Origin of the sequence: Salipiger sp. PrR007, from assembly GCF_010499845.1 — a bacterium.
GTDB classification, from domain to species: Bacteria; Pseudomonadota; Alphaproteobacteria; order Rhodobacterales; family Rhodobacteraceae; genus Salipiger; species Salipiger pacificus_A.
In genome coordinates, this window is record NZ_JAAGOZ010000021.1 from 55,197 (window position 1) to 99,729 (window position 44,533).

A 44,533-nucleotide genomic window follows, 5' to 3' on the forward strand; every position below is an offset into this window, starting at 1 on the left:
GGCGCCCAGCAAAAGCACGCCGGCACCGACCAGCCCGACCGCCAGCCCGGCGGCGCCGGAGGTGAGTGAGGTCGCGGCGAGGATGATGGGCGGCACAAAGAGCACGTTCGAGCGTGCGCCAACGGGATCGACGCGCGCGCCATGGTAGAGCGGGCGTTCGTCCTGCGTCTTGCCGTCGGTGGAAGACCCGTCGGGGCTGTACTTTCCGCCATAGCGCTGTGCCAAGGTCAGAGCCCTCCCAGCCAGCCGGAAGTGACTCCGAAGAGAAGCACGATCAGCAGCACGTAGGCCACCTTGCGCAAGCCCTTGTCGGTCATGATGGTCCCCGCAAGCTCTCTCGGTTCAACAAGAACCTAAGCGGTTCGCGGGGTACTTGCTAGGGGGGAGTTCCGGTAGGGAAGCCTCAGGCGACCTGCTTGTCGACCATCCGGTTCCACAGAAGGTCCGCTTCGACGTCATAGGCGTCGCGGCCCTGTTCGGCGCCTGCCTTGCGCAGGCGGTCCTCGAAGGCTTCGCCGAGGGCGGTCAGCCGACCGAGGTAGCGCCGCCGCGCCCGAAGGCGGTCGTCGGTGTTCCAGGCGTCGATCAGCCGGGCGTTTTCCTTGCCAAGAAGGTCGAGGAAGCGCGCCACGGGCTTGCGCAGGCGGCGTGCGGCAAGCGGATCCTGCGATATCGCGTGCAGCAGCCCCATTACCCCGCATTGAAGGGCTTCGGCGCGGCGGCTGAGCTCTGCATCGCCAAGCGCGGCAACATCGGCAACGGCGACGGTGATCGCCGCGTCGATACGGTCGAGCGTCTCCTGGGTGCGCAGCTGGCGGAGCTCCTCGCGGGGGGCGCCTTCCTTGTCGGTGAGCGGATCTCTGCCGAAGGCGGCGACGCCGAGCCCGAAGCCGAGCACGCCGAGCCCGAAGGCCATCACCAAGGAGACGAAATGATGCCCGGCGAGAATCATCACAAGCAGGCCAAGCAGCGCCGAACCGACCATCTTGCGGGGCAGGCGCGGGGCCTTGGCGCTCTCTGCGGCATCATAAGCCGCGGCAATGGTCGCGCCGCGATGGATCAGCCGCACTGCCACAGCGAAGAGCGAAAGCATCAGCACGGCGGTGAATGCGGTGGCGGGCGGGCCCTGGAAGAGCAGCAGCAGCAACGGGAAGGCCGCGAGTATCAGGATGCCAATGCCGGACTCGAGCGGGCCGGGAGACTGGGGCTGCTGGCGAGAAGGTCGTGTCATTCTCATGCTCGGGTCCGTGGTATGAAGGCTACGGGTCTTCGATCGGGCAACTGGGGAGGAGGCGGCACCGTCAGGCGACGCGCGCCTGGCCGGGTCGGGGCCGGGTCATACATACCCAAGCAGGAAGATCATCAGCCAGAGCAGCCCGAAAGCCAGCTTCGCGCCCAATGTGCCATCGGCGCGGGCGCGGGAGGTGGCGTCGGCCAGCGCGCGGTAGGTGTCGGTCGCGACAACGCGGATATTGCCCAGAACGAGGGCAGAGGTCGCGGCAAGGATGGTCAGGGCGAGAAGTGTGCTCATGCCCCTGAGATTGTCGCCGAATCCGGGCGAAATGAGGGCGTCATCCCGCCCAATCCGTGAAAACTTCTTGAGCGTTAACGGCGCATTAGGACAAGAATGACCGCATTTGGGCGCCTGCGCCCGCCTGCCGCCGCAATCGCTGTCGTCAGGAGCGTTTCTTGGGCGGTGGACCGCGGCGCTGGCGCTGGGGCGCTGGCTTGTCGGGTTTCGCGCCCTCCAGCCCGAGCTGGTCGCGTACCACCTTGGGACGGAGCTCCTGCACCTCACCTTCCTTCAGTTCGCCGAGTTGGAACGGCCCGTAGGACACGCGGATCAGCCGGTTCACCGTCAGGCCGATATCGGCCATGGCCCGGCGGATCTCGCGGTTCTTGCCCTCGCGCAGGCCGACGGTCAGCCAGGCATTGGCGCCCTGTTGGCGGTCGAGGGTGACCTCCATCGGCTGGAACTTCTGGCCCTCCACCATGATGCCCGCCCGCAGCGGCTTCAGCATGTCCTCGGTGGGCGAGCCGTTCACCCGCACGCGGTACTTGCGCAGCCAGCCGGTCGAGGGCAGCTCGAGCTTGCGCTTGATGCCGCCGTCGTTGGTCAGCAGCAGCAGCCCCTCGGAGTTGAGGTCGAGCCGGCCGATGCTCATCACCCGCGGCAGATCCTCGGGCAGCCGGTCGAAGATCGTCTCGCGGCCCTTCTCGTCGCTGGTGGTGGTCACGAGGCCGACAGGCTTGTGATAGAGCCAGAGGCGCGGTGCCTCGGGCGCGGCCAGCGGCACGCCGTCGACGGTGATCCGGTCCTTTGCGGTGACGTTGAGCGCGGGGCTCTCCAGCACCTTGCCGTTCACCGACACGCGGCCCTCCTCGATCATCTTCTCCGCCTCGCGGCGGCTGGCGACCCCGGCGCGGGCCAGCACCTTGGCGATGCGGCCGTCCTCGGTGGCGATCGGCGTGCCGGTCGGCCGAGGCTCGGGCGCAGGCTTCGGGCCGGGGCGGGCACCGCGGGGGCCGGGCGTCGCACCGGGCTTGCCGCCCGCCTTGAAACCGCCGCGCGGGGCGCTCGCGTACTCCGCCTCGTCGCGGACGATGCCGCGGCCCTTGGGCTTGGTGGCGGACTTGGTGGCGGGTTTACCGGCCGGTTTGCCGAACGTTTTGCCCTCGGGCTTTGCGCCGCGCGCGCCACCTGCAAATTCACCCTTCGGCCCGCCCTTGAATCCGGGCTTGGCGCCGGGCTTCGAACCGGCTTTCGGAGCAGCCTTCGGACCCGTGCTGGCACGGGACTTGGGACCGGAGGGTTTGGCGGGGCGCGACGGGGGTTTGCTCATGCCTTTCGCCATACTGCATCGGCGGGGCCGGGGGAAGCCGACTCGCCAAGCGCCGCGCTTCGCGCTAAGCGAGCGGGATGAAATTTCGCTCTCACATGGATCAGGCGCTGGCCGAGGCGCGCGCGGCCGCCGCCCGCGGCGAGGTGCCGGTGGGCGCCGTCATCGTCTCGCCCGCGGGCGAGGTGCTGGCCTCGGCTGGCAACCGCACGCGCGAGCTGAACGATCCCACAGCCCATGCCGAGGTTCTGGCCCTGCGCGCCGCATGTGCCGTGCTCGGCTCGGAACGGCTGCCGGAGCATGATCTCTACGTGACGCTGGAGCCGTGCCCGATGTGCGCCGCGGCGATTTCCTTCGCCCGCATCCGGCGGCTCTACTACGGCGCGTCTGACCCCAAGTCCGGCGGCGTGGCGCAGGGCGCGCGCGTCTACGCGCATCCGCAGTGCCACCATGTGCCCGAGGTCTACGACGGGCTCGCCGCCCCCGAGGCCGAGATGCTGCTGAAAGAGTTCTTTGCCGCGCGCCGGGAGGTGTGAGATGGCCCGCGTGATCCTTCTCAACAAGCCGTTCAACGTGTTGTCGCAATTCACCGACAAGGGCACCGAGGGCAGCGCGCGCGAGACCCTGTCGAGCTACGTGAAGGTTCCGGGCGTCTACCCTGCGGGACGGCTCGACCGCGACAGCGAGGGCCTGCTGATCCTCACCGACGACGGCAAGCTGCAGGCGCGCATCTCGAACCCGAAGTTCAAGCAGCCCAAGACCTACCTCGTGCAGGTCGAGGGCACGCCGACCGAGGCGCAACTCGCGCAGCTGCGCAAGGGCGTGGAGCTCAAGGATGGCATGACCCGCCCGGCCGAAGTGCGTCTGATCCCCGAGCCCGAGCTCTGGCCGCGCACCCCGCCGGTGCGCTTCCGGAAGTCGGTGCCAGATGCCTGGATCGAGCTGAAGATCACCGAGGGGCGCAACCGGCAGGTGCGGCGGATGACGGCGCATGTGGGGCTTCCCTGCCTGCGGCTGGTCCGCTGGGCGGTGGGGGCCTGGACGCTCGACGGCATCCCGCCGGGCGAATGGCGCGACATCTGAGGGGCTGGCGCGCAGCCCGCGGCGCGCTACCCTAGCGCACATGTGCGGACGTTTCGCGGTCACCCTTCCCGACGATGCCATGACCAAGATCTTCGAGGCCATGCCCGGCAATGACTTGCCGCATGTGCCCAATTACAACGTTTGCCCGACGAACGACGTCCACGTGATCCGCTCCGAGGACGGCACGCGGCTGCTGGTCTCGATGCGCTGGGGCTTCATCCCGCAGTGGTACAAGGCGCCCAATGACGGCCCGCTGCTGATCAACGCCCGCGCCGAGACCATCGCCGAAAAGCCCGCCTTCCGCGGCGCCTGCCGCGCGCGCCGCTGCCTGATTCCGGCGAGCGGCTTCTACGAATGGACCAGGACCGAGGATGGCAAGCGCCTGCCGTGGTACATCGCGCCGGTCCGGGGTGAGGTGCTGGCCTTCGCCGGCATATGGCAGGACTGGGAGCGCGAGGGACAGGGCTTTCGCACCTGCGCCATTGTCACCACCAGCGCCAATGCCGAGATGGCGCAGGTGCATCACCGAATGCCGGTGATCCTGCAGCCGAAGGACTGGGGCCTCTGGCTGGGCGAGGAGGGGCGGGGCGCGGCCAAGCTGATGAAGGCTGCGCCCGACGCGTCGCTCCAGCTGCACAGGGTCGACCCGGCGGTCAATTCCAACCGTGCCGAGGGGCCGGAGCTGATCGAGCCGATCTGAGCCGGATCAGGAGTTGTTCTCGAGTTCGAGCGGCGCCGGATTCACGTAGTCGATGTAGCCGGCGGCGGCGCTTTCAGCATCGTAGGTGTCGCCGAAGGCGCCCTGCATCCCGTCGGTCACTTCCAGCGCAAAGCTCTCGCCCGGCTGCAGCACGCCGGAATCCCAACTCGCGTCGGTGGCCGTGGCCGACATGGGGATGGAAGACTCGTTCACGAAATTGATCACGTCCCCAACCGAGACGTAGATCTCATCGGGAAAGTAGCCGAGCCCCATCAGCTTCACTTCTTGCTCGGCGGCGGCCAGCGGCCCAGCGACACCCGCCAGAAGAATCAATGACATTCCAAATTTGCGCACCATGTCGGGATCCTCGCGCGGCATGAACCTTCGGGGCGCCATCCGCCCCGCCGGTACACAGCCGTAGTTCCCAACTGGGGCGAAATTGGGCCGCTTGAGGGCAATAACCGTGGCGCTGCGGCTGGGTCAGGCCTCGTTCGCGTGGCGCAACTCGACCTGCACCACGTCGGTGCGTCCGCTGGCGAATGTGGCGGCGCAGGCGTCAAGGTAGAATTGCCAGCTGCGCAGGAAGCTCTCGCCGTAGCCGAGGCTCTCGATTCGCTTGCGCTGGCGCAGCAGCCCGCTCTTCCAGATCCGGCACGTCCGCGCATAGTCCTGCCCAAAGGCGAAGCTTTCGCGCAGCACCAACCCAGCCTTTTGCGCCTCTCGCGCCAGCACCGCGTTACAGGGCAGCATGCCCCCCGGAAAGGTGTGCTGGCGGATGAAGTCGGTGCGCTTGCGGTAAAGCGAAAACTCGGCGTCCTGCACGGTGATCGCCTGCAGCACGGCGCGGCCGCCCTCGGCCAGCCGGTCCTTGATGGTCGAGAAATAGACCGGCCAGTAACGCTCGCCCACCGCCTCGATCATCTCGATCGACACGATGTTGGCAAAGCGCCCTTGCGTTGCTCGGTAGTCCTGCAAGCGAATCTCAGCGCGCCCGTCGAGGCGGGCGTCGGCATAGCCTTTCTGGCTGGGCGAGAGAGTGATGCCGGTCACCTGGCGTCCCTGTTCCGCCGCGCGTTCGGCAAAGCCGCCCCAGCCGCAGCCGATCTCCAGCACCGAGGGCGCGTCGTTCAGCCGTGACAGGATGCGGTCGTACTTGCGGTCCTGCGCGCGGGGCAGGGCCTCGTCGCCTTCGCCGTCCGCGAAAAGCGCCGAGGAATAGGTCATGCCCGGATCGAGCCACAGCTGGTAGAACTCGTTGCCCACGTCGTAATGCGCCCGGATGTTGCGCGACGAGCCGCTCAGGCTGTTGGCGCGCAGCACCCGGTCGATCAGCCGGAAGCGCAAACGGGCCAGCGGACCGGGGGTGACGTAGTGCTCCACCACATCCAGGTTGTCGAGCGCCAGGCGGATCAGCCGCTCGGGGTTCGAGCTGTGCCAGAGGCCCGCCACGTAGGTCTCGCCAAGCGCCACCTCGCCGCGTGTCGCCAAGGCCGGCAGCAGCGCCCAATCGTGGATGTGGATGTCCGCCTCGGGCCCGGTGTCGCCAAAGCGGTGGCGGGTGCCCTCGGGGGTGATCAGGGTGAGTTGGCCTGTCTCGATCCGCTCGAGCGTCGAAAGGAAGCGGCGTTTCATCAGGGCGGTGACGGGCAGGATCATTGGCTGACCTCGTTTTCGGGCGGCGAGGGAAGCGGACGGTAGTCCGCCCCCTTCAGTTTCAGGCGGAGCGCATTCCAGTAGATGAGCACAATCACGCGAATCGTGCCACCGGGACGCTTGAGCGCTGCGCCGAGCAGACGCTTCGGCGTGGCGGCGGCGAAATCGCCGTGCATCGTGGCGATCAGCCCCTCGGCGCCATCGATCTGGTGGATCGCGATGGCCGTGGCGGCGGGGCTAATGGCGAAGCGGAAGAGATACTTGCCGCGCACGTCCTGAAAGGGCGAGACATGGAAGACCTTGGTCGCGGTCAACTCGTCTCCGGCGCGGATCGGCGCGAAGCCGGCATGATGGCACAGGTAGCTGTGGCGCTGGCCAAAGGTGTTGCTCACTTCGGCAATCACCGCCAACAGCTCATCGCCGCGCAGCGCCAGCCAGAAGGACACAGGGCAGAACCAGTAGCCGAGAAAACGCGGCTGGGTCATCAGCGCCACGGTCGTGCCTTCGAGGCCCGCGCTGGCAAACACCTTGCGCGCCCAGGCTGCGCCTTCGCCGGCACCGCGAGCCCCGCCGTGATCGCGGTCATGCAGCGCGAAGAGGTTGAAGCGATTGCGCGAGAAAAAGGTGCGTCGCCGCACCCGCTCGGGATCGAGCAGCAGGTAATCGACCTTGTAGGCAAAGGCATGGTGGATGCTGCCGCGCCGCGCGTGGGTGACCCGGGCGGGCAGGTGCAGCAGCTCGCCGCCTTCGAGCTGGGCCGCGAGGCTGGCGCTCATGCGGCCACCGCGGCAGGCAGCATCTGCCGGGCGATGCGCACGGCGCTGGCGAATCCGTCCTCGTGAAATCCGTTGCGCAGCCAGGCGCCAGCGTACCAGCTTCGGTTCTGCCCCTGCAGCGCGGCGATCTTCCTTTGGGCGTCGAGCGCGCCCAGATCGAATACAGGGTGGCGGAAGGTGTTCTGGTCGTAGATCAGTTCGTCGGGAATATCTTGCTGCGGATTGAGCGTGACGAACATCGGGTCGCTGTCGGGAATGCCCTGCAGCCGGTTCATCCAGTAAGTTACGCCGACGGGCACGTCCGCCGGGGTCCCGGGTTCGCTGCGGAAGACCCAGGAGCTCCAGCACCGGCGGCGGTTCGGCATGAGCCGGGCATCCCGGTGCAGTACGGCATGATTGTCCTGGAATTTCACCGCCCCGAGCGCGCGACGTTCATCGGCACTGGGCGCTTCCAGCAGCGAGAGGGCGACATCGGCGTGACAGGCAAAAACCACCTGGTCGAAGGTCTCGGGGGCCTCGCCGTCGGTCATCACCTGCACGTGGCGGTCATCCCGCGTCACCTGACACACCGGGGTGCCGGGGCGCAGCGACACCTGCCGCGCCTCAAGCGCGGCGGCAAGGCGCGAGACATAGCTCTGGCTGCCGCCGGAAACCGTCCACCACTGGTGCTGGCCGCCTGCCGAGAGCAACGCGTGGTTGCGCAGGAAGCGCATCAGCGCCTGCGCCGGGAAGTCGCCAATGCGCGCCGAGGGCGTGGACCAGATTGCGCCGCAGATCGGGTAGAGATACCGCTCGCGGAAGGCGCCGCCGAGGCCCATGACGTCCAGCAGCTCGCTGATCGAGGCATCCGGGCGCGCCTCGGCCACCGCCTCGGCCTGCTGGTTGAACCGCAGGATGTCGCGGATCATCGCGTAGAAGCCGGGCCGTGCAAGGTTGCTGCGCTGGCCGAAAAGCGCGTTCCCCGAGCGCAGCGCATACTCCAGTCGCCCGCCATCCAAAGAGACGCCGAAGCTCATGTCGCTGCGCTGCACCGGCACGTCGAGATCGCGGAAGAGCGCTGTCAGATGCGGGTAGTTGGCGTAGTTGAAAACGATGAAACCCGTGTCCACCGGCTGGTCGCCGTAGCGCCCGGCGACAACCGTGCGGGCATGGCCGCCAAGCCGGGGTGCCGCCTCGTAAAGCGTGACGCGGCAACGATGAGACAAGAGCCATGCGGTGGCGAGGCCCGAGATGCCGCCGCCAATCACCGCAACGCGCTGGGGAACTCCGAAAGACAGGTCTAGGGCCACGCAAACCTCCGCCGCGAAAACTGGACATATTATTCTTACGCACGCGGATCCCAAATGGATCACCAAAGCCTTGTGACGAGAGCAAATTCCTTGAGAATGCCGATATAGGGAGTTTTTGCGCGGCCAACGGCACGGCGTTGCAGCAGCACCACCCGAAAGCTCGAAAAAATCGCTCTTCAAGGTGATCCTTTTCGTCTCGGGCGCCGTATCCTCTACATGTCTCTTGATGGCCGCCTCACCGCGCCCGAAGCGCCCGCCGCCTTCCAGCCGGAAGGTCCGAGTCCCGTTTCGGGAATGAGGCAACCGCGCAAGAGAAAGGACATACGTGTGACGCCCGCCGAACGAACCGAACAAACGCAATGGCTTCTTGCCGTGCGCGACCGGAGGGACCGCGAGGCCTTTGGTCGGCTGTTCGATTTCTTCGCGCCGCGGCTCAAGGCGATGCTGATCCGCGGCGGGCTGCGCGACGGCAGCGCCGAGGATGTGGTGCAGGATGTGATGATCTCGGTCTGGAACAAAGCCGCGCAGTTCGATCCGCACAGGGCCGAGGCTTCGGCCTGGATCTACCGTATCGCGCGCAACCGACAGATCGACCTCTACCGCCGCAAGCCCTTGCCCGAGCCGGAACTCATTCATGAGCCCGAGAGTTCGGAGCCCGACGCACCTCAGATTCTCGCCATGGAGCAGGAAGCGGCGCAGCTGCGCGCGGCGCTGAAAAAACTGCGGCCAGAGCAGATCGAAGCCCTGCGTCACGCCTACATGGACGAGCTGCCCCATAGCGAGATCAGCCGGATCACCGGCCTGCCGCTGGGCACGATCAAATCCCGTATCCGCCTTGGGCTCGACCGCCTGCGGCGCGACCTGAACGACCTGAGACCCCAATGAGCAAGATCACCCATCATATCCCCGAGGAGATGCTCCGAGCCTATGCCGCCGGCGAGCTGCCGCAGCCTTTCGCTGTGGTGATCGCGGCACATGTCTCGCTTTGCGATGACTGCCGCGCCGCGGTCGAGACCGAGGCGGCTCTGGGCGGCGCGCTGCTGTCCGGCATGGTTCCGGCACCCGTGTCTGCGGATGCGCGCGATCGCCTCTTCGCCGCGCTCGACGGCACCCCGCCGCCCGCGCCCCCGCAACGCGGCTCGGGCATCTTTCCCGCCCCTGTGATGGAGGCGCTGAACGGCCAGCCGCCGCGCTGGAAGATGCTTGGCGGCGGCATTCGCCAGCAGATACTCAGCGCCGATGCCGAAGGCTCGCTGCGCCTGCTTTACATCCCCCGGGGCCGTGCCGTGCCCGAGCACACCCACGGCGGGCTCGAGCTGACGCTGGTGCTGCAGGGGAGCTTCTCGGACTGCGAGGGCCGTTTCGGACCCGGCGATGTCGAGGTGGCCTCGGATGAGGTGGACCACCAGCCGGTGGCGGGCTCCGAGGGCCCCTGCATCTGCCTTGCCGCCACCGATGCGCCGCTGCGCTTCCGCGCGATGATTCCGCGGCTTCTGCAGCCGCTGTTCCGCATCTGACCATGGGCTACGCGGGCAAACGCATATGGCTCATTGGCGCCAGTTCGGGAATCGGCGCGGCGTTGGCCAAGGAGTTGGCAGGGCAGGGCGCGCGGCTGGTGCTTTCTGCCCGCAACGAGGATGCGTTGCAGGGCCTTGCCGCGGAGTGTGGCGGAGCCGAGGTGGTTCCGCTCGATCTGGCGCAGCCCGAGACACTCAGAGCCGCCGCCGAACGCATCGCCGCGGGAGGCAAGCTCGATGCTCTGATCTGCACCGCCGCGCTTTACGATCCAGCGCGCGTGGTCGACCTCGACCCCGAGAAGACGGCCGCACTGGTGCAGGTCAATGTGACCGGCACGCTGCTGGTGGCGCAATGTGCACCAAAGGTGCTGCGCGAAGGTGGACAGCTGGTGCTCTTCGGCTCCGTTGCGGGCTACGTGGGTCTGCCGAAGGGCCAGGCCTATTCCGCGACCAAGGCGGCGATCATCAATCTTGCCGAGACGCTGCGGGTCGAACTGGCGCCCCAGGTCGACGTGCGGCTGGTCTGCCCCGGCTTCGTTCGGACCCGGCTGACCGACAAGAACGATTTCACCATGCCCGCGATTATCGAGCCCGAAGAAGCTGCGCGCGAGATCTCCCGCGGCATGGCGGGGCGCAGTTTCGAGATTCACTTCCCCAAGCGCTTTACCTATGCGCTGAAGCTGCTCAGGCTTCTGCCCTATCCGCTCGCGCTGCGCCTCACGGCGCGGCTTGCGGGCTGAGCGCCTCGCCCCCGGAGCGGTCAAGGGCGAGGAGGGCTCATGCCCGTGACAGGGTCAGGAGGGTTTCGGAAAGACCGCCATTACCGCCGCCACCCCGGCCCAGGCCGAGACCCCGGTCAGCACCGCGCCCCAAAGGCAGTCGGCGATCACCTGCTCCCAGCTCCAGTCGGCCAGCGTGGCGAAATTGGTCATCTCGTAGGTGCCGTAGCACATCAGACCCAGCAGCGCCCCCATCCAGAGCGCCTGCAGCGTTGCGCCCTCGCGCAGGGCGGGCAGCGAGACGAAAACCAGCACCCCCACCACGTAGGCCAGATAAAAGCCCGCCGCCGGGCCGAGCCGCAGCGGCTCTGCCAAGAGGTGCCCCACGTGCCGCTCGAACACCGGGCGGATGAGGAACCGCAGCCCGAGCATGTCGAGCCCAAGGAAGACGGCGGCGGTGACGATGTAGAGAACGAGCGTTTGCATGGGGCGTCCTTTGGAACCTTACCCTGGGGATACGTTTCCCGCGCGCGGGCGGATCACCGCAAAAACCCGGCGGCATCCTGCAAAAGCCGCGCGGGGGCGGTTGACCGGGCCGAAAGGTTGCAATATCTCTCCCGCCACTACGCGGGCGTTGTGTAGTGGTAAGACCTTAGCCTTCCAAGCTAATGACGCGGGTTCGATTCCCGCCGCCCGCTCCATTCCTCCCTGACATCGTGATTTTCAAGCGACTCGTGCCTTTGTGGTCCGCGTTGCAGGACCGCGTGCGCCCCTCCGCGACACGCCGCGCCTTGACGCAGGGCGCCGCGCCCCGCAATACCGTTCTGAAGACAAAGGAGCGGCCATGGCCCACGGAAACCCGGCTGCCATCGTGCAGGACGATCGCGAGAAATCCCGGAAACTCGGCTCTCTGGCCGCTCTCTGGCCCTTCATGAAGCCGTATCGGGGGCTGATGATCGCGGCGGTCCTCGCGCTGATTGCCACGGCCACCGTCTCGCTGACCCTGCCGCTGGCGGTGCGCCGGGTGGTGGACAATTTCGGCACCCAGGACGGCGCGCTGCTCGACCGCTACTTCATGGCGGCACTCGGCATCGCCGCGCTTCTGGCGCTCGGCACCGCGGCCCGCTACGCGCTGGTCACGCGGCTCGGCGAGCGCGTGGTGGCCGACATCCGAAAGGCGGTTTTCGACCGGGTGATCGGCCTCTCTCCGGCCTTCTATGAAAACACCATGACCGGCGAGGTGCTGAGCCGGATCACCACCGACACCACGCTGATCCTGTCGGTGATCGGCTCGTCGGTGTCGATCGCGCTGCGCAACCTGCTGCTCTTCGTGGGCGGGCTGACGCTGATGCTCTTCACCTCGGCCAAGCTCACCGGGATGGTGCTGCTGATCGTGCCGGTGGTGATCGTGCCGATCCTCACGCTGGGCCGCCGCCTGCGCAAGCTGAGCCGCGAGAACCAGGACTGGATCGCGGTCTCTTCGGGAAATGCCGCCGAGGCGCTTTCGGCCGTGCAGACCGTGCAGAGCTACACCCACGAGGCGATCAGCCGCGAAGCCTTTGCCGAGGTCACCGAGAAGAGCTTCGACGCCGCCCGCCGACGGGTGAAGACTCGCGCGCTCATGACGGCGATCGTGATCTTCCTCGTCTTCACCGGCATCGTCGGCGTGCTCTGGGCCGGGGCGGTGGACGTGCGCGCGGGGCAGATGAGCGCCGGCGCGCTGGTGCAATTCGTGATTTATTCGGTGATGGTCGCCGGCGCCGTCGCGGCGCTCTCGGAGATCTTCGGCGAGCTGCAGCGCGCTGCCGGGGCGACCGAGCGGCTGGTCGAACTGCTACAGGTCGAGGACACGGTGACCGATCCCGTTCAGCCCCTGCCGGTGCCGAGAACCGTGCGCGGCGAGATCAGCTTCGACAAGGTCGATTTCACCTATCCCGCGCGGCCTGGGATCAAGGCTCTGGACGGCATCGACCTCCACATTCAGCCGGGCGAGACGGTGGCCCTCGTTGGCCCTTCCGGCGCGGGCAAGACCACCATCGTGCAGCTTATCCAGCGCTTCTACGACCCCGATGCAGGCCGGGTGCTGCTCGACGGCGTGCCGCTTGACAAGATGAGCCGCAACGGCTTCCGGCAGCACATCGCGCTGGTGCCGCAGGATCCGGTGATCTTTGCGGCCTCGGCGCGCGACAACATCCGCTTCGGCCGCCCCGGTGCCAGCGATGCCGAGGTCGAGGCCGCCGCCCGCGCGGCGGCCGCGCATGACTTCCTGTCAGCGCTGCCCGAGGGCTATGACACCTATCTCGGCGAGCGCGGCGTGATGCTCTCGGGCGGACAGAAGCAGCGCGTGGCCATCGCCCGCGCCATCCTGCGCGACGCGCCGGTGCTGCTGCTCGACGAGGCGACCTCGGCGCTGGATGCCGAGAGCGAGCGGGCGGTGCAGCAGGCCGTCGATACGCTGGCCGAGGGGCGCACGACGATCATCGTCGCGCACAGGCTCGCGACAGTGAAGAAGGCCGACCGGATCCTGGTCATGGATCATGGCCGCATCGTCGCGCAGGGGGGGCACGATGCGCTGGTGGCCGAGGGAGGGCTCTATGCCCGGCTGGCGAGGCTGCAGTTCACCGACGGGGTCGCCGCGGAGTAGTGATCCCTTAGCCGTTCCGGGGTCTCCGGGCTTTGCCTTGACCGTGCGGCATGCTAAGGGCGCAGCCCTTGCGAGAGGTGATGATACCTCTCACACTTTAAACTGGTGCCGCCGCCGGTCGTGCGACGGTACCGCGCGTGGAGGAGCGGCGCGGGCATGCAATTCGTGACATTGGACGATCGCAATGCGATCGAGGCCGAGAAACCCTGGTCCGAACGGGACCTGCCCGGGAACCTGCACGCCTGCCTCGCGCAGACCGCCGCGCGCTTCGGAGAGCGCCCGGCGCTCAGCTTCCAGCTTCTTTCCGGGGCAAAGGATCCGGCCGAGACGCTGAGCTGGTCGCAGCTGGAGTCGCGCGTGAATCAGGCCGCCAACCTCTTCCGCAGCCTGGGAGTGGAGGAGGGCGACGTGGTTGCCATGGTGCTGCCCAACTGCACCGAGGCGCTGCTGACGGTCCTCGGTGGGGCAGTCGCCGGGATCGTGGCGCCGATCAACCCGCTGCTCGAACCCGAGCAGATCGCGGCGCTGCTGCGCGAGACCGGCGCGCGGGTGGTGGTGACGCTGAAGTCCTTCCCCAAGACCGACATCGCCCAGAAGCTGGCCGAGGCCTGCCGCCATGCGCCGGGGGTGGTCACGGTGCTCGAGGTGGATCTCAACCGCTACCTCACCCCGCCGAAGCGCTGGCTGGTGCCGCTGCTGCGCCCGAAACTGCCGCGCACCCATCACGCCGACATCAAATGCTTCAACGCCGAGCTTACGCGCCAGCCGACGGGGCTCACCTTCGCGCCGTCGACCGCCGACAGGGTCGCGGCCTATTTTCACACCGGCGGCACGACCGGCATGCCCAAGGTCGCGCAGCACAGGGTCTCGGGGATGCTCTACAACGGCTGGCTCGGCTCGCGGCTGTTGTTCCGCGAGACCGACAACGTCATGTGCCCGCTGCCGCTGTTCCACGTTTTCGCCACCGAGGTGGTGATCATGTCGGCCCTGTCCTCGGGGGCGCATGTGATCCTGCCGACCCCGGCGGGCTATCGCGGCGAGGGGGTCTTCGACAATTTCTGGAAGCTCTGCGAGCGCTGGAAGATCACTTTCATGATCACCGTGCCGACCGCCGTCTCGGCGCTTATGCAGCGCAAGGTGGACGCCGACATCTCGACCATGCGCCACGCCTTTTCCGGTTCCGCACCGATGCCCGTCGAGCTGTTCCGGCGCTTCGAGGAGGTTGCGGGCCTGTCGATCTGCGAGGGTTACGGGCTGACCGAGGCAACCTGCCTCGTGTCGGTCAACCCGCCGGACGGGGTCAAGAAGATCGGCTCGGTCGGCTTCCCGTTCCCCTATACAGAGGTCAAGATCGTGCGGCAGACCGCGTCGGGCCCGCAGGAATGCCCGGCAGACGAGATTGGCGAGATCTGCGTGTACAATCCCGGGGTGACCCCCGGCCGCACCTATACCGATGCGGACCGCAACCGCGATCTCTATCACGAGGAGCGCTTCCTTCGGACCGGTGATCTGGGCCGGATCGACGCGGATGGCTATCTGTGGATCACCGGGCGGGCCAAGGACGTGATCATCCGCGGCGGCCACAACATCGATCCCGCCGAGATCGAGGACGCGCTGCTCACCCATCCTTCGGTGGCGGTGGCGGCGGCAATCGGCCAGCCCGACGCCCACGCGGGCGAGCTGCCCTGCGCCTATGTCGAGCTGGTCGCGGGGGCGATGGTCACCGAGGAGGAGCTGCTGAAGCACGCGCAGGTGCATATCCACGAACGCGCGGCCTGGCCGAAACACCTCGAGATCCTGCCAGAGCTGCCGAAGACCGGGGTCGGAAAGGTGTTCAAGCCCGACCTGCGCAAGCGGGCGATCGCCCGCGTCTACGACGCCGCGCTGGAAGCGCAGGGTCTGAATGCGCGCGTGGCCGAAGTCCATGATGACACGCGCCGCGGGCTGGTGGCCAAACTGTCGCGCGGCGATGACGAGGAGGCCGCCGTCGCAAAATGTCTCGGCGCCTTCACGCGGCCGTGGGACTGGACGGAAAAACGCTGAGGGTGCGGCGCACGTCGCCGGCTCATCAGTCCTTCTTGACGCAGAAGATCTCGTAGAGCAGGCCGATCACCCGCGCGGTGTCCTCGGTCGCGAGGCTGTAGTAGATCGTCTTGCCGTCGCGGCGGGTGTTCACCAGACCCTCTTCGCGCAGGCGTGCCAGCATTTGGCTCACCGCCGCCTGGCGCATGCCGAGCAGACCTTCAAGCTCACCCACGGACTTTTCGCCCGAGCCGAGGTGGCACAGGATCATCAGCCGTCCCTCGTGGGCCAGCGTCTTGAGGAAGCCCGCGGCGTTGCGCGCGTTCTCGGCCATTTCCTCGGGTGGGGGTGTGAGCGTTTCTTCCGTCACCAGTCGATGCCTCTGCAAGGTCTCAGTCGCTATATAGAACGCGCGCTGCGGAATGCGAGATCCTGCGGCGTCTGAGGATGGCTCGGGACGGGTCTTATGCGTCTTCGTGGCTGTCCCGCTGTTAGCGCGAACCAAGCGCTGCTGGCAAGTGTTTGCGATGCCGCGCCGCTCAGGGCCGTGCCGCGAGCGAGAGCGCGGCTCCGGTGGCCAGAAGGAGCTGCGGCAGGATGAGGGACTCGACGTGGCGTCGCGCCACGGCAGACCCCTCGACCGCGCCGAGCGAAGTGCCGAGGATCCCGGCGTGCGCCTTCAGTGCGGCAAGCGGCGCGTTGCCCGGCGCGCGCCCCGCGAGCGCGCGAATCAGCCGCGCGGCCCAATCCGCCAGCATGGTCAGGGGCATCCGGTCGGCGCCCCACCCCTGATCGCCGAGGTTCAGCGCGGCGCCGAGCGCAGGGCGCAGGACCTCGGCGCTGTCGCCGTTGTGGCTCACGCAGAGCAGGGCCTCGCGCAGCGCCGGCAAGTCGGCCATGAGCGCGGCGAGATCGTCGCTGCCCGGCAGCGCCTCGGTCGCCGCTTCGAACTGGGCCAGCACCTGCCGCAGGCGCAGCGCCAGCGCGCAGTCCTGCAGATCGCCAGGGAGGGCGCCCTGGCAGAGGTACTGGGCGTAGTCGGGCGCCTGCATCAGCGACCGAAAGGCATCCAGCAGCGGCGGCACCACGCTGCCCGCCTCTGCCGTGCCCTGCGCCAGCGCGCCGGGGTCGATCTGGAGTTCGAGCGAGGCGCGGTGGATGGCCTTGGCGGCGGTCTCGGGGATCAGCCCGGCGTCGCCCTGCACCTTGGCCAGCGTGCCCACCACGATCATGATCGCCCGGACCTCGGCGCTGTCCGAGAACAGCTTGGCGAGATCCCCGGCAGGGAAGAGGCGGTGCAGGTGGGCGCTGTCGAAGGGCGTGGCGGACATGGGTCAGCTCCGGGCGATGCGGTCCAGAAGGGCGACGAGGCCCTCGGGGTCGGACAGGAAGGGCGAATGCGCGCTGCTCATGTCGTAGACCTCGTCGCTTGGCAAGACCGACGCCATGGCACGCTGGTGGTCAGGGGGCACGGCCATGTCCTGAGAGCACAGGATGTAGCTCCGCGGCACCTGCTCTACCGTGCCGGTGAGCGTGACACGTTCCTTCTGCGTCGAGATCGGCTGCGGCGTCAGGTGCCGCGCGGCGCGGTCGATGAGCGCGGCGGGACAGTCGTGGTAGAATTTTTCCCGGATCAGGGATGGATCGAAATGGAAGGTCGCGCCACCTTCGTCGCGGCGGATCGCCTCGTTCAGCGGCTGGTCCGGCCAGTCGCGGCTGAGGCTGGTGACGCTGTCGCCGTCGCCGGGCAGGAAGGCGCAGAGGTAGATGAGCCGGGAAAATTTCTCCGGGTGCAGGTCGGCGGCCTGCGTCGCGGGCACGCCGGACATCGAGTGGGCGACGACGATGGTCGGCGCGTCGAGCGCGCCGAGGATGGCCTCGACGTAGCTCTGCAGGGTGACCTCGTCGCGTGGCGTGGTATCGGCGCCATGCCCGGGCAGGTCGATGGCGCGGGCCGTGTGACCGCGCTCTTCCAGCGCCGGGATCACGTCGCGCCAGCACCATGCGCCGTGCGAGGCGCCGTGGATCAGCAGGAAGTTCGCCATCAGATATGCCCCTGTCCTTTGAGGAAGTCGGTGAGAATTTGCCCGTATTCCGCGGGCTTCTCGACGAAGGGAAGATGTCCCGCGCCCCGGATCAGCGCGAATTGCGAACCGGGAACGAGGTCTGTCGTCTCGCGCACCATGTCGGGCGGTGTCGAGCCGTCCTCGCTGGCGGCGATCCCAAGCAGCGGCAGGCGCAGGCCCGAGGTGGGCGTCATGAAGTCGGTCCCGGCGATGGCGGCGGCGCAGCCCATGTAGCCTTTTGCGGGCGTGCGCGCGAGCATGTTGCGCCAGGGCTTGATCGCCTCGGAGGCGCGGAATTTTCGGGTGAACCAGCGCTCCAGCACCGCATCCGCGATGGCCTCGACGCCGCGCTTCTCGACTTCGGCGATGCGGGTCTCCCAGATCTGCCGCGTGCCGATCTTGGCGGCGGTGTTCGACAGGACCGCCGCGCGCACGAGATCGTGGCGCTTGGCCGACAGCCCTTGCGCGACCATGCCGCCGATCGACAGGCCGACGAAGATCGCGTCACGGACCCCCGTGTGCTCCATCAGCCGCTCGGCGTCGCGCACCAGCGCGCCCATGGAATAGGGCGGTTCGGGGCAGTCCGAAAGGCCGTGTCCCCGCATGTCGTAGCGCAGGATCCGCAGCCCCTCGGGCAGGTGCGGCAGCAGCCCGTCCCAGAGCCGGAAATCGGTGCCCAGAGAGTTGGCCAGCACCAGCGGTGCGCCATCGTCGGGGCCGTCGATGCGGTAGTGAAGTCGGACATCTCCGAGATCGGCCATGAGCATGGCGGGGCCTCCATTTTCCTTGGCGCGGACCCTAGCGGGCGGGGCGGCAAGAGGGAAGGCGATCGGGCAGGCGCAGGTCATGCACATTCCATGCACCGCCCACGCGCATCACACCGCACCGGCGCTGATTGACTCCCGCGCCTCCCGCCTGCTAGCAGGCGCGCCTTGATGGCATACGAAGAGGCGCGGGGACACCAATGGCACGCAAGAAGGGTCGCGACATTTCCGGCTGGCTGATCGTCGACAAACCGGCGGGCATGACCTCGACCTCTGTGGTCAACAAGGTCCGCTGGGCGCTGGCGGCGAAAAAGGCGGGCCACGCCGGCACGCTCGACCCCGAGGCGACCGGCGTGCTGGCCGTGGCGCTCGGCGAGGCGACCAAGACCGTGCCCTATATCACCGACGCGATGAAGGCCTACCGCTTCATCGTGCGCCTGGGGCAGGCCACCAATACCGACGATGCCGAGGGCGAGATCCAGCGCGAGAGCGCCGAGCGCCCCTCGGACGACGAGATCAAGGAAGCGCTGCACCAGTTCGTCGGCGACATCCAGCAGGTGCCGCCGCAGTTCTCGGCGGTGAAGGTGGATGGCGAACGCGCCTACAAGCGGGCGCGGGACGGCGAGGAGATGGAGCTTTCGGCCCGTCCGCTCTTCGTGGAATCGCTGATCATGCTCGAGCGTGTCGATGCCGACCACGTCGAGCTGGAGATGGTCTGCGGCAAGGGCGGCTACGTGCGCTCGATCGCCCGCGATCTCGGCGAGGCGCTCGGCTGTTTCGGACACGTGCTGCGCCTGCGCCGGGTCTGGTCCGGGCCGTTCGAGGCCTCGGACGGGATCAGCGTCGAGCAGATCGACGCGCTGGCGAAGACCCCCGAGCTCGACGAGAAGCTGCTGCCGCTGCAAGTGGGTCTTGCCGATCTGCCCGAGCTGCGCTGCACGCCCGAGGGTGCGGCGCGGCTGCGCAATGGCAACCCCGGCATGGTGATTCCCGGCGAGGCCGAATACGGCGACGAGGCCTGGGCGTCCTTCGAGGGCAAGCCGGTGGCGGTGGGCATCTTCAAGGCCGGCGAGCTGCACCCGAGCCGGGTGTTCAACCTCGGCTGAGGCTCAGCCCAGCATTTTCAGCCAGCGCCGCAGCGCGCCCAGCGACTCGGGCTCGTCGAGGAACGGGACGTGGCCGCGGCCGGGGATCTCGGCGGCGATCATGTCCGGTCGGCGCCGCTGCATCTCGGCGAAGGTCTCGGCGGTGAGCAGCGTCGAGCCACCGCCCCGCAGGGCGCAGAGCGGCAGCCCCTTGAAGGCATCGAAGAGCGGCCAGAGGTCCGGCGCGGGCTGCGCGCCCGCCTCGAGCACCGCGTCGCGCAGGCGCGGATCGTACTGGATGCGCAGCCCTTCGGGCGTTTCGCGGTAGAACTTCGTCACCTCTTCCATCCAGCGCCCCGGCGGCACGTCCTTGAAGGCGGTCATGCCCATGGCCATCTTCTCGGCGGCCTCTGCATGGGTTTGCCAAGCCGGGTTCCGGCCGATGTAATCCTTGATGACCGCAAGCCCTTCGCCTCCGATCTCGGGGCCGATGTCGTTGAGCGCGACGCCGAGCAACCGCTCCTTCACCGTCGCCGCCAGCACCATGGCGATCAGCCCGCCGCGCGAGGTGCCGAGCACCGCCACCTGCTTCAGCCCGAGGTGGTCCATCAACTCGACCGCGTCGCGGCCCTCGATGGGAATGGTGTAGCTGGTGTGATCGGTCCAGTCGGACTGGCCGCGGCCCCGGTAATCCATGCGGATCAGCCGCACCTTCGCGGGGTCGAGATGGGGCGCAAGATAGTCGAAATCGCGCCCGTCGCGGGTGAGGCCGGCGAGGCAGAGCAGCGGGATGCCGTGGCCCTCGTCGGTGTAATGGATCGACAGGCCGTCGGAAGTGGTGAACTCGGGCATCAGAGAAGCTCCGGGATTGTGGTCAGGTCGTTCAGCACGTGCTGCGGTCGGCCGGGCAGGCGGTCGATGGGCTCACCGGCGCGGTTGACCCAGGCGGTGCGAAAGCCGTAAGCCGCCGCGCTGCCCGCGTCCCAGCCGTTGGAGGAAACGAAAAGCACCTCTCCCGGTTCCTTCCCGAAGCGCTGACCCACGAGGTCGTAGACCGCGCGGGCAGGCTTGAAGACGCCGACCTCCTCGACCGAGAGCACGGCGTCGAGGTAGCTTTCAATCCCGGCACTGGCGACCGCGCCCTCGAGCATGTCCGGACTGCCGTTGGAAAGGATGGCGCAGTTCAGTCCCTGCGCCTTCAGTGTCGCGAGGAGTTTGGGCACCTCGGGGTAGGCCGAGAGCTCCCAGTAGAGGCCGAGCAGGGTTTCGCGCAGCTCGGGGTCGGTCAGGCCATGGCGCTCCATCGCCCAGTCGAGCCCGTCCTGCGTCACCTGCCAGAAGCTGCAGTGATCGCCGGTCACCGCGCGCAGCCAGCTGTATTCCAGCTGCTTGCGCCGCCAGTCGGCGGAGAGGGCCGGCCAGACTTTGGCCAGCGCCTGCTGCCCGGGCGCTTCGGCGGCGCGGCGCGCGGCAGCAGAGACGTCGAAGAGCGTGCCGTAGGCGTCAAAGACGCAGGTGGCGATCTGGCCGGCTTGGGTCATGGGGCGAACTGTCCTCCTCGCGATCCGGCGCAGGGTGGCACGGGCCGGGGCGGGTCGAAAGAGTGAATTTGCCAAGGTTTGGAGGGGCAGGGCGCCGTGCCCGGGCCTCGCCCGGACATCCTCTTTGCAATCCCGGGCGTGGATGCTTAGGTTGGAGGGGAGAGCAAACGAGCACCCGCCGCGACAGGTGGCCTCGTCCCATCCACAGAACTTTCCCAAAAGATCGGAGACTCCCATGACGCAGGTCAAGACCGGCGACACCGTTCGTATTCATTACACTGGCACCCTGAACGACGGCACCACCTTTGATTCCAGCGCAGGCCGCGACCCGCTGGAATTCCAGGTCGGCTCGGGCCAGATCATCCCCGGCCTCGACAAGGCGATGCCGGGCATGGCGGTCGGCGAGAAGAAGACCGTGGAAGTGCCCGCCGAAGAGGCCTATGGCCCGGTCCACGCCGAGGCACGCCAGGCCGTGCCGCGTGCCGACATCCCCGAGGACATCCCGCTCGATCTGGGCACCCCGCTGCAGATGCAGACCCCCACCGGCCAGGTGGTGCAGGTGACCGTGGTCGAGGTGAATGACACCGAGGTCACGCTCGACGCCAATCACCCGCTGGCGGGCAAGGATCTGACCTTTGCCATCGAGCTGGTAGAGATCGCCTGATCGGCGCTGATCGCCCGGGGCTGCGGCTCTGGCGAACATGAGAGCGGCGCGGGGATGATCCGCGCCGCTTTTTCCTTTGCCATTCGGCGCGCGGGCTTACCCGAGCGTCAGGATGGTCTGGCCAGTGGTCTTGCGCGCCTCGAGCGCGCGGTGGGCCTCGGCGACATCTTCCAGCGCGAAACGCTGGCCAATGCGGATGTTCACCGCGCCCGAGGCGACCTTGTCGAAGAGCATCGCCGCCATTTCCTGGCAGGCTGCCGGGTCGGCGATATGGGCAAAGAGCGTCGGGCGGGTGACCTTCAGCGAGCCCTTCTGCGCCAGCAGACCGAGGTTGAATGCCTCTACCGGGCCCGAAGCATTGCCGAAGGAAATCATCATCCCCAGCGGCTTGAGGCAGTCGAGCGAGCCCATGAAGGTGGATTTGCCGATCGAATCCATCACCACGTCGACACCCTTGCCATCGGTCAGCTCGCGGGTGCGCTGGGTGAAATCCTCGGTGTTGTAGTTGATGCAGGCGTCGGCACCGTGGTCGAGCGCCAGCTGGCATTTCTCGTCCGAACCGGCGGTGCCGATCAGGCGGATGCCCTCGGATTTCGCCCATTGGCAGGCGATGAGGCCGACGCCCCCCGCCGCGGCGTGGAACAGGACCGTGTCGCCCTTCTTCAGCGGCGTCGTGCGGTGGAAGAGGAACTGGACGGTCATGCCCTTCAGCATCATCGCCGCGCCTTCCTCGAAGGAGATGTTCTCAGGCAGCTTGCAGACCTGCGCGGCGGGCATCACGCGCACCTCTGTGTATGCGCCGGCGGGCATCGCGGCATAGGCGGCGCGGTCGCCAGGGGCGAGATGGGTGACGCCTTCGCCGACGGCCTCGATCACGCCCGCGGCCTCCATGCCGAGCGCGTGGGGCAGCTCGAGCGGGTAGAGACCCGAGCGCTGGTAGCAGTCGATGAAGTTGAGACCGCAGGCCTTGTGGCGGATGCGGATCTCGCCCGGGCCGGGCTCACCAACCGGCAAGTCGACCAGCTTGAGTGCTTCGGGGCCTCCGGTTTGCTCGATGATGACGGTGCGGGCTGTCTCGGCCATGGTCCTGTGCTCCTATCTGACGTTTGGGCCAGACCCTGCGACAAGGCGCGGACAGGGGCAAGGGGGCATGGCCCAGGGGTGCGCGCGTCTCATCGACGTGATTCACCGAGAGCGTGTTTCGTGCTAGGCTGTAGAGATACGCGCGGCCGGCCCGTCTGGTCATCGGCGCGTGCCAGGACCAGACCCGCGATTGGCGCTGCGCAGGACGCCAAGGGAGGAGGCTCATGGCACAGACACCTCATACGATCGGAAACCCGCTAAGCTGGGCGGCGCAACGGCTCTCGGCGGCGGGCGCGCATGTCTCGGCCGCCACGCGCGAGCTCGGGACGGATCACGCCCATACGCCGCGCCGCGTGCGGACCATGGCAATGTCGGACATTTCGGAATCGCTGCGCGCCGGCTGGGAGGACTTCAAGGCCTGTCGCAGCGACGTGCTGTTCATCGTGCTCATCTACCCCGTGATGGGGCTGTTGCTGATGGGCATGGCCTTTCACCAGGCGCTCCTGCCGCTGATCTTTCCCATGGCGGCGGGCTTTGCGCTCCTCGGGCCGATGGCGGCGGTCGGGCTCTACGAGATGAGCCGCAGGCGCGAGATGGGGCTTGAGGCAAGCTGGCGCGATGCCTTCGCGGTGCTGAGCTCGCCCGCCTTCGGGGCGATGCTGGTGATGGGGCTCTATCTCATCGCGCTGTTCTGCGCCTGGATGCTGACGGCGCATTTCATCCACCAGGTGACCATGGGGCCGGCGCAGTACGAGAGCTTCGGCGCCTTTCTCGATCAGGTGTTCGGCACCCCGGGCGGCTGGTGGATGATCTTGCTCGGCTGCGGTGTGGGCTTCGTCTTCGCCCTGGCGGCGCTGGCGGTTTCGGTGATCTCTTTCCCGCTGCTGCTGCACCGGCACGTGGGCGCGCCGGTGGCAGTGATGACCTCGGTTCGGGTGCTGCGGAAAAACCCGAAGGTGGTGCTGAGCTGGGGCGCGCTGGTCGCGGTTCTGCTGGTGCTGGGATCGCTGCCCCTGCTGCTGGGGCTGATGCTGGTCCTGCCGCTGCTCGGCCACGCGAGCTGGCACTTCTACCGCCGCGCGGTGGCTTGAGGGATCGGCTCGGCAGGCGGGCTGCCGAGCCGGGATCGTCGGTCAGGCGACCCTGAGGACGATTTTGCCGATATGTGTCGAGCCTTCCATGCGGGCATGCGCCTCGGAAGCCTGATCCAGGGCGAAGTCCGAGTCCATCACCGGGCCCACGCGGCCCGCCTCGATCAGCGGCCAGACGTGTTCGCGCAGGGACGCGGCGATCCGCGCCTTGGCGAGATCGCTTTGCGGGCGCAGGGTCGACCCGGTGATCGTCAGGCGCCGGGCCATCACCTGCGCGAAGTTCAGCTCGGCCTTTGGCCCTTGCAGGAAGGCGATCTGCACCAGACGCCCGTCGTCGGCCAGCGCCTTGACGTTGCGCGGGATGTAGTCGCCGCCGACCATGTCGAGGATCAGGTTCGCCCCGCCGATGCCGCGCATCACCTCGACGAAGTCCTCGTCGCGGTAGTTGATCGCGCGCTCGGCGCCGAGTTTCTCGCAGGCGGCGCATTTGTCTGCCGAGCCGGCGGTGGCGAAGACCCGCGCGCCGAGCGCGCTGGCAAGCTGGATCGCCGTGGTGCCGATGCCCGAAGAGCCGCCATGCACAAGGAAGCGCTCGCCCGCCTGCAGCCCGCCGCGCTGGAAGACGTTGCTCCAGACGGTGAAGAAGGTCTCGGGCAGGCAGGCCGCTTCGCGCAGCCCCATTCCGGCGGGAACGGGCAGGCAATGCGCAGCAGGCGTGGCGACATACTCGGCATAGCCGCCGCCGGGCAGCAGGGCGCAGACCTCATCGCCGACGGCGGGCCAGCTGACACCGGGGCCGGTGGCCACCACTTCACCCGAGCATTCGAGCCCGGGTAGGTCCGAGGCGCCGGGAGGCGGCGCGTAGCTGCCGGCGCGCTGCAGAGCATCGGGGCGGTTCACCCCGGCATGGGCGACGCGGATCACCACCTGCCCATGTCCAGGCTCGGGAACGGGGCGCTCGGTGAGGCGCAACACCTCGGGGCCGCCGGGCTGCGAGATCTCGACGGCGCGCATGGTCTTGGTCATTTGTCGTCCTGTCTTGCTGTCGTGCGGGAAGGGCAGGGGGCTCAGCGCGGCGCGGTCCAGCCGCCCGGCAGCCCGTGGCGCGGACTCTTCGGAGCGCGCAGCCTGCCGAGCATTTTTTCCGGTCCGGCCACCAGCATCTTTCCCAGCACCGGAGTGCCGCGCACCTTGGCCTTGGTCTTCTCGAAGCGCATCACGTCTTCGATTCGGCGATCGAGGAACTCCCATGTGGCGTGGTTTTCGAGCGAATCGTCGCCCAGCCAGTAGAGCACGGTCGAGGAGTAGACGGCGCTCAGCGTGGCGCGCTTGGTGTACCAGTTGAAATCGCGCGAGCTGTCGCCCAGTTCGGTCCAGATGCGGTCGGCGGTGCCCCAGATCAGCTTGGCACCATCGGCGGCGTACATCGGCAGCGCGAAAAGCGCGGTGCCGCGGCGCACCGCCTCGCGGTCGTCGACCGCCTCGATCCTACTGCGGACGGCCAGCGCGACGCGGTCGCGAAAGCGCATCTCGGACTGGTCGATTTCCTTGAGGCGCGCGGACATAGCCTCGTCGCCGCGGCGGTGGAAGGCGATCGCCATGTCCACCGCACCGCGCGGATAGAGCCCGCGCGCCACCACCGGGTCGATCCCGGCATCGCTCGCCGCCGCGCGGAAGGTCGTCTCGGACCAGCCGTCGAAGGCGACATGGTTCAGCGCCGCATCTAGCAGGCGCCCGGTAATTTCTTCACTCATGGGGCCTCTCCTTCGACTCAATGGGTAGGAGTCTAGACAAGATTGGCAACCCTTGCTATAGACCGGCTTCCTGCAATTTCCTTGCAACTCAAAACTAGAAAGGTGGTGAAAACCACATGCAGGTTAGTGTTCGCGACAACAACGTCGATCAGGCGCTCCGCGCCCTGAAGAAGAAGCTGCAGCGCGAAGGCGTGTTCCGTGAAATGAAGCTTCGGCAGCATTTCGAGAAACCGTCCGAGAAGAAGGCTCGCGAGAAAGCCGAGGCCGTCCGCCGCGCCCGCAAGCTGGCGCGCAAGAAGGCTCAGCGCGAAGGTCTCCTCTGAGTTTACGCTCGTGAGATCTATCTCGTGAGGTCAGGCAGCTGACCTTCCGACACGAAGAAGTTGACGACCCCCGGGGCTCTGCCTTTCGGGGGTTTGTCGTTTCTTGGGGGGGCGGGGAGCCGCTGAGAGGCTTACGCGCGGTGCAATAGAAAAACCCCGGGTGCGAAGCCCGGGGTTTTCTTTTGTCGGCGCCATGAGGCGCCTGTCAGCTCGGCCCGATCATGAAGCAGGTGACCTGCCGAGCCTGCAGCCGGCGGCAGGCGAGATCGGCGGTCTCGCGGGTCAGGCCCATGAAGTTCGCATCGAAGCCGCCCGAGCGGTCGACGACCTTGCGCAGCGAGCCGTCCAGCGTGGCGGTCTCCATCAGCGCGGTCTGCAGCAGCACCTTCTCGGCGGCGTAGCGGCTGGGGTAGCGGCCGACGTTGATGCCCCAGTGACGCCCGCCCGAGGTCGACACCCGGGTGACCACTTCCTGTGCCTCCGGCTCGGCGGAGGCGACGGCGACGGCCGCGGGTTCGGGCGCGGCAACAACCGGGGCCGAAGTCTGGGCGGGGGCGCTGACCAGAGCCATCGCCTGCGGTCGGCGCACCGGCTTGATCGAGGAATCGGGTGCAATTCCGGTGTCGCCCTCGGCAACCACCATCGCTTCGGCGACCGTTGCAATGTCGATCGGCTCGGGGGCCTCGGAGACGGCGGGGGCGACGGCGGCCACCTGCACCGATTCCAGCACGCTGTTGATGTCATCCTCGACGCCGGCGACCAGAGGTGCCACGTCGGAGCTGGTCACACCGGGGCGGATCTGCGGGCGCAGGCTCTTGGTGACGGCGGCGGCGGCGACGCGGATCGACTTGCCGCGCAGGCCTGAATCATTCGACTCGGCGCTGGCCACGAGCATCTCGGCCCCGCCGCCGACGCGGCCCATGTAGGGCGGCTTGGCCGGACGGCGCAGCGCGACATTGGTCGCGGCACGCTTGAAGCCGAGATCCAGCAGCTCGGCGCTCTTGGCGTTGCGCGCGGCGGTGGAGGTGCCGCCGAAGACCACCGAGATGATCCGCTCGCGGCCGCGCTCGGCGGAGGCGACGAGGTTGAAGCCCGCGGCGCGGGTATAACCGGTCTTGATCCCGTCAGCGCCCTTGTAGGCGGCGAGAAAGCGGCGGTTGGTATTGGCCACTTCGCGCATGCCGGCGTCGGTCGTACGGCGCGAGAAAAGGTTATAATAGCCGGGATAATCGTAGAGAATGTGCCGGCCCAGGATGCCCATGTCGTGGGCGGTCGACAGGTGGCCCTCGGAGGTGAGGCCGTTGGCGTTCTTGAAGGTGGTGCGGGTCATCCCCAGCGCCTTTGCCGTGCGGTTCATGCGGCGGGCAAAGGCGGCTTCGGAGCCTTCGATGGCCTCGCCGATGGCAGTGGCGGCGTCATTTGCGGATTTGACGGCGGCGGCGCGCACGAGATAGCGCAGCGCGATCTTCTGGCCCGAGCGCAGGCCCAGCTTCGAGGGCGGCTCTGCGGCGGCGTTCTTCGAGATGGTCACCATCGTGTCCATCGTGATCTCGCCATGCTCGACCGCCTCGAAGGCGATGTAGAGCGTCATCATCTTGGTCAGCGATGCCGGGTGGAGTCGGGTCTCGGCGTTCTCGGAAAACAGGATCTCGCCCGACCGGGCGTCCATCACGAGGGCAGCGTAGGGGGCAGCCCAAGCGCCCACTGGCCCCACGAGGGCAAGCCAAATGAATGTGAGAATATACAGGCCTGCTCGGCCCGGTCGCTGCCTGCGCCGTCCCGTCACGGTTCTCGCCTTCTCTGCCTCTCGCCTCCGGTTTTCCGGTGGCCAACTGTTCTAGTTTGCGAAAACGCTACCACGCGATCCAAAAAAAATAAAGTCTGCAATGCCTTGATTTTCTGTTGTTTTCTGGATCGTGATTTCCCTCATTTTGTGGGAATTCGCGCGATTCACCACTATATGAGCGATTGCGGCGCGAATGCGGCGGGGGCTTCCACGTCGGCCGCGACCTGGGGTCAGTCGAGCGAGTCCACAAGCTGGGCGAGTGCGCCGAGGTCGGGAATCTCGCGGAACCTCGGGTGGTCGAGCTTTTCGTCGTGTTCGAGGCTCCAGGCCAGATCCTGCGGCACGAAGACCCCCCAGCCGCCGGCTCGGATCGCCGGGTTGACGTCGGACTTCAGCGAATTGCCGACCATCATCGACGCCTCGGCCCCGCCGGGGCTGGCGCCGAAGATGCGGGCGTAGGTCTGTGGCTGCTTGTCCGAGACGATCTCGACCGCGTCGAAGAGCTCGCCCAGACCCGAAGCCGCCAGCTTACGCTCCTGATGCAGCAGGTCGCCCTTGGTGATCAGCACGAGGTGGTGTTCGGCCGCCAGGGCTTCGACCGCGTCCTTGGCGTGCGGCAGCAGCTCGACGGGGTGGGCGAGCATGTCCCGCCCGGCCTCGAGGATCTTGCCGATGGTCGTGCCGGGCACGCGGCCATCGGTGACCTCGATGGCCGTCTCGATCATCGACAGCACGAACCCCTTCACGCCAAACCCGTAGTGGCCGATATTGCGTTTCTCTGCGGCGAGCAGGCGGGCATCGAGATGCGCGCGCTCGGAGTGATCGGCGAGCAATTCGGCGAATCGCTCCTGCGTCAGGGTGAAGAACCGCTCGTTGTGCCAAAGCGTATCGTCCGCATCGAAGCCGATTGTTTGCAGTTTCCGGGCCATATTGTCGCCTCTTCCCGCCGCGGGTCTTTCCTCTGCGGCTCCTTGGAATTATATAGACCCTTCAAAGCCGGAACCGCAAAGCACACGCAAAGCAAAAGCGTCCCCGAGATGATCCAGTCCGTCACGGCACAGAAACTCCGTATGTCCGACCCGAACGACCCCCGCGATGGCGAGGGCGATGCCGGTGTCGTGCTGCAGACCAAGCCCAAGACGAAACGCCCGCCGCTCTACAAGGTGCTGCTGCTGAACGACGACTACACGCCGATGGAATTCGTCGTGCATGTGCTCGAGCGTTTCTTCGGCATGACCCATGCGCAGGCTTTCGAAGTGATGCTCACCGTCCACAAGAAGGGGGTCGCGGTGGTTGGCGTATTCAGCCACGAGATCGCCGAGACCAAGGTGGGCCAGGTCATGGATTTTGCCCGGCGTCACCAGCATCCGCTGCAATGCACCATGGAAAAGGAGTGATCCGCCCTCCGCGGCGGTTCTGCCATGTCTGATACCCGATTGAGTTTCGCGCTCGAGGGAGGTCTCGACCTGCCCTCCGAGGGGCGCATCCTGCTGCTCGGCGCGCCGGGCGATTTGAACCTTGGCGACATCGACGCCGGCGATCTGCCGCGCGAGCGCTGCACCGTGGTTCAACGCCTGGCGCCCGACCACGCGGCCTGGGAGCGCCGCGGCTGGACTGTCGCGCTGGCCCCCGAAGGGGACTTCGCCGCTGCCATCGTCTTCCTGCCGCGCGCCCGCGACCGGGCCGAGGCCTGGATCGCCGAGGCCAACAAAGCCGCCAAGGGCGGTCTGGTCATCGTCGATGGCCAGAAGACCGACGGCATCGACGCCTGCCTCAAGGCGCTGCGCAAGCGCACCGACATCCTGGGGCAGGTCTCCAAGGCGCATGGCAAGACCATCTGGTTCGCCGCCACCGATGCCTTTGCCGAGTGGGCCAAGGGCCCGGCACAGCTGCCCGGCGGGCAGTGGACCGCGCCGGGGGTGTTCTCGGCCGATGGGCCGGACCCGGCCAGCGAGGCGCTGCTCGCGGCGCTGCCCGAGAAGCTCGGTGCCCATGTCGCCGATCTCGGCGCGGGCTGGGGCGGGCTCGCCAATGGCATCCTGCGCCGCGAGAAGATCGCCGCGCTGCACATGGTCGAGGCCGATCACGATGCGCTTGACTGCGCGCGCCGCAATGTCACCGACCCGCGGGCGCAGTTCCACTGGGCCAACGCGCTCGACTGGCGCCCGCCGGCGCTGCTCGACGCGGTGATCATGAACCCGCCCTTCCACACCGGGCGCAAGGCCGAACCCTCGCTCGGGCAGGCCTTCATCGACGCGGCCGCGCGGGTGTTGAAACCCTCGGGCCAGCTCTGGCTCGTTGCCAACCGGCACCTGCCCTACGAGACGCGGCTCGCCGAGCGCTTCCGCAACACCGAGGAAATCGCCGGAGATTCCCGGTTCAAGATCCTTCACGCCTCTCGCCCGGGGCGCTGATCGCGGCTAGCTTGGCGCAAACATTCAAGGGATTCCCATGAGTTTTTCCATCGAAGGCAAGACCGCCATCGTCACCGGCGCCGCCAATGGCGTGGGCCTCGCGATCGCGCGGCACTTTGCGGCACGTGGCGCCAACGTCATGTTCGCCGACATGGACGAGAACCGGCTGGCCAAGGAATGCGGGCAGGTCGATGAAGAGAGCACCATGCGCTATTTCGCCGGCGACCTGCGCGAGAAGCTGACGCTGGCCAACCTGCTCTCGGCCACGCTGGACGCCTATGACCGGGTCGATATCCTGGTGAACGGCGCGCGGCAAATCCTGCCGACCAACGTTCACGACTGCGAGGACGCCTCGCTCGAAACCATGATTGGCCAGAACTTGATGCCCGCGATGCGGCTGAGCCAGATCGTCGCCAAGCGCATGATCAAGCAGGCCGAGGGGCAGGACATCCGCTCCGCCGGCTCGATCATCAACATCTCGTCGATCGCCGCCGCGCGCACCAACCCGCACTTGCTGGGCTACTCGGTCTCGGTGGCGGCGCTCGACCAGCTGACCCGTTCCATGGCGGTGTCGCTGGCGGACCAGAAGATCCGGGTGAACTCGGTGGCCTTCGGCTCGCTGATGTCCTCGAGCCTCAAGAACATCCTCAAGGAGCACCCGGGCTACCGCGAGGAAATCGAGAAGCACACGCCCGCCGGGCGCATCGCCGGGCCGGACGAGGTCTGCGAGGCGGTGCAATTCCTTGCCTCCGAGGCTTCGGGCTTCATGACCGGCCAGATCATGACCGTGGACGGTGGCCGCACGCTGATCGACCCGGTCGGCACGCCGATGCACTGACCCGGGCCAGGGAGACACTGATGAGCGACGTATTCGACGAGCGCAAGGCGCGCGCCTCGACCTGGTTCCGTGCGCTGCGAGACGAGATCGTGGCCGCCTTCGAGGGGCTGGAGGACAGCCATTCCGAAGGACCGCTGTCCGAGCATACGGCGGGCCGATTCACCGTGACGCCGACCACCCGCACCGCCGACGACGGCAGCGACGCAGGGGGCGGGCTGATGAGCGTGATGCGCGGCGGCCGGGTGTTCGAGAAGGTCGGGGTGAACGTCTCGACCGTTTACGGCACGCTCGGCACGGCGGCGCAGAAGTCCATGGCGGCGCGCGGAGTGCCGGGGATCGAGGGCGATCCGCGCTTCTGGGCGTCGGGGATCAGCCTCGTGGCTCACATGCAGAACCCGCACGCACCGGCGGTGCACATGAACACCCGGATGTTCTGGACGCCGGGCGCCTGGTGGTTCGGCGGCGGCTCGGACCTCAACCCCTGCCTCGAGTACGCTGAGGACACGGCGCATTTCCACGCCACTCAGAAGGCATACCTCGATCCGCATGGCGAGACGCTCTATCCCGAACTCAAGGCTTGGGCAGACGAGTACTTCTACATCCCGCACCGCAAGCGCGCGCGCGGCGTCGGCGGCATCTTCATGGATGACCGAAACACGGGTGACTGGGAGGCGGATTTCGCGCTGACGCAGGACATCGGCCGGGCCTTCCTGCCGGCCTACCTGCCGCTGGTCGAAAAACGCCGGACCATGGACTTCGGCGAGGCTGAGAAAGACGCGCAACTGGTCCATCGCGGGCTCTATGCCGAGTACAACCTCGTCTACGACCGTGGCACGAAGTTCGGTCTTGCCACAGGGCATGATCCCGACGCGGTGCTGATGAGCCTGCCGCCGCTGGCGAAATGGGTCTGATCCCCGCCTGACATTCCGATACGCCCCGCCCGTTCCGGCGGGGCGTGGCTTTTCCGGCGGCAGCGGCGTGCACGAGGTGCATGTGCACTGGCGTGACCGGGCCAAACGCTGTATCGGGCAGGCCAACCCCTATAGGAGAGCACGAGATGGCCAAGACCTGGACCGCCTTCACCAAGCTGAGCGACAAGACCGCTGCCGAGGCCCTGGGCGAGGCGATCGAGGAGATCGATCCCGAGCCCATCGGCGTGGGCGTCTTCGAGATCGAGGACGGTTCGGGCACCTGGGAAATCGGGGGCTATTTCCTGGGCAAGCCGAACGAGGTGGAGCTGGCACTGCTTGCCGCCGCCTTCGACGCCGTGCCCTTCGTGATCTCGGAAGTGCCGGACCAGGACTGGGTCGACAAGGTGCGCCGCGAGCTGACCCCGGTCGAGGCCGGGCGTTTCTTCGTCTACGGCTCGCATGACGCCGACAAGATCCCCGAGGGCGCCGAGCCGCTGCTGATCGAGGCCGCGATGGCCTTTGGCACCGGCCACCACGGCACCACGCTGGGCTGTCTGCGGGCGCTCGATCGTCTGGCGAACGAGGGCATGGTCGGCCAGAACGTGGCGGATATCGGCTGCGGCACCGCGGTGCTCGGCATGGCCGCCGCGCGCATCTGGCCCAACCCGGTGATCGTGTCGGACATCGATGAAGTCGCCGTGGAAGTGGCCGAGGCGAATGTCCGGGCCAACAACCTGACCGACAAGGTGATCTGCGTCGAGGCGGCCGGGTTCGGCCACCCGGACCTTGCGGCCCGCGCGCCCTTCGATCTTGTTTTCGCCAATATCCTCAAGCAGCCGCTGATCGATTTGGCCCCTGATATGGCAGCACATCTCGCCCCGGGCGGCTATGCGATCCTGTCGGGCATCCTGATCCGCCAGGCCGATGAGGTCGTCGAGGCATATGCCGCGCAGGGCGTCGAGCTGGTGCGCCGGGACGAGATCGGCGAATGGGTCACGCTCACGCTGCGCAAGCCTTCGTGAACCAAACGCGGCATAATTGCCGCGTTATTGCCTAAATTTTGCCGTGCTTCCCGAGCAAATGCGTCCTGTATTTGTATGGTATCGAGGGGTTTCGCGGTATGGAAAGCGCTCTGAGAAGTTTCGAGCGTCGCCAGCGTGCTGTGACGCAAAAGCACCGCAAGCTGGCCCGGGGCTATGTCACCAGGCTCAACCGCAACGGCGTGATCGAGCACAAGCCGCTCCGCAAGGTCAAGCTGCCGCGGCTCGGCGGGCTGCTGATCGCGCTGATGTGCTTTCTGGTGTTCAAGGGCGCCATGCTCGCCAGCCTTGGCGTCGCGCATTACGGCGAACATGTCGCGCTGCTGCGCGACGGCAGCCTTGCCGACAAGCTGGGCGCCTGGGTGCTGGGCGTCGATCCGGTGACGCTGTGGATCGGTATGCTTCTTCAGGGGATCCTGGTCTGAGGGCGAAGGGGCCACGGCCCCGCCAGCTGCCCTCGACCGGGCAGATCTCTTTCGGACGGACATAAGAAAGGCCGCTGTCCCGAACAGGACAGCGGCCTTTATGCATGATCTCGGAAGAGATCAGCGGCGACGAGCGATCGCGGGGATGTCGGCGCGGGTGAGGCCGATATCGTCGAGTTCCCGGTCGGTCAGAGCCATCAGGCTCTTGCGGGTCAGACGGGCGTCATTCCACTCGGCAACCATGCCGAAGAGGGTAGCAAAGAGGCCGGCCGAACGGGGGGTCTCATCAGCGGCGACGGGCGCGAAGCCGGTGACGAAGACGTTGCCGATGCGACCTGCCAGACCAGCGGCGCCCGAAGCGTCGCGCGAGTAGTCATAAGCAGCCATGGGTCAGTGTCCTTGTCTCGAAGTTTTTAAAGTGCCTGAATTCTGAGCGGGAGATAGAGGCGCCGCGCATTTCTAACAACTGGTCAAAAATGCATGGGGGCTCTGCGGTTTTCACATAGCACTCAAATTGAGCAACAGCTTTGTAAAATAACCCAAAAACCAGGCGGTCCATGTCGCGCTTTGACTGTCAGATGTCGCGTTTGCTCTCCGGAGTCGCCGCTGCCGTGCTCGCACGGTCGCAGGCGGAGAAAAGCAGGGGGCCGAGGGCTTGGCGGATGTTCGCGTTTCGTGCTAGTTCGGACGCAGAAAAACAAGAACGGGCAGGCAAAAATGCGGGTGATCGGAATCGATCCCGGCCTCCGACACCTCGGTTGGGGGGTGATCGAGGCGGAGGGCAGCCGCTTGCGGCACGTTGCAAACGGCACGTGCGATTCGGGACAGGGGACGCTCGCCGCGCGGTTGCTCACCCTGCATGAACAGCTGACCGACGTTCTGCACCGCTGGCAGCCCGAGATCGCCGCGGTGGAACAGACCTTCGTCAACCGCGACGGGGCGGGCACGCTGAAGCTTGGTCAGGCCCGCGGCATCGCCATGCTGGTGCCGGCGCAATTCGGGCTCGAGATCGGCGAATATGCCCCCAACAAGGTCAAGAAGACGGTGGTCGGCGTCGGCCATGCGGAAAAGGCGCAGGTGGATCACATGGTGCGGATGCAACTGCCGGGCGTCGTCATAGACAGCCCCGACGCGGCGGATGCGCTGGCCATTGCGATATGTCATGCGCATCATCAGGGCGTGCAGAGAATGAAGGTGAAGGCATGATCGGACGGATCGCCGGACGGGTGGATTACAAGGGTGACGATCACGCGCTGATCGATGTGCGGGGCGTGGGCTACGTGGTCTATTGCTCCGAGCGGGTGCTCATGACGCTGGCCCCGGGCGAGGCGGCGGCGCTCTACACTGACCTTCTGGTGCGCGAGGATTTGCTGCAGCTCTACGGCTTTCCCTCGCTGGTGGAAAAGGAATGGTTCCGCCTGCTGATGTCGGTGCAGGGCGTGGGGGCCAAGGCCTCGCTTGCCATTCTGGGCACGCTGGGCCCGGACGGGGTGAGCCGCGCCATCGCGCTTGGCGACTGGAACGCGATCAAGGCCGCCAAGGGCATCGGCCCGAAGACCGCGCAGCGCGTGGTCAATGAGCTGAAGGACAAGGCGCCGATGGTCATGGCCATGGGCGCGGGGCAGGTGACCTCGGCCGAGGATGTGGTGATCGAGGATACGCCGGCAGCGACACCCGCGCCGGCGGCGCGCAAGACGCCTGCGGCCAAGCACAACGCCTCGGCGCAATCCGAGGCGCTCTCGGCGCTCGGCAACCTCGGCTACGGTCCGGGAGAGGCGGCCTCGGCGGTGGCGCAGGCGGCGGGTGAGGATCCAGAGGCCGAGACCCCGGCGCTGATCCGCGCCGCGCTGAAGCTGCTAGCGCCGAAGGGATAAATCATGGTCGGTTCCGATCCCACCCTGCGTCCCGAGCCGCTGCCCGAGGACGAGGGCCGCGCGCTGCGCCCGCAGATGCTCGGCGATTTCATCGGCCAGGCCGAGGCGCGCGCCAACCTGCGGGTGTTCATCCAGTCGGCCCGGTCGCGCGGCGAGGCGATGGACCACACGCTGTTCCACGGCCCGCCCGGCCTCGGCAAGACGACGCTGGCGCAGATCATGGCGCGCGAGCTGGGGGTCGGCTTTCGGATGACCTCAGGCCCGGTGCTGGCCAAGGCCGGGGATCTGGCGGCGATCCTGACCAACCTCGAGGCACGCGACGTGCTCTTCATCGACGAGATCCACCGGCTCAACCCGGCGGTCGAGGAGGTGCTCTACCCGGCGATGGAGGACTACGAGCTCGATCTGGTGATCGGCGAAGGGCCGGCTGCGCGCACCGTCCGCATCGAGCTGCAGCCCTTCACGCTGGTCGGCGCGACCACGCGGCTTGGCCTGCTGACAACGCCGCTGCGCGACCGCTTCGGCATTCCGACCCGGCTGCAGTTCTACACCGAGGACGAATTGCACGAAATTGTCAGCCGCAACGCCGTGAAGCTGGGGGTGCGGGCCGAGCCCGAGGGCGCGCGCGAGATCGCCCGCCGGGCGCGCGGCACGCCCCGCATTGCCGGGCGACTGCTGCGCCGGGTGGTGGATTTTGCCGTTGTCGAAGGCGGCGGCGTCGTCACCCGTGAGCTGGCCGATGGCGCGCTGACAAGGCTCGGGGTCGACCAGCTCGGGCTCGACGGGGCGGACCGGCGCTACCTGACCCTGATGGCCGAGAATTACTCCGGCGGGCCGGTGGGCATCGAGACGCTCTCGGCTGCGCTCTCGGAAAGCCGCGACGCGCTTGAGGAGGTGATCGAGCCCTACCTGCTGCAGCAGGGGCTGATCCAGCGCACCCCGCGCGGGCGGATGCTGGCGCAGCGGGCCTGGGATCACCTCGGCCTGCCGATGCCGCGCCCGCAGGGCCCGGGGCAGGGCACGCTCTTCGACGGCTGACGCGCCGCCGGGCTTGCGCGGGCGCGCCCGGCATGGCAGGTGGAGTGCCGCGTGGCGCGCGCCGCGCTTTGCGTATTTGCCGAAGAGAAGAAGGGGCGAGCCATGGACGCGGCCGAAGTCGAAGCGCTGTTTACCCGCGAGGACGGGTCCTATCTCTGTGCCCGCTGGGGGCGGCCCCTGGTGCCGGTGGTCTTCGGGGTGGAGGATGCGACGCTCTCGGTGGTCAAGGGGGCCTTCGAGGGGGTCTGCGCCATGGCGGGCCACAAGATGGCCGAGCATGACCCCGAGCTCGGCGCCAACGTCATGGTGTTTTTCTTCCGCGAGTGGGCCGAACTTCTGGAGTTGCCGGACCTCGGGCGGATGATCGACGGGCTGCCGGAGATGGTGGCGCGGCTGCAGGCCGGGGGCGCGAACCAGTACCGGGTGTTCCGCTTCGACAAGGACGGCGCGATCAAGGCGGCCTTCGTGTTCCTGCGCATGGACGAGAGCCTGTCGCAGATGCCTGCCGAGGACCTTGCGCTGGCGCAGGTGGCGCAGGTGATGCTCACATGGGGCAACGGGGCCTTTGCGTCGCGCTCGCCGCTGGGGCGATTGGAGGACGGGCGGGTGGTGCTGCGCCCGGAGATCGGCGCGCTGATCCGCGCGGCTTATGACCAAGTGATGCCGCCCGCTGGCCTGGACCCGAGCCACGCGCTGCGGCTAGCGGCGCGCATGGGGCTGAGCGGAGCCTCTGGCGTCTAGCCTGACACCCGCCGCGCGATCTCGCGCAGGTGGCGCAGGTCGGTGCCGCAACAGCCGCCCAGCACACGCAGCCGAGGGTGGCTGCGCTGCAGGTCGGCCAACTGGGTGCTCAGCTCTTCGGGGTCGCCGTCGTCGAGCGTGTCGCAGGCGTCGAGTTCGGCGTGGCTCTGGCGCGAGGCATTGGCGACGATACCCGCCAGATGCGACTCCCATTCGCCGCCGTCGAAGGCTTCGGCGATGTGGTCGGGATGGGCGCAATTCACCATGATCGCGGCAGGTTCGGCGGCGCCGGCGAGGCGCTGCACCGCCTCCGACAGCAGCGTGCCGTCGGCAAGCCGGCCATCGGTTTCAACGGTGAAGGCGATAAGCGCGGGGATGCCCGCCTCCTCGGCCGCTCTGGCAATGCCGATCGCCTCCCCAGCGGCGCCGAGAGTATAGGCGCTGACCATGTCGGCCCCGGCCTCGGCGGCGGCGCGGATCTGCGGGCCGTGGTAGGCGGCGGACGCCTCGGCGGCGGCCATGCCGGGCTGGTAGCCATCGCCCTGCGGGCCGATCTGCACGCTAATCCGGGTCGAGACGTCGAGGTGCCGCGCCGCCATCTCGCGCAGCAGCGCAACGGCCTCCTGCGTCACCCGGGCAAGGTCGTCGGCGGCGTAGCCGACGGGCGCGGCGCGGTCGGGGTTGGCCATCCAGGTCGGCATGTCGAGGATGATGCCAGCGCCGGTCTCGCGGCCGATGGAGATCAGCGCTTCGGCATAGCCGCGCAGCCGGGCGCGGCCCTCGGTGTCGTCGATCATCGGAAAGGCGGCGAAGTGCGGAAGATCGACGCCGTGGTTGAAGATCAGGTCGGTCTCCATCCCGGTCCAGGCGATCCATGTGCGGTCGGGGGTGAGTGCCATCGCGCAGGTCCTCCCTAAAGCCCGGGGCGATGGCACGAGTATAGCATGAAACGCGCGCGCCGCCTCGTCCCGAGTGCGCTGCGGCGGACGTGCAAAGGGCCGCCCCTGCGGACGGCCCTTCGGCTCGGTCTCGGCTCCGGGGCAGGGCCGGGGTCAGGCCCTGGCGCCGACCATGCCGACGATCTCGTAGGTCCGTTGCAGGATCGGATCGGCGATGGCGCGGGCGCGCTCGCTGCCGGCGGCGAGGATCGCATCGATCTGCGCCGGGTCCTGCATCAGCCGGGCCATCTCGGTGGAGATCGGCGCCAGCTTGTCGACCGCGAGATCGACCAGCATCGGCTTGAACTCCGAGAACTGCTTGCCGCCGGCCATGGCCAGCACCTCGTCGACGCTTTGCCCGGCGAGGGCGGCGTAGATGTTGACGAGGTTGCGCGCCTCGGGGCGGCCCTCGAGGCCCTTGGCCTCCGACGGCAGCCCGTCCGGGTCCGTCTTGGCCTTGCGGATCTTTTTGGCGATGGCGTCGGCGTCATCGGTCATGTTGATGCGCGAGGCGTCGGAGGGGTCGGACTTCGACATCTTTTTCGAGCCGTCGCGCAGGCTCATGACGCGGGTGGCCGCGCCCTCGATCACCGGCTCGGTCATCGGGAAGAAGTCTGTGCCGTAGTCGTGGTTGAACTTTGCCGCGATGTCGCGGGTCAGTTCGACGTGCTGCTTCTGGTCCTCGCCCACCGGCACGTGGGTTGCGTGGTAGAGCAGGATGTCGGCGGCCATCAGAGCGGGATAGGCGTAAAGGCCGAGCGAGGCCTTCTCGGCGTTCTTGCCGGCCTTGTCCTTGAACTGGGTCATCCGGTTCATCCAGCCAAGCCGGGCGACGCAGTTGAAGATCCAGCCGAGCTGGGCGTGGCCGGCGACCTGGCTCTGGTTGAAGAGGATCGACTTTTCCGGATCGAGGCCGGAGGCAAGGTAGCCGGCGGTCAGCTCGCGGGTCTGTCGGCGCAGCGCCTCGGGGTCCTGCCAGACGGTGATCGCATGCATGTCGACGACGCAGTAGATCGTTTCGACCCCGCTGTCCTGCATGTCGACGAAACGCTTGATCGCGCCAAGGTAGTTGCCCAGCGTCAGCCCGCCCGAGGGCTGGATGCCGGAAAACACGCGCGGCGTGAAAGCGGAATTGTTGTCGCCCGCCTCGGACATGGGCTTCCTCCGTCTGGATATTCGGTCCCGGCTGGCTTACCCATGGCCCGACATGCCGTCAAGAAAGAGGCCACCATGGCGCACAACCACAATGTCTCGCCGTTCAATTCGATGCCGCCCGCGATCGTGGCGCTCGCCGTGGTCATCGTCGGCGTCGAGGCGGCCTTCTCGCTGGGCGCACGCGGGCTTCTCGGGGGGCCGGGGGCGGTGGGCTGGCGGCTCGATGCGTTGCAGCGTTTCGCCTTCTCGAACGAGATCTGGCACTGGATGCTGTCGACCGGGCAGTTCCCGGCCCAGCACCTGCTGCGCTTCTTCAGCTACCCCTTCGTGCATGCCAGCTTCAGCCATGCGCTTTTTGCCGCGGTGATGCTGCTGGCGCTCGGCAAGATGGTCGGCGAGGCGCTGGGAACGCCGCGCACGCTGGCGATCCTCGCGGTCTCGTGCCTCGGCGGGGCGCTGGCCTATGGCTTCGTGAGCACGCCGATCCCGCTGATCGGGGCGTTCCCGCCGGTCTACGGCTTGATCGGAGGCTTCACCTACCTGCTCTGGCTGCGGCTCGGGCAGATGGGGGCGCAGCAGGCGCGGGCTTTCTCGTTGATCGGAATCCTTCTGGGGATCCAGCTGCTCTTCGGCCTGCTTTTTGGCGGCACGCTCGACTGGGTTGCGGACCTCGGCGGCTTCGCCTCGGGCTTCCTTCTGACCATGGTGCTGGTGCCCGGCGGCTGGGCACGTCTGCGTGAGCGGCTGCGCCAGCGGCGCTGACCCCGGCCTGATCAGAACATGTCGGCGGGCAGAATCGGCAGGGCACGCGAGAACTTGCGCCCGGCAGCCTGCGGATAGGGCAGGATGAACCCCTCGCGTTCCTCGGCCGGCTGCGCCGCGTTGCTGAGGGCCGCCTGACGCCAGGTGCGGGCGCTGACCGGGTCGTGGCCATCCAGGTGATCCCGCAGCCAGGTTTTTGCCAGCCGTCGCTGCAGGTCATGCACCGCGTCCGGCTTGCGGAAGAGCACCGAGGCCTCGGTGTCCCAGTGCAGGCTGCGCCCGTTGAGGTTTGCCGAGCCGACGAGCCCGACACGGTCATCGATGAGCATCACCTTCGAATGCACGTAGATCGGTCCCGAGCCGAGCAGGTCGGGAATCTCGTCAGGCGAATCCTCCTGCTGGCCCGGAGAGACGATGGCGGCACGGTCGCCGAAGGCGCGCTGGACTATGGTGACCGCCTCGGTCTGCAGCGCGTGGCCGTGCCGCGTGTCCCAGCCGTCGTTGCCCTCGTAGAGCACCCGGTCGGGGAAGGATGGCATGAGCAGCACCAGTTGCAACCCCGGGTTGCGCTCCGCCGCCTTGGCGAGCGCCTCGGCGACCGGGCGGTGGCGGAGGAACTGGGTCTCGATGTAGATGTGCCGCTGCGCCTCACCGATCAAGGCAAGCACCGCTTTCTCGTGCTCGATGATCGAGGGACGGGGGGAGAGCCGCGTGGCGCCCGGGCAGGGGGCGGAGAAGGTGCGCACGAGGCGCAGGTCCTCTGGCGCTTTCGCACGCTTGCTGGTGGGGCGGCGCTCGGCCTGCCCTGTCACGCCCGAGGTGCCGCAATCCAGTGCGGCGTTCCAGCAGTCGTCGAAATGACCACGGAGGGCGGTGGCGAAACCGGCGTCGTCCACTTGCATCGACACGTCGTGCCAAGTCTCGTCGGCGGGACGGTCGTGCTCGGGCGTGTCGAAACGGCGCTCGTTGATGTCGAGCCCTCCGATCACGCAGGCCTTGCTGTCTGCCACGGCGAACTTCTGGTGGATGGTCACTGGCCGGAGCAGGACCGCGCCCTTCAGAACCGTGCGCTGCACGGGTGTGAGACTTGTCTCATCCTCGCGGCGCAGCTCGGCGATGTAGCGTGCGATCTTGCCGCGCATCGCCCACCGCCAGAGCCAGCCGGCGTTCTGTCCGTGCGGCGCGCAGAGGAACTGCACGTCGCCAGACATCCGTTCTGCGAACACCATGGCCGAGCGCCAAGCGCCCCGGTGCAGCGACGAAGTGAAGACCGGGTCGAAGTCAGAGATGATCATCCGCACCGTCACGCCGCGCCGGGCCACGTCGGCCAGAAGGTCGGCCCAGTTCTCCAGCCCTTGCTCACGCAGCTCGGGGCTGCGCAGCTTGGTGCGTGGGTCGAGGATGCGGAAGCTCATCACCAGCTCGTGCTGCGCCGCATGGCAAAGCCGTTCGAGGGCGGGAAAACCCTCGGCAGCGGTGATCAGCGATGTCAGCGTCATATGTCAGCCCTTGCGGCGAAATGCGGTTCTGAACTCGGACAGGCGGAAGGCCCCCACGGTCTGGCCGGCGATGCCATAGGAAACGATGCCGACGCCGATCAGACCGACGAGCGCGAGGCTCCGCCAGTAGCTTCTCTCCAGCAACGGGCCGAGCAGCAACATGGTTCCCCAGAGAATTGCGCCCATGATCACCGAGGCAAGGCAGATGCGCAGGATGCGCTGGCGGAAGCGGCTGTCGAAGCGGGCCACCTCGCCGAGCTTGCGCCCGCCCCAGGCAAGCTGCGCGACCATTGTCCAGGCGGCAACCGTGGTTGCGATGGCGGGGGCGTACCAGCCCAGCACCGGCGCGAGACCGATGGCGAGCACTGCGTTCACCGCCATGCACCAGAGTGCGTAGCGGAACGGCGTGCGGGTGTCCTCGCGGGCAAAGAAAAGCGGCTGCAGCACTTTTTGCAGCACGAAGGCCGGCAGGCCGAGCCCGTAGATCGCCACGGCAAAGGCAATGGCCTGCGCGTCGGCGACAGAGGTGGCGCCGCGTTGGAACAGCACAGAGACAATCGGGAAGGGTACCACAACCAGCGCCACGGCGGCGGGCACCGTCAGCGCCAGCGACAGCTCGCCGGCGCGGGAAAAGGCGTGGCGTGCGCCCGCATCGTCCTGCGCTTTGAGCCGCCGCGAGAGGTCCGGCAGCAGCACGATCCCCACGGCGATGCCGACGACGCCGAGCGGCAGCTGGTAGAGCCGGTCGGCGGCGTAGAGCCAGCCAACCGCCTTTTCGAAGGTCGAGGCGACCTGTTGGCCGACCAGCAGGTTGACCTGCATCACCCCGCCCGCCAGCGCCGCCGGAATGGCGACGCGCAAGAGCCGCTTCATGTCCTTGGTCCAGACCGGGCGGCCGGGGCGCAGGCGGATGCCGGCGCGCTCGGCAGCGACCCAGACCAGCACCAGCTGGGCCACGCCCGCGAAGGGGATGGCCCAGACAAGCCATTCAATTATCTCACCTCCCATGGCCCTGCCGGTGACCATGGCGATAATCACGAAGATGTTGAGCAGCACCGGTGCGGCGGCGGCGGCGGCGAAGTGGCCGGTGGCGTTCAGCGCGCCCGAGAAGAGCGCGGCGAGCGAGATGAAGAAGATATAGGGAAAGACGATGCGCCCATAGCCGATGGTGAGGTCGAAGCGCGCGTCCCCCGCGAAGCCCCCGGCGGTGGCCCAGACCAGCGCCGGCATGAAGATCAGCGCCAGTGCCGAGAGCACCAGCAGCACGAAGGCCAGACCGTTCATCGCATCGCTGCCGAATTTGAGCGGGTTCTCTTCGCCCTCGTACTTTTTTGAAAAGATTGGGACAAATGCCGCGTTGAAAGCGCCTTCGGCAAAGAAGCGGCGGAACATGTTGGGCAGGCGGAAGGCGGCCACGAAGGCATCCATCACCGGACCCGGGCCGATGTAGGCGAGGATGAAGATCTCGCGTGCGACGCCGAGGACGCGGCTTGCGAGAGTCCAGAATCCGACCGTGAGAATGCCCGAGATCAGGCGGATGGGTTTCATGCTGCTGCTGCCTCTGCGCGTCTTCTTGTGCGCCAGAGGTAGACTATCGAAGGAGGCCGAGGAAGGGGGCACATCCCCTGCACATTTCGTGCATACGCGGGGGGGTGCTGGTTGCGCGGGCGGCCGGAGGCGGCGTCGGGCGGGGATGCGGATTGTCGGCTGGGCAAAAGTGCAGTTGAATTCTCTGCGCCCTCGCCGCAAGGCTGCGGGGCCGACGCCGCGTCAGCACCGGGCCGGCAAGTCGAGAGAAAGCCGTCATGTCCTTTATCTACTTCATCAACGGTCTGGTCTGCGTGTTCTTTGCGCTGCTGATGGCGCTGGTGGCGCTGCTTTTCCCGGGGACCGGCGCGACCTTCGGCCTGTCGGCGGCGCTTGTGGGTATGGTTGGCGGCGGGGTGAGCCTGTCCACATGGTCCGACTTCCACGAGCAGAACCGTCTGCTGACCTTCCTGCTGACCTCCTCGGTCTGGGTGACCGCAGCCGTCGCCGGGGCGGTGCCGCTCTGGATGTGGGGGATGACCCCGGTGGACGCGGTCTTCGAGGCCATGTCCGGCATCACTACAACCGGTTCGACGGTGATGAGCGGGCTCGATGAGACGCCGCGCGGGGTGATCCTCTGGCGGGCGCTGCTGCAGGGGGTTGGCGGCGTCGGCTTCATCGTCACCGGCATCGCCATGCTGCCGCTGCTGCAGGTCGGCGGCATGCAGCTTTTCCGCACCGAGAGTTCGGACAAGGGCGACAAAGAGCTCAAGAACGCGGCCGCCTTCGCCTCGGCCACGCTGAGAATCTACCTCGGGCTCATGGCGCTCTGCGCCTTCGTGTACCTGATCGGCGGGATGAGCGTCTTTGATGCGATCACCCATGCGATGACCACGCTCTCGACTGGCGGCTACTCGGGCTACGACGCCTCGTTTGGGCATTTCACCAGCCCGTTCCTGCAATGGGCCTGCACGGTTTTCATGCTGCTCGGCGCGCTGCCCTTTGCCTGGTACCTGCGGATCGTGCTGCGCGGGGTGATCCGCAGCGAGCAGGTGGCGGCGATGGTCAAATCGCTGATCGCGGTGATCACCGTGCTGACCGTCTGGCTCGTGGTCGACGAGGGCATGGCGCCCTTCGAGGCTGCCACGGCGGTGGCCTTCAACGTGGTCTCGGTGGTGACGACCACCGGTTACGCAACCACCGACTACACGCTCTGGGGGCCGTTTGCCGCCGTCGCCTTCTTCCTGCTCACCGCCGTCGGGGGCTGCACCGGCTCGACGGCGGGCGGTGCCAAGGCGATGCGCTGGCTGCTCTTTGCCCGCGCGCTCAAGGCCAAGATGCAGACCATCCGTGCGCCCCACTCGGTCACCGCGATCCGCTACGAGGGGGCGCGGGTCGACGAGGACGTGATGAAGGGGGTGATCAGCTTCATGATGTTCTACGGGCTGACCTTCGGTGGCTTCACCATCGTGCTCGACTTCTTCGGGTTGGATTTCGAGACCTCGGCCAGCGGCGCGCTGACCGCGTTGGCCAATGTCGGTCCGGGGGTGGGGCCGATCATCGGCCCGGCCGGCAATTTCGCCAGCATGAGCGATCCGGTGAAGCTGGTGCTCGCCTTTGCCATGTATCTCGGGCGGCTGGAAATGATCACCGTCTACGTGCTGCTGACACCGCTGTTCTGGCGCGAGGTCGGCGATTTGCGACGGGGCTGAGTCCAGCCCAAGCGGCGGCGGGGCGGTGGACCGGGGGCGGCGCCGCAAGGGTGACGGCGCGGGCGCAGGGCCGATCGCCTGACGCAAGGGCAAAGAAAAAGGCGCGGAGGGGTCTCCGCGCCTTTGGTCGTGTCGGATCAGGCCGAGGCGTGGGCCTTGCTCCGCGCGTTGCCGCCACCCCCGCTGCGGCGGCCACGGCCCCCGCGCGGGCGGCGGGCACCGCTGGGTTTGCCGGCGCTGCCCCCGGGCTTGCCGCCCA

Annotated in this window: 48 protein-coding genes, 1 tRNA gene and 1 pseudogene (1 of these 50 running past the window's edge); 25 read left to right on the top strand and 25 right to left on the bottom strand. The window is 67.5% G+C overall.

Features of this window, described 5'->3' with window-relative positions; translation table 11 throughout:
• The 4 genes and pseudogenes from G0Q01_RS10400 to G0Q01_RS10415 all read right to left on the bottom strand — a co-directional run.
• A protein-coding gene (locus tag G0Q01_RS10400; protein ID WP_164194488.1) for a 5-bromo-4-chloroindolyl phosphate hydrolysis family protein crosses the window boundary here: on the bottom strand, positions 1-225 show its 5' end (the start). It extends 675 nt beyond the left edge of the window; the window shows 225 of its 900 coding nt (coding positions 1-225); the start codon lies at positions 223-225; its stop codon lies off the left edge, out of view.
• A 178-nt stretch (positions 226-403) separates the two neighbouring features.
• Positions 404-1,231, bottom strand: a complete 828-nt coding sequence (locus G0Q01_RS10405; RefSeq protein ID WP_235940036.1) for a hypothetical protein — start codon at positions 1,229-1,231, stop codon at positions 404-406.
• Between the two features lie 105 nt (positions 1,232-1,336).
• Positions 1,337-1,531 carry a hypothetical protein gene (locus G0Q01_RS10410; protein WP_164194494.1) on the bottom strand — a complete coding sequence of 65 codons (195 nt, stop codon included), beginning with the start codon at positions 1,529-1,531 and terminating at the stop codon, positions 1,337-1,339.
• A gap of 154 nt (positions 1,532-1,685) precedes the next feature.
• A pseudogene (locus tag G0Q01_RS10415) lies at positions 1,686-2,606 on the bottom strand (pseudouridine synthase); the annotation flags it as partial.
• A 314-nt stretch (positions 2,607-2,920) separates the two neighbouring features.
• Here G0Q01_RS10415 and G0Q01_RS10420 point away from each other — a divergent pair.
• Genes G0Q01_RS10420 through G0Q01_RS10430 form a run of 3 tightly spaced genes read left to right on the top strand, consistent with a single transcriptional unit; the run spans position 2,921 to position 4,623 of the window.
• Complete coding sequence (locus tag G0Q01_RS10420) at positions 2,921-3,376, top strand: nucleoside deaminase (protein WP_108967117.1); 456 nt, start codon at positions 2,921-2,923, stop codon at positions 3,374-3,376.
• 1 nt (position 3,377) lies between these two features.
• Positions 3,378-3,923 carry a pseudouridine synthase gene (locus G0Q01_RS10425; protein ID WP_164194497.1) on the top strand — a complete coding sequence of 182 codons (546 nt, stop codon included), beginning with the start codon at positions 3,378-3,380 and terminating at the stop codon, positions 3,921-3,923.
• A 40-nt stretch (positions 3,924-3,963) separates the two neighbouring features.
• Entirely contained in the window at positions 3,964-4,623 is a 660-nt protein-coding gene (locus tag G0Q01_RS10430; protein WP_164194501.1) for an SOS response-associated peptidase, read from the top strand.
• Positions 4,624-4,629: 6 nt separating this feature from the next.
• Here G0Q01_RS10430 and G0Q01_RS10435 read toward each other — a convergent pair whose 3' ends face one another.
• The 4 genes from G0Q01_RS10435 to G0Q01_RS10450 form a co-directional block, all read right to left on the bottom strand.
• The gene (locus G0Q01_RS10435; protein WP_235940040.1) at positions 4,630-4,962 is read right to left on the bottom strand and encodes a hypothetical protein; all 333 of its coding nucleotides are present in this window, start codon (positions 4,960-4,962) and stop codon (positions 4,630-4,632) included.
• Positions 4,963-5,103: 141 nt separating this feature from the next.
• Complete coding sequence (locus G0Q01_RS10440; RefSeq protein WP_164194626.1) at positions 5,104-6,276, bottom strand: cyclopropane-fatty-acyl-phospholipid synthase family protein; 1,173 nt, start codon at positions 6,274-6,276, stop codon at positions 5,104-5,106.
• Positions 6,276-7,052 (bottom strand): DUF1365 domain-containing protein, encoded by a 777-nt coding sequence (locus G0Q01_RS10445; protein WP_164194509.1) that lies wholly within the window; start codon positions 7,050-7,052, stop codon positions 6,276-6,278. The genes G0Q01_RS10440 and G0Q01_RS10445 overlap by 1 nt, the downstream gene beginning before the upstream one ends.
• The gene (locus G0Q01_RS10450) at positions 7,049-8,341 is read right to left on the bottom strand and encodes an FAD-dependent oxidoreductase (RefSeq protein ID WP_164194512.1); all 1,293 of its coding nucleotides are present in this window, start codon (positions 8,339-8,341) and stop codon (positions 7,049-7,051) included. The genes G0Q01_RS10445 and G0Q01_RS10450 overlap by 4 nt, the downstream gene beginning before the upstream one ends.
• 327 nt (positions 8,342-8,668) lie before the next feature.
• Between G0Q01_RS10450 and G0Q01_RS10455 the strand changes: the two genes are divergently transcribed.
• The 3 genes from G0Q01_RS10455 to G0Q01_RS10465 are packed head-to-tail and all read left to right on the top strand — an operon-like array spanning position 8,669 to position 10,598.
• Positions 8,669-9,226, top strand: coding sequence for a sigma-70 family RNA polymerase sigma factor (locus G0Q01_RS10455; protein WP_254694397.1), 558 nt, complete (start codon positions 8,669-8,671; stop codon positions 9,224-9,226).
• The gene (locus G0Q01_RS10460; protein WP_164194516.1) at positions 9,223-9,858 is read left to right on the top strand and encodes a ChrR family anti-sigma-E factor; all 636 of its coding nucleotides are present in this window, start codon (positions 9,223-9,225) and stop codon (positions 9,856-9,858) included. The genes G0Q01_RS10455 and G0Q01_RS10460 overlap by 4 nt, the downstream gene beginning before the upstream one ends.
• A 2-nt stretch (positions 9,859-9,860) precedes the next feature.
• A complete protein-coding gene (locus G0Q01_RS10465; RefSeq protein WP_164194520.1) occupies positions 9,861-10,598 on the top strand; it encodes an SDR family oxidoreductase in 738 nt (245 codons plus the stop codon).
• Positions 10,599-10,652: 54 nt separating this feature from the next.
• Here the strand turns inward: G0Q01_RS10465 and G0Q01_RS10470 are convergent, their stop codons facing one another.
• Complete coding sequence (locus G0Q01_RS10470; RefSeq protein ID WP_164194523.1) at positions 10,653-11,063, bottom strand: DUF2177 family protein; 411 nt, start codon at positions 11,061-11,063, stop codon at positions 10,653-10,655.
• A gap of 141 nt (positions 11,064-11,204) precedes the next feature.
• On the opposite strand from G0Q01_RS10470, the gene G0Q01_RS10475 reads away from it, so the two are divergent.
• From G0Q01_RS10475 to G0Q01_RS10485, 3 genes are all read left to right on the top strand, one after another.
• Positions 11,205-11,278 (top strand) — tRNA-Gly (locus G0Q01_RS10475).
• 143 nt (positions 11,279-11,421) lie between these two features.
• Positions 11,422-13,221, top strand: a complete 1,800-nt coding sequence (locus tag G0Q01_RS10480; RefSeq protein WP_164213321.1) for an ABC transporter transmembrane domain-containing protein — start codon at positions 11,422-11,424, stop codon at positions 13,219-13,221.
• A 156-nt stretch (positions 13,222-13,377) separates the two neighbouring features.
• The gene (locus tag G0Q01_RS10485; RefSeq protein ID WP_164194532.1) at positions 13,378-15,264 is read left to right on the top strand and encodes an acyl-CoA synthetase; all 1,887 of its coding nucleotides are present in this window, start codon (positions 13,378-13,380) and stop codon (positions 15,262-15,264) included.
• 25 nt (positions 15,265-15,289) lie between these two features.
• On the opposite strand, the gene G0Q01_RS10490 is transcribed toward G0Q01_RS10485, so the two are convergent.
• The 4 genes from G0Q01_RS10490 to pcaD all read right to left on the bottom strand — a co-directional run bounded on the left by G0Q01_RS10490 (position 15,290) and on the right by pcaD (position 18,076).
• Positions 15,290-15,577 carry a metalloregulator ArsR/SmtB family transcription factor gene (locus G0Q01_RS10490; protein ID WP_164194629.1) on the bottom strand — a complete coding sequence of 96 codons (288 nt, stop codon included), beginning with the start codon at positions 15,575-15,577 and terminating at the stop codon, positions 15,290-15,292.
• Positions 15,578-15,782: 205 nt separating this feature from the next.
• Positions 15,783-16,574 (bottom strand): hypothetical protein, encoded by a 792-nt coding sequence (locus G0Q01_RS10495; RefSeq protein ID WP_164194536.1) that lies wholly within the window; start codon positions 16,572-16,574, stop codon positions 15,783-15,785.
• A gap of 3 nt (positions 16,575-16,577) precedes the next feature.
• Positions 16,578-17,288: an alpha/beta fold hydrolase gene (locus G0Q01_RS10500; protein WP_164213322.1), complete on the bottom strand. Its 711-nt coding sequence runs from the start codon at positions 17,286-17,288 to the stop codon at positions 16,578-16,580.
• Positions 17,288-18,076 carry a 3-oxoadipate enol-lactonase gene (pcaD, locus tag G0Q01_RS10505; RefSeq protein ID WP_164213323.1) on the bottom strand — a complete coding sequence of 263 codons (789 nt, stop codon included), beginning with the start codon at positions 18,074-18,076 and terminating at the stop codon, positions 17,288-17,290. The genes G0Q01_RS10500 and pcaD overlap by 1 nt, the downstream gene beginning before the upstream one ends.
• A gap of 197 nt (positions 18,077-18,273) precedes the next feature.
• Between pcaD and truB the strand changes: the two genes are divergently transcribed.
• Positions 18,274-19,179, top strand: a complete 906-nt coding sequence (truB, locus tag G0Q01_RS10510; RefSeq protein ID WP_164194544.1) for a tRNA pseudouridine(55) synthase TruB — start codon at positions 18,274-18,276, stop codon at positions 19,177-19,179.
• 3 nt (positions 19,180-19,182) lie between these two features.
• On the opposite strand, the gene G0Q01_RS10515 is transcribed toward truB, so the two are convergent.
• Both G0Q01_RS10515 and G0Q01_RS10520 read right to left on the bottom strand, forming a co-directional pair.
• Positions 19,183-20,010, bottom strand: a complete 828-nt coding sequence (locus G0Q01_RS10515; protein WP_164194547.1) for an alpha/beta fold hydrolase — start codon at positions 20,008-20,010, stop codon at positions 19,183-19,185.
• Positions 20,010-20,699 (bottom strand): haloacid dehalogenase type II, encoded by a 690-nt coding sequence (locus G0Q01_RS10520; RefSeq protein WP_164194551.1) that lies wholly within the window; start codon positions 20,697-20,699, stop codon positions 20,010-20,012. The genes G0Q01_RS10515 and G0Q01_RS10520 overlap by 1 nt, the downstream gene beginning before the upstream one ends.
• Positions 20,700-20,934: 235 nt before the next feature.
• Between G0Q01_RS10520 and G0Q01_RS10525 the strand changes: the two genes are divergently transcribed.
• On the top strand, positions 20,935-21,363 hold the full coding sequence (locus G0Q01_RS10525; protein WP_108967080.1) for a peptidylprolyl isomerase: 429 nt from the start codon (positions 20,935-20,937) through the stop codon (positions 21,361-21,363).
• A 96-nt stretch (positions 21,364-21,459) separates the two neighbouring features.
• On the opposite strand, the gene G0Q01_RS10530 is transcribed toward G0Q01_RS10525, so the two are convergent.
• Positions 21,460-22,446, bottom strand: coding sequence for a quinone oxidoreductase (locus tag G0Q01_RS10530; protein ID WP_164194553.1), 987 nt, complete (start codon positions 22,444-22,446; stop codon positions 21,460-21,462).
• A 224-nt stretch (positions 22,447-22,670) separates the two neighbouring features.
• Here G0Q01_RS10530 and G0Q01_RS10535 point away from each other — a divergent pair, with 224 nt between their 5' ends.
• Positions 22,671-23,537, top strand: coding sequence for a DUF2189 domain-containing protein (locus G0Q01_RS10535; protein ID WP_164194557.1), 867 nt, complete (start codon positions 22,671-22,673; stop codon positions 23,535-23,537).
• Positions 23,538-23,579: 42 nt separating this feature from the next.
• Here the strand turns inward: G0Q01_RS10535 and G0Q01_RS10540 are convergent, their stop codons facing one another.
• Complete coding sequence (locus tag G0Q01_RS10540) at positions 23,580-24,563, bottom strand: NAD(P)H-quinone oxidoreductase (protein ID WP_164194561.1); 984 nt, start codon at positions 24,561-24,563, stop codon at positions 23,580-23,582.
• A 41-nt stretch (positions 24,564-24,604) separates the two neighbouring features.
• On the bottom strand, positions 24,605-25,291 hold the full coding sequence (locus G0Q01_RS10545) for a COQ9 family protein (RefSeq protein ID WP_164194564.1): 687 nt from the start codon (positions 25,289-25,291) through the stop codon (positions 24,605-24,607).
• Between the two features lie 116 nt (positions 25,292-25,407).
• Here G0Q01_RS10545 and rpsU point away from each other — a divergent pair, with 116 nt between their 5' ends.
• Positions 25,408-25,614 carry a 30S ribosomal protein S21 gene (rpsU, locus tag G0Q01_RS10550; RefSeq protein ID WP_008885097.1) on the top strand — a complete coding sequence of 69 codons (207 nt, stop codon included), beginning with the start codon at positions 25,408-25,410 and terminating at the stop codon, positions 25,612-25,614.
• Positions 25,615-25,819: 205 nt separating this feature from the next.
• On the opposite strand, the gene G0Q01_RS10555 is transcribed toward rpsU, so the two are convergent.
• Positions 25,820-27,283 carry a D-alanyl-D-alanine carboxypeptidase family protein gene (locus G0Q01_RS10555; RefSeq protein WP_203594974.1) on the bottom strand — a complete coding sequence of 488 codons (1,464 nt, stop codon included), beginning with the start codon at positions 27,281-27,283 and terminating at the stop codon, positions 25,820-25,822.
• Between the two features lie 347 nt (positions 27,284-27,630).
• On the bottom strand, positions 27,631-28,329 hold the full coding sequence (locus G0Q01_RS10560) for an HAD family hydrolase (RefSeq protein ID WP_164194572.1): 699 nt from the start codon (positions 28,327-28,329) through the stop codon (positions 27,631-27,633).
• Positions 28,330-28,470: 141 nt separating this feature from the next.
• Between G0Q01_RS10560 and clpS the strand changes: the two genes are divergently transcribed.
• From clpS to G0Q01_RS10590, 6 genes are all read left to right on the top strand, one after another.
• Positions 28,471-28,797: an ATP-dependent Clp protease adapter ClpS gene (gene clpS, locus G0Q01_RS10565; RefSeq protein WP_176476647.1), complete on the top strand. Its 327-nt coding sequence runs from the start codon at positions 28,471-28,473 to the stop codon at positions 28,795-28,797.
• A 24-nt stretch (positions 28,798-28,821) separates the two neighbouring features.
• Positions 28,822-29,814, top strand: coding sequence for a class I SAM-dependent methyltransferase (locus G0Q01_RS10570; protein ID WP_164194576.1), 993 nt, complete (start codon positions 28,822-28,824; stop codon positions 29,812-29,814).
• A gap of 37 nt (positions 29,815-29,851) precedes the next feature.
• Positions 29,852-30,652 (top strand): SDR family NAD(P)-dependent oxidoreductase, encoded by an 801-nt coding sequence (locus G0Q01_RS10575; protein ID WP_108967067.1) that lies wholly within the window; start codon positions 29,852-29,854, stop codon positions 30,650-30,652.
• Between the two features lie 20 nt (positions 30,653-30,672).
• The gene (gene hemF / locus G0Q01_RS10580) at positions 30,673-31,563 is read left to right on the top strand and encodes an oxygen-dependent coproporphyrinogen oxidase (RefSeq protein ID WP_164194579.1); all 891 of its coding nucleotides are present in this window, start codon (positions 30,673-30,675) and stop codon (positions 31,561-31,563) included.
• Positions 31,564-31,709: 146 nt separating this feature from the next.
• Positions 31,710-32,585, top strand: coding sequence for a 50S ribosomal protein L11 methyltransferase (locus G0Q01_RS10585; protein ID WP_164194583.1), 876 nt, complete (start codon positions 31,710-31,712; stop codon positions 32,583-32,585).
• A gap of 98 nt (positions 32,586-32,683) precedes the next feature.
• Positions 32,684-33,028 (top strand): hypothetical protein, encoded by a 345-nt coding sequence (locus tag G0Q01_RS10590; protein ID WP_164194587.1) that lies wholly within the window; start codon positions 32,684-32,686, stop codon positions 33,026-33,028.
• A gap of 120 nt (positions 33,029-33,148) precedes the next feature.
• Here G0Q01_RS10590 and G0Q01_RS10595 read toward each other — a convergent pair whose 3' ends face one another.
• Entirely contained in the window at positions 33,149-33,415 is a 267-nt protein-coding gene (locus G0Q01_RS10595; protein ID WP_108967058.1) for a DUF1127 domain-containing protein, read from the bottom strand.
• A gap of 330 nt (positions 33,416-33,745) precedes the next feature.
• On the opposite strand from G0Q01_RS10595, the gene ruvC reads away from it, so the two are divergent.
• The 4 genes from ruvC to G0Q01_RS10615 all read left to right on the top strand — a co-directional run bounded on the left by ruvC (position 33,746) and on the right by G0Q01_RS10615 (position 36,681).
• On the top strand, positions 33,746-34,234 hold the full coding sequence (ruvC, locus tag G0Q01_RS10600; RefSeq protein WP_108967056.1) for a crossover junction endodeoxyribonuclease RuvC: 489 nt from the start codon (positions 33,746-33,748) through the stop codon (positions 34,232-34,234).
• Positions 34,231-34,902: a Holliday junction branch migration protein RuvA gene (gene ruvA, locus G0Q01_RS10605; protein ID WP_164194595.1), complete on the top strand. Its 672-nt coding sequence runs from the start codon at positions 34,231-34,233 to the stop codon at positions 34,900-34,902. The genes ruvC and ruvA overlap by 4 nt, the downstream gene beginning before the upstream one ends.
• 3 nt (positions 34,903-34,905) lie before the next feature.
• On the top strand, positions 34,906-35,940 hold the full coding sequence (gene ruvB / locus G0Q01_RS10610) for a Holliday junction branch migration DNA helicase RuvB (protein WP_108967051.1): 1,035 nt from the start codon (positions 34,906-34,908) through the stop codon (positions 35,938-35,940).
• A 102-nt stretch (positions 35,941-36,042) separates the two neighbouring features.
• Complete coding sequence (locus G0Q01_RS10615; protein WP_164194600.1) at positions 36,043-36,681, top strand: hypothetical protein; 639 nt, start codon at positions 36,043-36,045, stop codon at positions 36,679-36,681.
• On the opposite strand, the gene G0Q01_RS10620 is transcribed toward G0Q01_RS10615, so the two are convergent.
• Both G0Q01_RS10620 and trpS read right to left on the bottom strand, forming a co-directional pair.
• On the bottom strand, positions 36,678-37,580 hold the full coding sequence (locus tag G0Q01_RS10620) for a homocysteine S-methyltransferase family protein (protein WP_164213324.1): 903 nt from the start codon (positions 37,578-37,580) through the stop codon (positions 36,678-36,680). The two genes, G0Q01_RS10615 and G0Q01_RS10620, sit on opposite strands and share 4 nt — an antisense overlap.
• A 153-nt stretch (positions 37,581-37,733) precedes the next feature.
• On the bottom strand, positions 37,734-38,774 hold the full coding sequence (gene trpS, locus G0Q01_RS10625) for a tryptophan--tRNA ligase (protein WP_164194606.1): 1,041 nt from the start codon (positions 38,772-38,774) through the stop codon (positions 37,734-37,736).
• A gap of 75 nt (positions 38,775-38,849) precedes the next feature.
• Between trpS and G0Q01_RS10630 the strand changes: the two genes are divergently transcribed.
• Complete coding sequence (locus G0Q01_RS10630) at positions 38,850-39,536, top strand: rhomboid family intramembrane serine protease (RefSeq protein WP_108967043.1); 687 nt, start codon at positions 38,850-38,852, stop codon at positions 39,534-39,536.
• An 11-nt stretch (positions 39,537-39,547) separates the two neighbouring features.
• Here the strand turns inward: G0Q01_RS10630 and G0Q01_RS10635 are convergent, their stop codons facing one another.
• Both G0Q01_RS10635 and murJ read right to left on the bottom strand, forming a co-directional pair.
• Positions 39,548-41,035, bottom strand: coding sequence for a phospholipase D family protein (locus G0Q01_RS10635; RefSeq protein ID WP_164213325.1), 1,488 nt, complete (start codon positions 41,033-41,035; stop codon positions 39,548-39,550).
• A gap of 3 nt (positions 41,036-41,038) precedes the next feature.
• Positions 41,039-42,583 (bottom strand): murein biosynthesis integral membrane protein MurJ, encoded by a 1,545-nt coding sequence (murJ, locus tag G0Q01_RS10640; protein ID WP_164194613.1) that lies wholly within the window; start codon positions 42,581-42,583, stop codon positions 41,039-41,041.
• A gap of 257 nt (positions 42,584-42,840) precedes the next feature.
• Here murJ and G0Q01_RS10645 point away from each other — a divergent pair, with 257 nt between their 5' ends.
• The gene (locus G0Q01_RS10645) at positions 42,841-44,274 is read left to right on the top strand and encodes a TrkH family potassium uptake protein (RefSeq protein WP_164194617.1); all 1,434 of its coding nucleotides are present in this window, start codon (positions 42,841-42,843) and stop codon (positions 44,272-44,274) included.
• The last annotated feature ends 259 nt before the right edge of the window (positions 44,275-44,533 follow it).

What these genes read in the sequence shown, in the direction of transcription:
- G0Q01_RS10405 (WP_235940036.1), bottom strand. Translation starts at nt 1,231, where the DNA reads ATGACACGACCTTCTCGCCAGCAGCCCCAGTCTCCCGGCCCGCTCGAG.
- G0Q01_RS10410 (WP_164194494.1), bottom strand. Translation starts at nt 1,531, where the DNA reads ATGAGCACACTTCTCGCCCTGACCATCCTTGCCGCGACCTCTGCCCTC.
- G0Q01_RS10420 (WP_108967117.1), top strand. Translation starts at nt 2,921, where the DNA reads ATGAAATTTCGCTCTCACATGGATCAGGCGCTGGCCGAGGCGCGCGCG.
- G0Q01_RS10425 (WP_164194497.1), top strand. Translation starts at nt 3,378, where the DNA reads ATGGCCCGCGTGATCCTTCTCAACAAGCCGTTCAACGTGTTGTCGCAA.
- G0Q01_RS10430 (WP_164194501.1), top strand. Translation starts at nt 3,964, where the DNA reads ATGTGCGGACGTTTCGCGGTCACCCTTCCCGACGATGCCATGACCAAG.
- G0Q01_RS10435 (WP_235940040.1), bottom strand. Translation starts at nt 4,962, where the DNA reads ATGTCATTGATTCTTCTGGCGGGTGTCGCTGGGCCGCTGGCCGCCGCC.
- G0Q01_RS10445 (WP_164194509.1), bottom strand. Translation starts at nt 7,052, where the DNA reads ATGAGCGCCAGCCTCGCGGCCCAGCTCGAAGGCGGCGAGCTGCTGCAC.
- G0Q01_RS10460 (WP_164194516.1), top strand. Translation starts at nt 9,223, where the DNA reads ATGAGCAAGATCACCCATCATATCCCCGAGGAGATGCTCCGAGCCTAT.
- G0Q01_RS10465 (WP_164194520.1), top strand. Translation starts at nt 9,861, where the DNA reads ATGGGCTACGCGGGCAAACGCATATGGCTCATTGGCGCCAGTTCGGGA.
- G0Q01_RS10470 (WP_164194523.1), bottom strand. Translation starts at nt 11,063, where the DNA reads ATGCAAACGCTCGTTCTCTACATCGTCACCGCCGCCGTCTTCCTTGGG.
- G0Q01_RS10480 (WP_164213321.1), top strand. Translation starts at nt 11,422, where the DNA reads ATGGCCCACGGAAACCCGGCTGCCATCGTGCAGGACGATCGCGAGAAA.
- G0Q01_RS10485 (WP_164194532.1), top strand. Translation starts at nt 13,378, where the DNA reads ATGCAATTCGTGACATTGGACGATCGCAATGCGATCGAGGCCGAGAAA.
- G0Q01_RS10490 (WP_164194629.1), bottom strand. Translation starts at nt 15,577, where the DNA reads ATGGCCGAGAACGCGCGCAACGCCGCGGGCTTCCTCAAGACGCTGGCC.
- G0Q01_RS10495 (WP_164194536.1), bottom strand. Translation starts at nt 16,574, where the DNA reads ATGTCCGCCACGCCCTTCGACAGCGCCCACCTGCACCGCCTCTTCCCT.
- G0Q01_RS10500 (WP_164213322.1), bottom strand. Translation starts at nt 17,288, where the DNA reads ATGGCGAACTTCCTGCTGATCCACGGCGCCTCGCACGGCGCATGGTGC.
- pcaD (WP_164213323.1), bottom strand. Translation starts at nt 18,076, where the DNA reads ATGCTCATGGCCGATCTCGGAGATGTCCGACTTCACTACCGCATCGAC.
- truB (WP_164194544.1), top strand. Translation starts at nt 18,274, where the DNA reads ATGGCACGCAAGAAGGGTCGCGACATTTCCGGCTGGCTGATCGTCGAC.
- G0Q01_RS10515 (WP_164194547.1), bottom strand. Translation starts at nt 20,010, where the DNA reads ATGCCCGAGTTCACCACTTCCGACGGCCTGTCGATCCATTACACCGAC.
- G0Q01_RS10520 (WP_164194551.1), bottom strand. Translation starts at nt 20,699, where the DNA reads ATGACCCAAGCCGGCCAGATCGCCACCTGCGTCTTTGACGCCTACGGC.
- G0Q01_RS10525 (WP_108967080.1), top strand. Translation starts at nt 20,935, where the DNA reads ATGACGCAGGTCAAGACCGGCGACACCGTTCGTATTCATTACACTGGC.
- G0Q01_RS10530 (WP_164194553.1), bottom strand. Translation starts at nt 22,446, where the DNA reads ATGGCCGAGACAGCCCGCACCGTCATCATCGAGCAAACCGGAGGCCCC.
- G0Q01_RS10535 (WP_164194557.1), top strand. Translation starts at nt 22,671, where the DNA reads ATGGCACAGACACCTCATACGATCGGAAACCCGCTAAGCTGGGCGGCG.
- G0Q01_RS10540 (WP_164194561.1), bottom strand. Translation starts at nt 24,563, where the DNA reads ATGACCAAGACCATGCGCGCCGTCGAGATCTCGCAGCCCGGCGGCCCC.
- G0Q01_RS10545 (WP_164194564.1), bottom strand. Translation starts at nt 25,291, where the DNA reads ATGAGTGAAGAAATTACCGGGCGCCTGCTAGATGCGGCGCTGAACCAT.
- rpsU (WP_008885097.1), top strand. Translation starts at nt 25,408, where the DNA reads ATGCAGGTTAGTGTTCGCGACAACAACGTCGATCAGGCGCTCCGCGCC.
- G0Q01_RS10555 (WP_203594974.1), bottom strand. Translation starts at nt 27,283, where the DNA reads ATGGACGCCCGGTCGGGCGAGATCCTGTTTTCCGAGAACGCCGAGACC.
- G0Q01_RS10560 (WP_164194572.1), bottom strand. Translation starts at nt 28,329, where the DNA reads ATGGCCCGGAAACTGCAAACAATCGGCTTCGATGCGGACGATACGCTT.
- clpS (WP_176476647.1), top strand. Translation starts at nt 28,471, where the DNA reads ATGTCCGACCCGAACGACCCCCGCGATGGCGAGGGCGATGCCGGTGTC.
- G0Q01_RS10570 (WP_164194576.1), top strand. Translation starts at nt 28,822, where the DNA reads ATGTCTGATACCCGATTGAGTTTCGCGCTCGAGGGAGGTCTCGACCTG.
- G0Q01_RS10575 (WP_108967067.1), top strand. Translation starts at nt 29,852, where the DNA reads ATGAGTTTTTCCATCGAAGGCAAGACCGCCATCGTCACCGGCGCCGCC.
- hemF (WP_164194579.1), top strand. Translation starts at nt 30,673, where the DNA reads ATGAGCGACGTATTCGACGAGCGCAAGGCGCGCGCCTCGACCTGGTTC.
- G0Q01_RS10585 (WP_164194583.1), top strand. Translation starts at nt 31,710, where the DNA reads ATGGCCAAGACCTGGACCGCCTTCACCAAGCTGAGCGACAAGACCGCT.
- G0Q01_RS10590 (WP_164194587.1), top strand. Translation starts at nt 32,684, where the DNA reads ATGGAAAGCGCTCTGAGAAGTTTCGAGCGTCGCCAGCGTGCTGTGACG.
- G0Q01_RS10595 (WP_108967058.1), bottom strand. Translation starts at nt 33,415, where the DNA reads ATGGCTGCTTATGACTACTCGCGCGACGCTTCGGGCGCCGCTGGTCTG.
- ruvC (WP_108967056.1), top strand. Translation starts at nt 33,746, where the DNA reads ATGCGGGTGATCGGAATCGATCCCGGCCTCCGACACCTCGGTTGGGGG.
- ruvA (WP_164194595.1), top strand. Translation starts at nt 34,231, where the DNA reads ATGATCGGACGGATCGCCGGACGGGTGGATTACAAGGGTGACGATCAC.
- ruvB (WP_108967051.1), top strand. Translation starts at nt 34,906, where the DNA reads ATGGTCGGTTCCGATCCCACCCTGCGTCCCGAGCCGCTGCCCGAGGAC.
- G0Q01_RS10615 (WP_164194600.1), top strand. Translation starts at nt 36,043, where the DNA reads ATGGACGCGGCCGAAGTCGAAGCGCTGTTTACCCGCGAGGACGGGTCC.
- G0Q01_RS10620 (WP_164213324.1), bottom strand. Translation starts at nt 37,580, where the DNA reads ATGGCACTCACCCCCGACCGCACATGGATCGCCTGGACCGGGATGGAG.
- trpS (WP_164194606.1), bottom strand. Translation starts at nt 38,774, where the DNA reads ATGTCCGAGGCGGGCGACAACAATTCCGCTTTCACGCCGCGCGTGTTT.
- G0Q01_RS10630 (WP_108967043.1), top strand. Translation starts at nt 38,850, where the DNA reads ATGGCGCACAACCACAATGTCTCGCCGTTCAATTCGATGCCGCCCGCG.
- G0Q01_RS10635 (WP_164213325.1), bottom strand. Translation starts at nt 41,035, where the DNA reads ATGACGCTGACATCGCTGATCACCGCTGCCGAGGGTTTTCCCGCCCTC.
- murJ (WP_164194613.1), bottom strand. Translation starts at nt 42,583, where the DNA reads ATGAAACCCATCCGCCTGATCTCGGGCATTCTCACGGTCGGATTCTGG.
- G0Q01_RS10645 (WP_164194617.1), top strand. Translation starts at nt 42,841, where the DNA reads ATGTCCTTTATCTACTTCATCAACGGTCTGGTCTGCGTGTTCTTTGCG.